Raw genomic sequence first — 55,429 nt, 5'->3', positions numbered from 1 at the left:
TCGCCACGGCGCGTCCGGTCATGGCGGCGGGCAGCAGCGAGGACCGCTGGCGGGCGCTGCAGTGCCTGACGTCGGCGATCTATTACGAAGCGGCGAGCGAACCCGATGCGGGGCAGCGCGCGGTGGCGCAGGTGGTGCTCAACCGCGTGGCGCATCCGGCATGGCCGAACACGGTGTGCGGCGTGGTCTATCAGGGGTCGGAGCGGCCGGGGTGCCAGTTCTCGTTCGCCTGCGATGGCTCGCTGGCAAGGAAGCCGATGAAGGCGTTCTGGGACCGGGCGCGGCGCGTGGCGGCCGATGCGCTGGCGGGTTACGTCTATGCGCCGGTCGGCCTTGCTACGCATTACCATACGACGGCGGTGCATCCCTACTGGGCGCCGAGCCTGAACTTCATCGGCACGATCGGGGCGCACCGCTTCTACAGCTGGGCAGGCGCGGCGGGGCGGCCCGCGGCGTTTACGGCGCGCTATTTCGGCGGGGAACCGCTGGCCGCGCCGCATCCCCGGACGTGGACGCCCTCGCCCGTCGACATCGCCGATCCGCTGGCACTGGAGAAGGCGTTTGAGGCCGGGCGGATCGTGGCTCCGGCTGCGAGTGTGGTGCCGGTAACTGGCGTGCCGCAGGGTGTGTCCGGGCAGAGCCTTGTGCGGCCGCAAGTGTTGCCGGGGACGAAGGCGGGCGCTGCCGAGGCTCCGGTTTCGGGCAGCGGATCGGTGCTGCCGGGATATGAAAACGCGAACAAGTGGATTGCGCAGCCGGGGGCTTGAGGCCGTCGGGCGTAGGATGGTTCACGCAGAGGCGCGGAGAAGGAAGGGAGACGCAGAGGGGCGTTTTCCGAAGCTCTCAGGCTGCTTTTTTCTCTTGATTTCAGCGGGCGAACGAAGGCGGCTTTGCAGCTTTTCTTCTCCTGCGCGTCTCTTCTTCTTTCTCTGCGTCTCTGCGTGAACCAACCCAGACTGGCCGATTCCGCAAACCCCACCACCACCAGTTTCGCTGGCGCCTCCTCCCCCTTTGTCCATCGGAAAAACGGGGAGGATTTGGTGATTGGGCCTCGCTCCGCCGCAAGTCCGTTTCAGGACGGGTGGTTATCGCTTCCTTTACCGTGTCGTCACACACACTCTTAGCGCAGATGGGCCTAGAGCGGGGTCGTGGAGAACGGTTCTGAATGTCCCCGGGGCCGTAGAGAGATACGAGGTACCATGCTGCGTTTTGCGCCCCGTTACGGCATCATTTCCCCCTGCCTGTCGCGCTCGATCCAAGGGCGGCACTTGCGGGCGGTGAATGACAATGCCGAAAGCTGGAGCGGTTCGTGGGCGCAGCAGGGCGAGGCGCTCGACACGGCGCTTCGGCTGTTTGCGGCACACGGCTTTTCGGCAGCAGCGCGGGCACGGGATGCTGCGGTCATTGCCGAGCGCAGTGGCGAGGACGGGCGGGTCGCGTTCTGGGTGGAAGTCTGCGCAACGCTCGACCGGCGCATGGCGCGCGACTTCATGAAGCGGCGGCAGAGCTGATTGTTTCCTGACGAGTTTGCGGAGAGGAAAAGCGCAAATGGAAGCCCCGGTGGAAACGCCGGGGCTTTTTTGCTGTTCGGATAGTTCGTGCAAAGAGGTTGCGTCTCCGCGAAGGCGGGGACCTCGGGAGGTTTCGGGAGATGTTGAGTTTCAACACCGAGGCCCCCGCCTTCGCGGGGGCGCAATGGTTCGGAAACACGGCTTTTGCTATTGCGAACTGTTATCGCAAAAAGGCGGAAACTAGCCGTTTTTCGCGGTTGCATTCGTGTGCGTGCAGGCTTAGGGGCCGAGTCATTCTGCCAGAACCTTCCTGTCTCGCGGGGCACGGGGAGGACTTGGGCGCAAGCTCTGCTGGCATCTGTATGCTTGTCCCCGCGAACGGGAAAGGACCGTAGAGCATGGCACGCAAGAAGATCGCGCTGATCGGCGCGGGCAATATCGGGGGCACGCTCGCCCACCTCGCCGCCCAGAAGGAACTGGGTGACATCGTCCTGTTCGACGTGGTCGAAGGCGTGCCGCAGGGCAAGGCGCTCGACCTGTCGCAGTGCGGTCCGGTCGAAGGCTTCGACGCCAAGATCACCGGCACCAACGACTATGCCGACATTGCCGGTGCCGACGTGATCATCGTGACCGCAGGCGTTGCCCGCAAGCCGGGCATGAGCCGCGACGACCTGCTCGGCATCAACCTCAAGGTGATGAAGGCCGTGGGCGAAGGCATTGCTGCCAACGCACCCGACGCGTTCGTCATCTGCATCACCAACCCGCTTGACGCGATGGTCTGGGCGCTGCGCGAATTCTCCGGCCTGCCGCACAACAAGGTTGTCGGCATGGCGGGCGTGCTGGATTCGGCTCGCTTCAGCACCTTCCTCGCCTGGGAATTCGGCGTCTCGATCCGCGACGTGAACACTTTCGTGCTCGGCGGCCACGGCGACACCATGGTGCCCGTCACCCAGTACTCGACCGTCAACGGCATTCCGGTGCCGGATCTGGTCAAGATGGGCCTGTCCACCCAGGAAAAGATCGACGCGATCGTGCAGCGCACCCGTTCGGGCGGCGGCGAGATCGTCGGCCTGCTCAAGACCGGTTCGGCGTTCTACGCGCCTGCCGCCTCGGGCATCGCCATGGCTGAAGCCTACCTCAACGACCAGAAGCGCATCCTGCCTTGCGCGGCTTACGTTGACGGCGAGTACGGCGTGAACGGCCTCTACGTTGGCGTGCCGGTGATGATCGGCGCGAACGGCGTGGAAAAGGTGATCGAGATCGAACTCGACGACGAAGCCAAGGGCAACCTTCAGGTCTCGGTCGACGCGGTCAAGGAATTGCTGGAAGCTTGCAAGGGCATCGATCCCTCGCTCGCCTGATCAAATCTTCAAACACAGTTGCGCCCCATCCTCCCCTGGGGCCACCTGACTGCCGAGCCGCCCGTGCCGCAAGCAGCGGCGGCGGGCGGCAAAAACGGAAAGGAACGACATGAGCATTCTCGTCGACAAGAATACCAAGGTCATCACCCAGGGGATGACGGGCAAGACCGGCAGCTTCCACACGCAGGCCGCGCTTGATTACGGCACGCAGATGGTTGGCGGCGTTACGCCCGGCAAGGGCGGCACCAGCCACATCGGCCTGCCCCAGTTCGACACTGTGGCAGAAGCCAAGGCCGTGACCGGCGCGACCGCTTCGTGCGTCTATGTGCCGCCTTCGGGCTGCGCCGATGCCATCCTCGAGGCGATCGATGCCGAGATGGAACTGATCGTGGCGATCACCGAGGGCGTGCCCGTGCTCGACATGGTCAAGGTCAAGCGCGCGCTTTCAGGTTCGAAGAGCCGCCTGATCGGTCCGAACTGCCCCGGCGTGCTGACGCCGAATCAGTGCAAGATCGGCATCATGCCGGGTTCGATCTTCAAGGAAGGCTCTGTGGGCGTCGTCTCGCGCTCGGGCACGCTGACCTATGAAGCCGTGTTCCAGACCTCGGCCATCGGCCTTGGCCAGACCACGGCTGTCGGCATCGGCGGTGACCCGGTCAACGGCACGAACTTCATCGACGTGCTCGAACTGTTCCTCGCGGACGAAGCCACCAAGTCGATCATCATGATCGGCGAAATCGGCGGCGACGCCGAGGAGCAGGCCGCGCAGTTCCTGATCGATGAGGCCAAGCGTGGCCGCAAGAAGCCGATGGCCGGCTTCATCGCGGGCCGCACGGCGCCTCCGGGCCGCCGCATGGGCCACGCCGGGGCCATCGTCTCGGGCGGCAAGGGCGATGCCGAAAGCAAGATCGCAGCGATGGAAGCAGCCGGGATCAAGGTCTCGTCCTCGCCTTCGCTGCTCGGCGAAACGCTCGCCGAAGTGCTGAAGGAACGCGTCTGATCGCGTGAACAAGCTACCGCCCGGATAGGCAACCTTGCGTAGGGTGCCGCCGGGCGGATGCTTCAAGAATATCCGGTAGGCCAAGGCCCGTGCTGAAGCCCGCCGCAGTTACGAATTTTTGCGCGCCGGGTCGCGGTGTGCCGGAAGGGTCGGCTCTGCCCTGAAGCAGAGCGGGAAAATGTCCGAAGCCCCCAACCTCCCCGGGGGGACCAGGAGTTGAAAATGGGTTCTGAACTGCACGATTTCGACGTGGATCCCGCTCAGGAAGGTCCGCAGCCCGGTCCCTCGTGGCAGAGCAAGCGCTGGCCGATCACGGATGCCGCTGCTGGCGATGACCTGACCCAGGCAATGGACCCGATGGCGCTCAAGCTTGCCATCGGGAAGTCCGCCAAGAAGGGCGGTGCGCAGTTGGACGAAGCAGCGCTGCAGCAGGCGGCGATGGATTCGATCCGCGCGATGACGCTGATCCGCACCTATCGCGTGCGCGGGCATCTGGCCGCCGATCTCGATCCGCTGGGCCTTGCCCGCCAGAAGCTCCCGGCCGACATCTCGCCCGAATACCATGGCTTCACCGCTGCGGACGCCAAGCGCAAGATCTATCTCGGCGGCGTGCTCGGCCTCGAATGGGCCACACTTGAGGAACTGGTCGCGATCCTGCGTGCCAACTACTGCGGGCACGTCGGCTTCGAATACATGCATATCGCCGACGTGGAGGAACGCAAGTTCATCCAGGACCGCATCGAAGGCGGCGACAAGTCGATCGACTTCACGCCTGCCGGCAAGAAGGCGATCCTCGCCGCCGTGGTACGTGGCGAACAGTACGAGAAGTTCCTCGGCAAGAAGTACGTCGGCACAAAGCGCTTCGGACTTGATGGCGGGGAATCGATGATCCCGGCGCTTGAGGCAATCATCAAGTACGGCGGCCAGCTCGGCGTGCGCGAGATCGTTTACGGCATGGCCCACCGCGGTCGCCTCAACGTGCTCGCCAACGTGATGGCCAAGCCCTATCGCGTGATCTTCCACGAATTCTCGGGCGGCAGCGCCAACCCGCAGGATGTGGGTGGTTCGGGCGACGTGAAGTACCACCTCGGCACTTCGACCGACCGCGAGTTCGACGGGACCAAGGTGCACATGAGCCTTGTGCCCAACCCCTCGCACCTCGAGACGGTCGACCCGATCGTGCTCGGCAAGGTCCGCGCGCAGCAGGTGTTCCGCGACGACATCGGCGATGACGTGGGGCCGAACGCGCGCCACAAGCAGGTGCTGCCGGTGCTGATCCACGGTGACGCAGCCTTTGCAGGCCAGGGCATCGTGTGGGAGTGCTTCGGCCTTTCGGGCGTGCGCGGCTACAACACCGGCGGCTGCATCCACTTCATCATCAACAACCAGATCGGCTTCACCACCTCGCCCCAGTTCTCGCGCGGGTCTCCTTACCCGTCGGACGTGGCCAAGGGCGTGCAGGCACCGATCCTCCACGTTAACGGCGATGATCCGGAAGCAGTGACCTTCGCCTGCAAGCTGGCGATCGACTACCGCCAGAAGTTCGGCCGCGACATCGTGGTCGACATGTGGTGCTATCGCCGCTTCGGCCACAACGAGGGCGACGAGCCTTCGTTCACGCAGCCGCTGATGTACGCCAAGATCCGCCAGCATCCGGGCGTGAGCGACATCTATGCCAAGCGCCTTGTCGGCGAAGGCGTGATCGACGCCAACTACAAGGGCGAGATCGAGAGCCACTTCGTGGCGACGCTCGAGACCGAGTTCGAGGCGGCCAAGGGCTACAAGGCCAACGAGGCCGACTGGTTCGGCGGCCGCTGGTCGGGCCTGAACAAGCCGGCCGATCCGGTGACCGCGCGCCGCAACGTGGCTACCGGGATCGACCAGAAGCTGTTCGACAGCCTTGGCCGCACGCTGACCACGGTCCCTGAGGACCTCACCGTCCACAAGACCCTGGGCCGCGTGATCGACGCCAAGCGCGAGATGTTCAGCACAGGTCAGGGCTTCGACTGGGCGACCGGTGAGGCGCTGGCGTTCGGCAGCCTCGTGTCCGAAGGCTATGGCGTGCGCCTGTCCGGGCAGGACTGCGGGCGCGGCACATTCAGTCAGCGTCACGCGGTGTGGGTCGACCAGACCGACGAGCGCAAGTACGTTCCGCTCAAGACGCTGCCGCATGGCACGTTCGAAGTGCTGGATTCGACGCTGTCGGAATATGGCGTGCTCGGCTTCGAGTATGGCTATGCCAGCGCTGACCCGAAGAGCCTCGTGCTGTGGGAAGCGCAGTTCGGCGACTTCGCCAACGGCGCGCAGATCGTGATCGACCAGTACATCGCCGCATCCGAAGCCAAGTGGCTGCGCGCCAACGGCCTCGTCATGCTGCTGCCGCACGGATACGAAGGACAGGGGCCGGAGCACTCCTCGGCCCGCATGGAGCGTTATCTGCAGCTTTGTGCGGAAGACAACATCCAGGTGTGCAACATCACCACGCCGGCCAACTACTTCCACGTGCTGCGCCGGCAGATGCACCGTCCGTTCCGCAAGCCGCTGATCATCATGACGCCCAAGAGCCTGCTGCGCCACCCGCTGGCAAAGTCGGTTGCTTCGGACTTCATCGGCGACGGGCACTTCATGCGCATCCTGTCGGACATCAATCCGGCAGCCGACAAGGACACCCGCAAGGTCGTGCTGTGCTCGGGCAAGGTTGCCTATGACCTGATCGAGGCGCGCGATGCCGCGGGCATCACCGATACGCAGATCATCCGCCTCGAACAGCTCTACCCCTTCCCCGGCGAGCCGCTGGCCCTGCGCCTTTCGCGCATGCCGAACCTCGAAGAAGTGGTGTGGTGCCAGGAAGAGCCGCGCAACAATGGTTCGTGGTTCTTCGTCGAGCCGCTGATCGAGGAATCGCTGAAGGCTGCCAAGAGCAAGGTTGCACGTCCGCGCTATGCTGGTCGTGCAGCGGCGGCATCGCCCGCCACGGGCCTCGCCAGCCGCCACACCAGCGAGCAGGGCGCGCTGGTCGCAGATGCGCTCGGCCTTTCGGTACGCGGCGAGATCCGTCGTCAAAAGAAGAACTGATTTTCCTTCTCCCCGAGGAATGAGACTATGTCGATTGAAGTGAAGGTCCCGACGCTGGGCGAAAGCGTCAGCGAAGCAACCGTCGGCCAGTGGCTGAAGAAGCCCGGCGAGGCCGTGGCGCTGGACGAGCCCATCGTCAGCCTTGAGACCGACAAGGTCGCGGTTGAAGTGCCGGCTCCGGCGGCTGGCGTGCTCGGCGCGCTGATTGCCAATGAAGGCGACACGGTTTCGGTCGGTGCGCTGCTCGCGCTGATCGAGGACAGCGTGGCGGCTGCGGGCGCACAGGCCCCTGCCCCGCGCACCGAAGCGCCGGTTCCGCCCGCTTCGGCTTCGGAAGCGCCTGCTGCTGCGCCTTCGGGCGATGCTGCCGCGCTTTCGCCCGCCGTGCGCCGCGCGGTGCTGGAGTACGGCATCGATCCTTCGACCGTGAAGGGCACCGGCAAGGACGGTCGCCTGACCAAGGAAGACGTGATGGCCGCCGCTGCTGCCAAGCAGGCCGCGCCTGCCGCTGCGGTCTCGGTTCCTGTCGCAGCGCCTGCCGCTGCGGTTTCGGGTGGTCGCAACGAAGAGCGCGTCAAGATGACGCGCCTGCGCCAGACCATCGCAAAGCGCCTCAAGAGCGCGCAGGAAACCGCCGCCCTGCTCACCACGTTCAACGACGTGGACATGAGCGCGGTGATGGAAGCGCGCAACAAGTACAAGGACGTGTTCGAGAAGAAGCACGGCGTGAAGCTTGGCCTGATGTCGTTCTTCGCCAAGGCCTCGGTTCTGGCGCTGAAGGACATTCCCTCGGTCAACGCGCAGATCCAGGGCGACGAGATCGTCTACTTCGACTACGTCGACATCTCGGTCGCGGTTTCGGCTCCGAACGGCCTCGTCGTGCCGGTGGTGCGCGATGTCGACAAGCTGAGCTTTGCCGACATTGAGAAGTCAATCGCCAACTACGGCAAGGCCGCGCGCGACGGCACGTTGACCATGGCCGACATGGCCGGCGGCACCTTCACCATCTCCAACGGTGGCGTGTTCGGCGGCCTGATGTCGACACCGATCATCAACCCGCCGCAGTCGGCCGTGCTCGGCCTGCACCGTATCGAGGACCGCCCGGTCGTCCGCAACGGCGAGATCGTGGTTCGCCCGATGATGTACATCGCACTGTCCTATGACCACCGCATCATCGACGGTCGCGAGGCGGTGACCGCGCTCAAGACGATCAAGGAAGCGATCGAGGATCCGACGCGGCTGCTGATCGATCTGTGAGCGGACAGTGCGGTACTGACTTGAATCTGAAGCCGTTCGTGCTGAGCTTGGCGCAGCACGAACGCGCAATGGAGCCGGAAAATGGCTGAATACGATTACGACGTCCTTGTCATCGGTGGTGGCCCCGGCGGTTATGTCGCGGCGATCCGCGCGGCGCAGCTTGGGCTGAAGACCGCCTGTGCAGAAGGGCGCGAGACGCTGGGCGGGACCTGCCTCAATGTCGGGTGCATTCCTTCCAAGGCGCTGCTGCACGGCTCTGAGAAGTTCGACGAAGCCCGGAACGGCACGTTCGCCAGCTATGGCATCAAGACTGGCGCAATCGAGCTGGATCTGGATGCGATGCAGGCGCAGAAGGCGGATTCGGTCAAGCAGCTGACGGGCGGAATCGAGTTCCTGTTCAAGAAGAACAAGGTAACCTGGCTGAAGGGCTATGCCGCGTTCGAGGATGCGCATTCGGTTACCGTTGCGGGCCAGAAGGTCACTGCAAAGAACATCGTGATCGCCACCGGTTCGAGCGTGACGCCGCTGCCGGGCGTGACCGTGGACAACGATGCGGGCGTGATCGTCGACAGCACCGGCGCGCTGGCGCTCAATCGCGTGCCGGAGCACATGGTGGTGATCGGCGGTGGCGTGATCGGGCTGGAGCTTGGCTCGGTGTGGCGTCGTCTCGGTGCCAAGGTGACGGTGGTCGAATTCCTCGACCAGCTGCTGCCCGGCATGGACGGCGACGTGCGCAAGGAAGCTGCCAAGATCTTCAAGAAGCAGGGCATGGAGCTGAAGCTCGGCACAAAGGTGACCGGCGTTTCGGTGAGCGGCAAGACCGCGACGCTGACGGTCGAGCCTTCGAAGGGCGGCGAGGCAGCGACGATCGAGGCCGATTGCGTGCTGGTCGCCATTGGTCGTCGTCCGAACGTGGATGGTCTGGGCCTCGACAAGATCGGGCTGGAGCTGAACGCGCGCGGGCAGATCGAGACCGACCATGACTTTGCCACCAAGGTTCCGGGCGTCTGGGCGATCGGCGACGTGATCCCCGGCCCGATGCTGGCGCACAAGGCCGAGGACGAAGGCATTGCCGTGGCCGAGAACATTGCAGGGCTTACCGGCATCGTGAACCATGACCTGATCCCGGGCGTGGTCTATACGATGCCCGAGTTCGCAGGCGTGGGGCTGACCGAGGAAGCCGCCCGCGAAAAGGGCGAGATCAAGGTCGGCAAGTTCCCGATGCTCGCCAACAGCCGCGCCAAGACCAACCATGAGCCGGACGGCTTCGTGAAGGTCATCTCCGACGCCAAGACCGACCGCGTGCTGGGCGTGTGGTGCATTGCTTCGGTTGCCGGAACGATGATCGCGCAGGCGACGCAGGCGATGGAATTCGGAGCGACTTCGGAAGACATCGCCTATACCTGCCACGCGCACCCAACCCATTCGGAAGCGCTGAAGGAAGCGGCGATGGCGGTCACGGGCAAGCCGATCCACATGTGACTGCAGGCCAAGCCGCATGAACGGGGCCGTCCTTCGGGGCGGCCCTTTTCGTTTGTGCGGTTGGCTGCTCGGCGGTAACCGCAGGGTTTGAATCGAAGGAGTGCCGCAATGGCGATCAAGCTTACCCTGACCGAAGACGAGACCGAGATCCTGATCGATGCGCTGGAAGCCGACATGGAAGGCTATCTGGAATCGGCCAAGGAAGCGCGCGGGAACAACAACCGCGAGGATGTGAAGACCTTCACCGAAGCGGCTGAACGCATTCAGGCGCTGAAGGCCAGGCTGGAAGCGCTGCTCGGGCAGTAAGGCGCGGTGCGCCTCGCACGCACATTGGGCCTGCGCTATCCGCTGGTGCAGGCACCGATGGCAGGGACGTCCACCCCTGCCCTCGCTGCTGCGGTATGCGAGGCGGGTGGACTGGGGTCAGTCGCGGTTGGCGCGGTGGATGCTGCCGCGGCGCGGGCGATGATTGCGGATTTGCGTTCGAGGACCAAAAGGCCGTTCAACGTCAATGCCTTCGTGCACAGGAAGGCTGAGCGCGATGCGGCGCTGGAACAGGCGTGGATTGCGGCGATGGGGCCGCTGTTCGACAGGTTCGGGGTGCAACCACCTCGGGAATTGCGCGAAATCTATCGCTCGCTTAACGACGATCCGGACATGCTGGCGGTGCTAGTGGAGGCCGCGCCTGCGGTGGTGAGCTTCCATTTCGGTCTGCCCCGGCCCGACGCGGTGGCGGCGTTGAAGGCGCGGGGGTGCCTGCTGTTTGCGAGCGCGACGTCTTTGGCCGAGGCCGAGGCGGGCGTGGCGGCAGGTATGGATGCCATCGTCGCGCAAGGGTTCAAGGCAGGTGGGCATCGCGGGGTGTTCGATCCTGCTGTGCCGGATGCGCAATTGGACACGCTGGATCTGGTGCGACAGCTTGCCGAGCCGATCGCGGTTCCGGTGATTGCCGCGGGCGGGATCATGGATGGGGCGGACATTCGAGCGGCGCTGGATGCGGGAGCGGATGCAGTGCAGATGGGCACGGCGTTCGTCGGCTGCCCGGAAAGCGCGGCGGACGAAGGCTATCGTGTCTTGCTGACCGAGGCTGCGGGAACGACGTTGACGGCGGCGATTTCCGGGCGACCGGCACGGTGTCTGGACAATGCCTTCGTGGCTTGGGCGAAGGAGACTTCTGCGACGATTCCGGGCTACCCCATGACTTACGATGCGGGCAAGGCGCTGATCGGGGCGGCTAAGGCTGCGGGCGAACCCGGCTGGGGCGCGCATTGGGCGGGAACGGCCTTTGCGCGGGCGCGGCCGATGCCTGCGGGAGAACTCGTCGCACTGTTGGCGCAGGAGGCCGGATTCGATGCCTGATATGCCCAGTGCCGACCTTTCCGCGCTGATCGGGTTGCTCGATCTTGTCGGCATTGCGGTGTTCGCGCTGACCGGCGCCCTGCTCGCGGCGCAGTTGCGGCAGACCTTCGTGACGATGGCGTTCTTTGCGCTGGTGACTGGCGTGGGCGGGGGTTCGGTGCGCGACCTGCTGATCGGAGCGCCCGTGTTCTGGGTGCGTGATCCGTGGGTGGCACCGGTGTGTCTTGGCGTTGCGCTGGTCGCGTGGTTCACGCCGCATCGCTGGTGGGACAAGCCTGTGCTTGAATGGGCCGACGCGGCGGGGCTTGGCGCATACGCTGTGCTGGGGACGGCCAAGGCGCTGGCGTTTGGCGTGCCGCCGGTGCCTGCCGTGCTGATGGGCGTGATCACCGGGTGCGTTGGCGGGATCATCCGCGACGTGCTGGCAGGGCGGCCCTCGATCCTGATGCGGCCGGAGTTGTATGTGACGGCAGCGGCGCTCTCGTCCGTGCTTTGCGCAGGCGGCGCGGTGCTGGGGCTGGACCGGGGGCTGGTGTGGCCGGTGGCGGCGGTGGCCGGGTTCGGGCTGCGGGGTGCGGCGATCTGGTGGCGGCTGGGGTTGCCGGTCTATTCGGCGGAGCGTGAGGGCTAGACAGGCCCTCCCCCCCCCGCATCCGGGAGGGGAGAAGCAGAGGTCAGCCGATCATTTCGACGACGACCTTGCCCATGGCCTGGCGGTTTTCGAGCAGGGCGATGGCTTCGCGGCCCTGGTCGAGCGTGTAGCGCTGCGAGACGCGGGGATTGATCTTGCCGACCTTGAGAAGGTCGAACAGCTCGGCGACCTGCGCCTTGAACTTCTCGGGCTCGCGCGTGGTGAAGCCGCCCCAGAATACGCCGCAGACGTCGCAGGATTTCAGCAGGGTGAGGTTGAGCGGCATGCGCGCAATGCCGGCAGGGAAGCCGACGACGAGGAAGCGGCCTTCCCACGCGATGGCGCGCAGCGCGGGCTCGGAATAGTCGCCGCCGACGATGTCATAGACGATGTTCGCGCCGTTCGGGCCGCAGGCGGCCTTGAACTGGTCGGCAAGGGCCTTGGACTGGGCCTTGTCGAAGGGTGGACGGCCATAGATCAAGACGTCGTCCGCGCCAGCCTCGCGCGCGACTTGCGCCTTTTCCTCGCTGGAGACGGCAGCGATCACGCGGGCGCCGAAGGCCTTGGCGAGTTCGATGGCGGAAAGGCCGACGCCGCCCGCCGCGCCGAGGACGAGCACGGTATCGCCCGCCTTGATGTGGCCGCGATCCTTGAGACCGTGGATCGTGGTGCCGTAGGTCATCAGAAGCGACGCGCCGGTGGCGTAGTCGACACCGTCGGGCAGCGCGAAGAGGCGGGCGACGGGGGCGACGACCTTTTCGGCGAGGCCGCCATTGCCGATCATGGCGATCACGCGATCGCCCACGGCCCAGCCGGTGACGCCCTCGCCTAGCGCCTCGATCTCGCCCGCCAGTTCGCTGCCCGGTGCGTAGGGACGCTCCGGCCGGAACTGGTAGAGATCGCGGATCATCAGCGTGTCGGGGAAGTTGATCGAGCAGGCGCGGACGCGCACCAGCACTTCGCCCTTGCCCGGCACCGGATCGGGCAGGTCGTCGAGCACGAGGGTTTCGGGGCCGCCCGCCGCGTGGGTGCGTAGAGCTTTCATCGATCATTCTCCCTAAAGCCTGTGCGGAATCAATCCGCTTGGGCGATAGGGAAGCAAGTTTTGGCGGGCTTGGGAAGCCCCGTTAAACGCGCAATTAAGCTGCCGCTACGGCATCCGTGCCACGGGCAAGGAAGGGCAGGCTGTCGCGCATCTTCGCCTCATGGGTGGAGATGGCATCGCCGCGGGCCATGGTCAGGCCCACTTCGTCGAGGCCGTTCAGCAGACAATGCTTGCGGAAGGCGTCGATCTCGAAAGTGAAGCGGTCCTGAAACGGGGTTGTGACGGTCTGTGTTTCAAGGTCGATCGAGACGGGATCGGTCTGCGCGACTTCCATCAGGCGGTCGATCGCTTCCTGCGGCAGGACGACGGTGAGAATGCCGTTCTTGAAGGCGTTGCCGGAAAAGATGTCGGAAAACGACGGGGCGATTACGGCCTTGATGCCCAAGTCGCCCAGCGCCCAGGCGGCGTGTTCGCGGCTCGAGCCACAGCCGAAGTTGTCGCCCGCGATGAGGATGGGCGAGCCGGAGAATTCGGCGCTGTCGAAGATGTTGTCGGGATCGGCGCGCAGGGCTTCGAACGCGCCTTTGCCGAGGCCTTGACGCGTGATCGTCTTGAGCCACTTGGCGGGGATGATCACGTCGGTATCGACGTTCTTGCGGCCGAACGGGATGGCCCGTCCTTCGATCTGCTTCACCGGTTCCATGGCGTCGCTATAGCTTGCGGGTTTGGTGATGCAATGCCCGTTTTGTGGAGGCTTTTGGCGCAAGATAGTTGCGTGACGGCGAGGTTATGGATCCCGGCCTTCGCCGGGATGACGGGGGCAGGAGAGATGCTCTCTCATTTTCGTCGCCCCGGCGGAGGCCGGGGCCCATTAAGCCCGCGAACTCAGTCCGTCTCGGGTGTGTCGACCGGGGGGGCCTTGGGTTCGGTCTTTTCGGCGCGTTCCTTGCGGCGCGAGGCGTAGAGGAGGGCGGCGGCCAGTGCTGCCGAGCCGATTGCCGCGCCCGCCATGGCTGCCTTGCCGGTCCAGTCCGTCTTCTTGGTCACGCTTGAAACTCCTTGAATCTGGAGACCAAGATTGGCCGGTCGCGCGACGATTGCAAGGATCAGGCGAGGAATTTCCGCAAGTTCGTCCATTGCGCCAGCTTGGCCTCGAAGGTCAGCGCGGCGTGGGCGGGGCTGCTGGAGGGCAGGCGCAGCAGGGTGAACTCCCCTGCCCCGGCCAGTTGCGGCGCGCCGACGCTCGCCGATTTCGCGCCGTTGAAGGCTATGCAGCGCAGGGCGGGAAGCGAGGCTGCGAGCGTGGCGAGCGGGTTGGGCGCGATCTCGCGAATGGCGGTATCGAGACTGCCGCGCCGGGTGGCCGAGCCGATCGAATCCCACAGGCCGATGCCGTGGGCGAGCAGCGTTTCGAGGCGCTGGTCGTATGCCTTCGCTTCGAGGTCCTCGGCGATCACTGCGCTGACCAGACGCCAGAACTGGTTGCGCGGGTTGGCATAGTAACGCGCGGCGGCAAGGCTCGCTTCGCCGGGCAGACTGCCGAGGATGAGGACTTGCGTGCGCTCGTCGGTGACGGGGGCGAAGGAAGCCTTGCGGGTCGTCATGTCGGCAACGGAGCCGCCTCGTCCTTGGCAGGCGTGCCGCAGGTCATGCAGAAGCGGAAGAAGGCCATCTTGCGGGTGTTGCAGCTGTGGCAGTGGTCGAACAGGGTCATGCCGCAGTGGACGCAGAAGTTGGCTTCGGCCTCGCCCGTGGTCGAGATCGGTCGGTCGCAGCCGGGGCAGACCTTGGCGGCCATCTTCTTGAACGCCTCGTCATGGCTGACGCGGGCGCGGCGGTCCTGTTCGGCCTGGGCTTCGACCTCCTGCCGATGCGCGAGATAGGCACGCATGTTCTTGATCAGGAAGTGCCCGGCGGCAAAGGTAAGGACTATGCCGACGATGTAGCGGATGTAGCCGCCGTAGCTGGGGAGGTAGGGCACGAGTTCGACGAAGAACACGAACACGGCAGCCAGCACGAAGCCGCGCATCAGCGGCCAGTGATCGCTCTTGCGCTTCTTCACCACCATCCACGTGGCGGCCACGAGCATCGGCAGGGTGATGGCCAAGCGCAAGGCGAAGACTCGCAGTTCCTGCCAGAACATCGCCCGTTCCTGCGCGGGGATGGCGTCGGTGATCAGGCGGTTCTCTTCACCGCGCAAAGCGTTCTCGCGCTGGTCGAGCGGGGCGCGCTGGTTCTCGAGGGCGGCGATGGCCTGCTGGATCGCGCGTTCGTTGGCCTTGAGCTGTTCGAGTTCGCGCGTGCGGGCGAGGACTTCGGGGTCCTGCTGGGGGTTGGTGGTAGCGGTGCGCGCGGCAATCCAGGCCTTGAAGGTTTCATTAGCGGTGCCTGACTGGCGCTGCGCCTGTTCAAGCTGGAGCCGCTGGATTTCCAGCTTGTCGTCGATGGCGGTCCTGCTGTCGGCGATCTTGCGGATTTCTTCACGGACAGCGCGGATCGCGGGGGTGTCGTCGGCAGGGGCGGTATAGACTTGCTCCTCGACCATCGGCAGATCGCCAATCACGAGATTGCCGAGGCCGATGATGAAGCCGGCGAACACAATGGATACGAGCCAGAGCACGCCGCGATAGACGCGTTCGGGCACGCGCACGCCCTTGATCATGTCCATGGCTCACCCCTCCTTGGTTTGGGTGGGGAGGCTAAGCTTCGGGCGGGGCGTTGTAAATCGGGGGCAGGACGCTTCGTCCCCACGCTCTGCTCATCCTGAGCCTGTCGAAGGGTGCCGGAACCACGGTTGCGTGCCATGCTTCGACAAGCTCAGCATGAGCGGGGTTGGGGAAGTGGGCCAGTCTTACTTCTGAACCAGCGGGCTGACCGGGTCGCGGTTGGTTTCCCATTGTTCCCATTTGTCGCCGAGTCCGGGGTGGTCGAGCGCGCCTTCGCGCATGGCGGCGGCGGCCTGGGCGGCGGGGAGCGGGGGAAGCGGGCCGTTGTCGCCGAGCATGAGCTCGTCACCCAACAGGCGGAAGGCCTGGGGGCCGGGGCGGAAGGCTTGCACCACAGTCATCACGCTGCCCCCGTACTGGACGACGTCGATCACCAGCGCGTCGACATCGCCGGTGGGCGTGCCGACCTTGACCTGGCGGGCGATGGCGCAATCGGGCCATTGCGCCCCGCCGCCGGTGATGAAGGCACGGGCAGCGTCGTCCTGATCCTTCGGGGTTGCGCCCTCAAATGTCTGGAGCTGGCGGTTGCCGTCAGCGCGCATGCACAGCGATTGCGGCTGGTAGTGGCCGCCGGGCGGCAGGTCCGACGCGGTCCAGAACGCATGGGCCATGAGAAACCCGGCGAGCTGGAGCGCGGCTGTCGGAAGGCCTGCCACGGCTGCGTCAGCCGATCAGCTTGCGCACGTCAGTCAAGCGGCCGGTGACGGCGGCGGCGGCTGCCATGGCCGGGCTGACGAGGTGGGTGCGCGCACCGGGGCCTTGCCGTCCGACGAAGTTGCGGTTCGAGGTGGAAGCGCAACGTTCGCCCGCGGGCACCTTGTCGGGGTTCATGCCGAGGCAGGCCGAACAGCCGGGCTCGCGCCATTCGAAGCCGGCTTCGGTGAAGATCTTGTCGAGCCCTTCGTCCTCTGCCTGCTTCTTGACGAGGCCTGAGCCGGGAACGACGATCGCCCACTTGACGTTGTCGGCCTTCTTGCGGCCCTTGAGCACGGCGGCGGCGGCGCGCATGTCTTCGATGCGGCTGTTGGTGCACGAGCCGATGAAGATGTTCTGGACCTCGACGTCTTCCATGCGCTGGCCGGGGGTCAGCCCCATGTAGGCGAGGCTGGCCTTGGCGGCTTCCTGCTTGGACGGATCGGCGAAGCTTTCGGGCGCGGGGACGAGGCCGCAGATCGGCAGGACGTCTTCGGGGCTGGTGCCCCAGGTGACCGAAGGTGCGATGTCCTTGGCATCGATCACCACGACCTTGTCGTAGGTTGCGCCCGGATCGGTGGCGAGGCTCTTCCACCAGGCCACGGCCTTGTCCCAGTCCTCGCCCTTGGGCGCGTAGGGGCGGCCCTTGAGGTAGGCGAAAGTCTTTTCATCGGGGGCGCACAGCCCGGCGCGGGCGCCGTGCTCGATGGCCATGTTGGAGATGGTCAGGCGGCCTTCGATGGACAGGTCGCGGATGACCTGCCCGGTGTATTCGATGACCGAGCCGGTGCCGCCCGCCGCGCCCAATACGCCGGTGATGTGCAGGACGACGTCCTTGGCGGTGACACCGGGCATCAGCGTGCCTTCGACGCGCACTTCCATCGACTTGGACTGCTTGAGCAGCAGGGTCTGCGTGGCGAGCACATGCTCGACCTCGCTGGTGCCTATGCCGAAAGCGAGGGCACCGAGGCCGCCGTGGCAGGCAGTGTGGCTGTCACCGCAGACGATGGTCGCGCCGGGCAGCGAGAAGCCCTGCTCCGGTCCGACGACGTGCACGATGCCCTGCTCTGCGTCGGCATCGCCGATGTAGCGGATGCCGAAGGCGGGGGCGTTGCGCTCCAGCGCTTCGAGCTGCTGCGCCGACTCCGGATCGGCAATGGGAACGCGCTTTCCGTCAGCCGTGCGGCGCGCGGTCGTGGGCAGGTTGTGGTCCGGCACGGCGAGCGTGAGATCGGGGCGGCGCACCTTGCGACCGGCTGCGCGCAAGGCTTCGAAGGCCTGCGGGCTGGTCACTTCGTGGACGAGGTGACGGTCGATATAGATGAGCGCGGTGCCATCGTCGCGCTGTTCGACGACGTGGGCGTCCCAGATCTTCTGGTAGAGTGTGCGGGGTGCTGCAGAGTTCGACATGGGCACAGCGGTTAGGCCCGCCCTTCCCGCAATTCAAGCAGGAAAGGGCGGGCCTTGGTGCCACAAAGCGCAATTTTGTTACGCCCTGCGCTTACTTTCAGCCACGACGTCCGTCGCGATCCCACTTCTCGGCGCGCAGGCGCTGGGTGATGTTGGCGACACGGCGTTCGAGCGTGCGATATTCGCCCGACGACAGGCCACGGTCGGCGTAGCGATTGTAGGTTGCCTTGAGGTCGCGCGCGTCGCGGCGCAGGCCCTGGGCTTCGCGCGGGGAGATGGCGCGGTTGCGCTGGGCGCGGTCGATGCGGTTGTCGAGCTGCCAGATGTCGCGGCGGACATCGGCGTTGCGGCCCGGCGTCATGTAGGCAGCTTCGGCGCGGTTGCCGCCGGGGTAGCGGTCATTGTCGTGAGCGAGCGCCGGGGTGGCTACGCCCGCGACGAGGGTTCCGAGAACGGCTGCGAGAATGGTCTTGCGCATGGGATAAGCTCCTCATTGGTCTGTGAGGACATAGTGGTCTTGCGCGGCTGAACGGCAGACAAACGAGGCGTCGCGACTTTCGGGCAAAGTGTAAGAATGTGTCGCGGGGAGGCTTTGCGCGTTGTATGGCACGGCCATGCAGACGCTTGTTGCCATCCTGATCATCGTTGCCACCGTGCTGGTCATGGAATTCGTTGCGTGGTCCAGCCACAAGTACGTGATGCACGGCTTCGGCTGGGGCTGGCACCGCGATCATCACGAGCCGCATGAGGGGTTCTTCGAGAAGAACGACCTTTATGCGGTGGTGGGCGCGGCGATCTCGATCAGCTTCTTCATGTTGGGCAGTCCGCTGGTCATGGGGGCCGAGGCGTGGTGGCCGGCAACATTCATCGGGCTTGGCGTGATGGCTTACGGGGCGATCTATACGCTGGTGCACGATGGGCTTGTCCATCAGCGCTGGTTCCGCTGGGTGCCGAAGCGCGGCTATGCCAAGCGGCTGGTGCAGGCGCACAAGCTGCACCATGCAACCATCGGCAAGGAGGGCGGGGTGAGCTTCGGCTTCATCATCGCGCGCGATCCGTTGGCGCTGAAGCGGGAGTTGCGGGCGCAACGCGAGCAGGGGATTGCGGTGCTGCGGGAAGCGGTGGATTGAGCGCTCAGCTCGCCCAGATGAAGCGTACGAGCGCCATCGAGAACGCGAACAGGTAAGCGTAACCGAAGCTGTCGAGCCGGACGAGCATCTGACCCCGCTTGTTTCGAGCCCTGCCAATCAGAGCCATGAATGCACCGATGGCGAGAGGCGTGACCGCAAGGTTGATTGCGCGCAACGCAGGGTTCCGGATGGCCGAAGCAGGAAACAGAAACAGGCTGATCCCACCCGCAATCAAGCCCCATAAAGTATATCCAACGATCGAGAACGCCGGAGTGCGGGGCTTTCGGAGTGGATCAGCCAATGCGCGCAAGCCAAGCTCCGCAAGCAGCTCGAACAGCACCTGCAGCAATATCTCGCCGAAGATCTGGAAGATGAATTCGAAGACAAGCTCCATATACTGGCTGAATACGACAGCCCGAAGATCCGACAAGTCTTTCTTCTTACAATTCAGGCCAGCCTGATCTCGTTCAGTACGCCTTTGGCCAGATTGCGGAAGCGCAGGGCGTCGGAGACGGAGATGGGCTGGTTGTGGGCGGCGGCGTTACGTAGTGCGCGCATCTCGCCGATCATGCCGAGCGTCCGGGCCGGCAATATGCCGCGCCTGCCAAGCGCCCGGCTGGCTTCGGCGGCATCGGGACTTGCGATCTGGTGATCGTGGGCAAGCGCGGTGAGCGCATCTTCAACGCGCGACCAAGCGTCAAGCACGGCGGCGTTGGGCGATAGATCCAGCAACTGCAGGAAGCGACCGTGATCGCCAGAAAGCGCGAGTTCCGGACCCGTTTCGGGCTCCGGCGGCAGCGGCGGCGCTTCGGATTCGAGGCGATCGAGCCGCTGCGCGAAGCGGGCCGACTTGTCGCCCCAACTCAATTCGTCGAGCCGCGCCAGCAGGGTCAACAGAGGGCGGCGGAAGATCAGGGCTATCGTCAGCGCAGCCAGCGGCCATGCGAGCGCGCCGAGGACCGAAGCGGTCCAGCCTAGCCAGTCAGTGCCGGAGCCTGCCGGGCCCACGGTGAGCGAAATCATCGTGCGAATCCAATTTCTTCGAGTCCAGGTGGTTCATATCGGATTTGGAACAAAATAAGAACATATCAATCCTGGTCGATAAGCATGCCGCAGGCGAATTTTCGCTTCGACTTGCGGAGTCATTCCTTTAGTTATCTCGGTAATATATCTTTCAGTATATGGGGTAACGCATTGGGAAACCGCGCGCGCAAGCGGCTGGCGCTGCTCTCGGCCTTGGTCGGCCTGATCATGCTGGCCGGGGTCGGCTTCACAGCAGGGACAGCAAGCTCGGCCTCTGAGCTTCGACCGAGGCAATGCTTCACCGCATCACCCGGTGCCAAAGGCAGGACGTTCTTCGTCGATCCCGTAGCGGGTCGGGATGATGGAGATGGCTCATTCCAGCGGCCCTGGCGCAGTCTATCGAAGGTCCTCGGCGACGGCCTTGTGGGCGACCACATCCGCGATGCAACACTGGCGCAAAAGCTGGTCGCCAAGGCAAAAGGCAGCTGGCGCGACATTCCGTTGCGCCTGAACGGGCGCGCCGTGGTCCATGGTGGCGACACGATCATGCTGAGGACTGGAAACCACGGACGCATTGCGATCGCGAGCCTTGCCAACGATCAGCCTATCACCATTACAGCCGCGCCAGGCGCAAAAGCGCAAGTCGATGGCATTTCGGTGGCCGATGCCCGGAACTTCACATTCCGCAATCTGGTGGTGGCGCCTGCACGTTCCGAAGCACAGGGTTTTCTGGTTACCACGCGCCCCCGCCCCGACGTGAAGATATCGCGCGACATCCGCTTCGCCGGGATGACGCTGGATGGGCCGGGTAGCATCGCGAATTCGTCTCCCGCCGACTGGGCGAGGCAAGGCGATAGCGGGGCGCTGCTGGCGGGCGACTGCATCAGCTTCGAGGACAGCAAAATCCGCGACGTGCGCTTCGGCTTCGTCATCTACCAGTCGGACCGGGTGACGGTGGCACGCAACGATATTCGCGGATTTTCGGTCGATGGCGTGGACTTTTCAGGCAATGATATCCTCATCGCCGACAACGTCATTGCAGATCATTGGCCGACGGGTGATTCCCTGCATCCCGATTGCATGCAGGGCCAGACGAGCGCTGCAAATCCCTCGTATTCGCGCGTCACGATTACCGGGAACATCTGCCTTTCCGATACGGTCAGCCGACATTCCAAAAACCTGCAAGGCATCAATATCTTCATCGGAAGGTGGAGGGATGTGACGGTCTCGTGCAACTTCGTCAGACCGTCGATCTATCATGGCATTGCCATGTATGGCCTCGACAATGCGAAGATCGACAGGAACGTGGTGCTGGGTTGGCGAAACGAATATCCCGCGTGGATCGGCGCGTTCCGATCTTTGGAAGGCCGGCAACCGACGGGGAACGTGATCAGCAACAATGAAGCTTTCGCCTATATCAACGCCATTCATGGCAGTGACGTACCCCCCGACCGCGTGATCGACTCCTTCAGGATGGGGGCGAATGCTCGAGAATTCCGGTCAATCGTCGGCGAGCCGATCACCGGCGTGACGCTGACCGGCAATGCATGGATAAGGCCCGGCCCCGATCTCTCCCATGACCCGCGCTTTACCACGGCTGACGAAGCTGCGCCACCTGGGTTCCTGTCAGTCGAGCAAGCACGGGCCAGACTGCACGCGCTCTGCCCCCGTACCTAAGCCGCAAGCGTCAGATGGCTCTGGAGCCAGCGGGTGACTGGTCGCTCGAACAAGCGGTGCGCCAGGTGCGCGACCGTGATTGAAATGGTGCAGACCAGAACGATGAAACCGATTTCGAGGCCGGGACCATAGGGCCAGCGAAAATGGCGCCAGAGCATCTGCACGGCGAGCATCAGCGGAATGTGGACGAGGTAGAGCGCGTAGGAAATGTCGCCGCCGCGGTTCCACAGGGCGGCGTGCCTGAGCTTTAGCGGGCCGAGGACGGTGGCGGCGAGCATGAGGGCTCCGGCGATGCCCCATGTCAGGGTACGCCCCCAGCCGGTCATGCGCGGGCCAGTGTCGATCTCGCCATAGGCCACCAGTGCAACGGCAATTGCGAGCATGGCAACGCGAGCGAGCGGCGAAAGCGTCACACCGCGCAGGTAGAGGAGGCCCAGCACCATGCCGCCTGCGAATTCGAGCAGGATCGGCCGCGTCCAGTACCACAGCGGCATGGGCAGGACGACCGCGCTGCCGATGGCGACCAGAGCCGCAAGCGCGAGGCCCAGACGCAGGGTCGTGCCGCGCACGTTGGCGGCCATCGCGGCGGCAAAGCTCAGGTAGAACAGCATCTCGAAGTTGAGCGTCCAGCCGACCTCGAGCAGCGGGGCGATGCGGTGGGCGGCGGTATCGGAGACGTAGGGGACGAACAGCAGCGACGCGAGCAGTCCGCGCGAGTCCGGCACAGGGCCGTATTTTGTGAGCCACGCCAGCATGGCAAGAGTGCCCGCCCAGTACAGTGGCACGATCCGAAGCAGTCGGCGCAACAGGAAGGTCTGGCGCGCACCCGGCTTGCCGTGCAGCCCTTGCGAGGAATGGACCATGATGAAGCCGGAGATGACGAAGAACAGGTCGACCCCGAAGGCGCCCTTGGTCAGCCATTCTGGCCGGGAAAGCTGCACGCCGAGAAAGCGGCCGGTATGATAGCCCATGAGTTCGGCATGAAGCAGGAGCACCAGGCTGGCGGCGATCAGGCGCAGCATCTGCACGCTGACGATCCGTCCTTGTGCCACTGGTGCATTCATTCCGCGCGGGTCCATATCCAGGTGCCGGTGACGCCCATGACGGCGACCGGGATCAGCACCCACGGCCAGCCTGCCGTCACCGCAGTGAGAATAACGCCTGCACCCATTGCGATCAGTGCGCCTTGCTTGGCCTTGCGCGAGATGGCGCGACGGGTCTGCCACTGGCGCAAGGGCGGGCCATAGCGGGGGTGATCAAGCAGGCGCCGCTCCCACGCGGGGTTGGAGCGGGCGAAGCAGAAGGTGGCGAGGAGCAGGAAGGGGACCGTGGGCAGGATCGGCAGGAATGCGCCGATCGCGCCCAAGGCAACGCAAGTGACGCCACCTGCGAGGTAGAGGTGGCGGCGCAAGTCCCCTGCCCCGCCGTCAGGCCGTGGCGGCGATGCGCGCGGCGTGCTCTCGCACCAGCGCGATCATGTTGGGGACGCCTTGGGTGCGGTTCGAGGACAGCTGCTTCTTCAGGTCGAACGGAGCAAGTTCCTCGGCGATGTCGGTTCCGGCCACTTGCGCGGCGGGCCTGTCCTGCACGGCGGCGAGGACCAGCGCCACGATGCCCTTGGTGATCGCGGCATTGCTGTCAGCGAGGAAGTGGAGCTTTCCGCCCTCGCCTTGCGTGGGATAGACCCAGACGCTGGCCGAGCATCCGCGCACCAGCGTGGCATCGGTCTTCAGGGCATCGGGCATGTCTTCAAGCTCGCGACCGAGTTCGATCAGGAGACGGTAGCGTTCGTCGCCGTCGAGGAATTCGTACTCTTCGAGGATGTCTTCAAGGCTGCGCATGGAGCGGCATTAGCGAGCGGTTGGGGTGGCGTCCATGGCCTGTGTGGGCATAGCATCAAGGCGCTCCCTCCTTCGGCGTCATCCCGGCGGAAGAAGCGATCCATTGCGTTGATGTTTTGCCTGACCGTGAGGTCATGGGCCCCGGCCTGCGCCGGGGTGACGGTTGTGGTGGAATGGTTGGAAGCTAACCCGAAAGGCCACCGGGGCGCGTCAGGGCGTACCAGATCACGTAGATCCATGAGAGGACGCCGTGGACGAGGGCCCAGATGATCGACTTGTGCAGGCTCCACGAAATGGAGACGGCGATGGCCGAGCCGAGGCCGATGCCTGCCTTGGCGGCCCCTTCGGTGTGGCGGCTCACAGGTCCACTCCTGCAGCGATGGCTTCGAGCTTGCGCAGGCGTTCACGCATGTCGGCAAGTTCGATGAGGCTTCCTGCGTCACCCGTTTCCATGCGTTCGAGTTCCATGCGCTTGAGGGCGAGCCAGCCGTCCCAGCCGCGCAGGGCAGCGAGGGCGACCATGGCGAGGCCGGTGAGGCCGGAGAGAGCAAGGGCGATATCCGAGGTCATGTCGGCAACTCCTTGTTGCATTGCCTGTCGCGGTTCAACGGTCGCGAAGGGATTCAATCTCGCGCGAGAGGCGGCGGGTTTCGCCTTCGTCGGTGGCGATGCGTTCGAGCACTTCGAGCCGCTTGCGCAAGTCGGCGACTTCGCGTTCGAGGCTGGCGGTGTAGGCGGGGTCGACCGGTGGCTGATCACGGAACCCGCGTTGGGCGTTGTCGCGATTCATGCGTATCCGGGCAAAGGCGATGATCGCGACGATAGCGACCAAGGTGGCTCCAAAGCTCACTGCGGCAGTCCTCAGTTGACCTTGACGTCGCGCAGGTTCTCGATCTGAAGCGCGAGGTCGGAATTGTTCTCGGTGGCGATGCGTTCGAGCACGCGGACGCGCTGTTCGAGGCGCTCGGCCTGGGCGGCGTACTGGGCGGCCTTTTCAGCCGTCTGCTTCGAGAGCAGTTCCAGTTCGCGCTCCCGGAAGGCGAGACGGCGCTTGTAGATATCCGCACCGATCCCGAGCACGATCGGCAGGACGATGACCATGAACACCAGCGTCAGGACGACATCCTCGTTCATTGCGCCTTCTCCTGGGCCGGACGCAGCGCCTCGATCTGGCGGGACACGTCGAAGCCGCTGTCGGTGACGATGGCCTCGACATTGGCGAGCCGCTGGTGCGTCTTGTCCAGCTGGTCGCGCAGGAAGGCGTTTTCCTCGCGCAGCTTGGCGTAGGCGTCCTGGTCGGCCCGGTCGGTCTTGCCGCCCCACTCGTCTTCGAGGGCATAGCCGTGACGCGCGCGGATCCAGTTGTTGATCACCCAGCCGCCGGTGGAAATCGCGATGATGGCGAGGACGAATTCAGGACCACCCCAGTTCATTACTGCCTCCTGTCTTCGAGCGCGGCACTGTCACGACGGAGCGCCTCGATCTGGGCTGCGGTGTCGAAGCCCTTGTCGGTGACGATACGTTCGAGCACGCGGACGCGCTCTTCGAGTTCGCGGGTGTGCTGGGCGTATTGCGCGGCCTTTTCGGCGCTGAGTTCGGCGGTGGCCTTGATCTGCAGCTCGGCGATCTTGGTGCGATGCTTGGTCCAGATCGCGACGATCGGAATGCAAAGCGCAATGATTGGGATCATCACACCGAGTTCAGCTACGTTCATGGTATTCAGTCCCCTCAGGTCGGTAGTGCTCTCAGCGCAGCTTCTCGATTTCGGCCGAGAGGCGCGGGTTGGAATTGACGTAGAAGCTCTCGACATCGGCCAGGCGGCGGTCGATGTCGCGGAATTCGGCACGGATCTCGCGGGCAGTGCGGGTGGGCGACTGGCGTACGCCCTGCCAGAACTTCTGCTCCTGACGGTCCCCGTAGAGATGGCCGGGCTTCTTGTTGGCAAGGAAGCCGAGGATGAAGTAGCCCGGAATGGTGAGCCATCCCATGCCGGCGACCGTGGACAGGGCGACGCCGAGGCGGACCCAGAGCACGTCGACCCCGGTGTAATCGGCAACCCCGGCGCAGACGCCCATGAACTTGCCGTTGACCTTGTCGCGATAGAAGCGGGTGCGTGGGCTGTTCACTTCGAGGTCCTTCCCTGTTCGGCGAACATCCGGTCGAGTTCGCGCAGTTTCTGATTGTCGGTCTCGCGGTCATGCATGATCCGCGCGGGCTTGAATTCGGGATTGTCGGCAGCGACGAGGCGCTCGACGGTGTCCATGCGTTCATCGAGACGGCGAGCAAGCTGGTAGAGTTCTTCCAGCAGCGCCTCGTCGCCCGTTGTCAGCGTCGGTGCGGTCTTCCACCGGGTGATGTAGTGGAGGATCAACCAGGGCAGGCCAACGAAGATCGAAACGATCGCGATGGCCGGGATCATGTCGTCCATGGCTCAGGCTTCCTTTCCGAGCTGGCGCTTCATCGCTTCGAGTTCCTCGTCGATCTTGTCCTGCCCGGCGAGCGCGGCGATCTCGTCGGCGAGGCTGGGCTTGGTGTTGCCATCGGCGAGGCTGAGCGCGTCGGCGCGGCCTTCGGCGTAGTCTACGCGGCGTTCGAGCTGGTCGAAGCGGGCCATCGCCTCGTCCACGCGCTCGCTGGCGAGCAAGGACCGCAGGCGGACGCGGTTTTCGGCGCTTTCGAGGCGCGCGGCGATCGCGGTCTGGCGGCTGCGGGCTTCGCGCAGGCGGGTCTGCAGCTTCTCGATGTCCTGCTCGTAGGCGCGCATCGCATCGTCGAGCACGGTGATCTCGGTCTTGAGCTGGTCGGCCATATCGGCGGCCTTCTTCTTCTCGACCAGAGCGGCACGGGCAAGATCCTCGCGGTCCTTCGACAGGGCGAGCTGGGCCTTTTCCGACCAATCGGCCTGAAGGCGTTCCAGCTTGGACACGTGGCGGCCCATTTCCTTCTGATCGGCAATGGTGCGGGCAGCCGAAGCGCGGACTTCCACGAGCGTCTCTTCCATCTCCATGATGATCATCCGGATCATCTTGGCAGGATCGTCCGCCTTATCAAGCAAGTCGTTGAAATTGGCGGCAATGATGTCGCGAGTCCGCGAGAAAATACCCATCAGGTTGACTCCGGGAGTGAAGAGGGGGCGGGATTGGCCATTGCCGCCACCATTGCTGAAATTGCGAAGGCGATCCAGTTCCGCATCAAGGCGGGTGGTGCGGCCACCCTCCTGACGTTCGGAGCGGATCGGGGTGAGCTCGTCAGCCATCATGCCAGCTCACCGGTGATCGCAGCGCTCGAGGCCATGACGGTGGGGACGGCGTTCACCTGCTGGGTCAGGGCGAAGCAGCACATCACGACCATCGCACCGATGCTGGCAAGGCTGGCGCGGCCGAGCTGGGTGGAGAAGAAGCGGGCGGTGTACATTTTCGTGACCTTTCGGCGGGTTACTTGTCAGTTCGTCCCGGCTCGCTGCCGGATGTTCATGGTAGAGCAAGGGGTGTGCCAAACTGCGATTGGCGCAGAAATCCGCCAGTTCTGGCGCTTTATCTTCCTTTAATGTTGGGAATTCTTGCCGAGACTTGGGAAAATGCGCTAATCTTGCGGCATGGATCGGGAAGTTCAGTTCATCGGCCAATCAGGCGCGTTCCTCGATGCGGTCGAGCGCGCGAGCCGTGCCGCGCCGATGCGTCGCCCGGTGCTGGTGATCGGGGAGCGCGGGACCGGCAAGGAATTGATCGCCGAACGCCTCCACCGCCTGTCCTCGCGCTGGACCGAGCCGCTGGTGACGATGAACTGCGCGGCCCTGCCAGAGACGCTGATCGAGGCCGAACTGTTCGGGCACGAGGCAGGTGCCTTCACCGGCGCGACGCGGGCGCGGACCGGACGCTTCGAGGAGGCGGACAAGGGCACATTGTTCCTCGACGAACTCGGCACACTGTCGATGGGTGCGCAGGAGCGCCTGCTGCGCGCGGTTGAATATGGCGAAGTCACCCGGATCGGATCGAGCAAGCCGGTGCGGGTGGACGTGCGCATCGTTGCAGCGACGAACGAGGACCTGCCGAAGATGGCCGAGCAAGGCCGGTTCCGCCCGGACTTGCTCGACCGGCTGAGCTTCGAGGTGATCACCCTGCCCCCGCTGCGGGTGCGCGAAGGCGACATTGCGGTGCTGGCGGACTACTTCGGGCGGCGCATGGCCGCGGAACTGCACTGGGATTCCTGGCCGGGCTTTTCGGCTTCGGTGCAGAAGGCGATGGAAGACTACCTATGGCCCGGCAATGTGCGCGAGTTGCGCAACGTGGTGGAGCGCGCCGTCTATCGCTGGGACGACTGGACCAAGCCGATCGGCCACGTGCAATTCGATCCGTTCGAGAGCCCGTGGAAGCCGGTCGCGCCGACACGTCCGGAGACGGTGGAAAGCGAAGCGAGCGCGCCGGTGCGTGCGGCAGCCCCCTCAGGCGATCTCGACAGCGTGGCAGACTTGCGCGCCGCGGTGGATGCGCACGAGCGCGCGATCATCGAACACCATCTGGGCCGTAACCGCTTCAACCAGCGGCAGACGGCAAAAGCCCTCGGGTTGACCTACGACCAGTTGCGCCATTGCATGAAGAAGCATGGGCTGAGTGATAAGGGTTGAGTGACGGGGGTAAGGTTTCACTTTGCCCTGAAACCGCCTAACGCCGACGGATCATGTCCCTCACCCGCCTCACCTTGCGCGATTTTCGCAACCATGCCGCGACGCGGCTGGTGGGAATGCGTGCGTTCAATGTGCTGGTGGGGGAGAACGGCGCGGGCAAGACCAATGTGCTCGAAGCCATCAGCCTGCTTGCGCCGGGGCGGGGCCTCAGGCGGGCACAGCCGGCGGAGATGGCCGGGCGCGATGGCGGCAGCGGGTTTGCCGTGGCGGCGGAGATGGAGGACGGGGGCGTGCAGATCGGCACATCGACCGATGCTTCGGCCCCGAACCGTCGCATGGTGCGGATAAACGGGGCGGAAGGCCCGGCGGCGCGTCTGGGCGAGTGGCTTTCGATCACCTGGCTGACGCCTGCGATGGACCGACTCTTCGCCGAAAGCGCAGGGTCGCGTCGGCGGTTTCTTGACAGGCTGGTGCTGGCGCGGGAGCCCGGACATGCGCGCAATGCCACGCGCTACGAGACGGCATTGCGCGAGCGGAACCGTCTGCTGGGCGAACCTGCCGAGCCTGATCCGCTGTGGCTCGACGGGATCGAAGCGCAGATGGCTGAGACCGGCGCGGCGATGGCGGCGGCGCGGGCGGCGCTGGTGGCTGATCTCGGGCGGGAGCTGGAGACGGTGCCGGAAAAGCCCTTTGCGCGGCCTTCGCTGCGCTATGCCAGCGAAGTGCCGCTGGAGAGCGATGCTTTGCGCGTTATGCTTCGCGAAGGGCGGCGGCGGGATCGCGCTGCGGGGCGCTCACTGACCGGGCCGCATCGTGATGATCTGGCGGTGACGCTTGCAGCCAAGAATGCCCCGGCGGCGGATTGCTCGACCGGGGAGCAGAAGGCGATGCTGATTGCCATCGTGCTCGCGCATGCTGGGTTGACTTCGGGTGAGCGCCCTCGCCTGCTGCTGCTCGACGAGATCGCCGCGCACCTCGATCCGGTGCGGCGGTCGGCGCTGTTCGAACGGCTAGCGCAGAGTGGGGCGCAGGTCTGGATGACGGGGACGGAGATGGCCCCCTTTGCCGAGATTGCAGATCAAAGCGCGGTGTGGTCGGTGCGTGATGGGGTGGTCCATCCGCAATAGTTTCCTGCTCTCCCGCGCAGGCGGGGGCCTCGGTGCTGTTACGGAAGATTTGCGTAAAACGCCTGAGGCCCCCGCCTGCGCGGGCGAGCAGTGAGCTTAGGGTTTTGTCGCCGCTTTCAGCGCTTGCGCCACCTGGTCCTTCGTCGCCGCCACGATCCTGTCCACACCCTGCGCATTGGGGTGCACGTTGTCCTCCAGCATCAGCGCCTTGTTGCCTAGAACCGGGGCGAGGAAGAACGGGACGAGGCCTGCCTTGTGCTTCTTCGCAAGCTCGGGCCAGATCGGATTGAACTGCTTCTGGTAGTCCGCGCCGAGATTGGGCGCGGCGAGCATTCCGGTGAGGACGACCGGTATCTGCCGCTTGTCGAACTCGGTCAGGATCGCGTCGAGATTGGCGCGGGTTTCGGCCGGGGGCAGCCCGCGCAGCATGTCGTTGCCGCCGAGCCCGACGAGCGCGAGGGTTGGCTTTACGGGCTGGTTGTCTAGCGTGAAGGTCAGGCGCTGGAGCGCGGCAGCGGTCGTGTCGCCCGATACGCCTGCATTGACCACGCGAGCAGGCACGCCCGAAGCGTTGAGCGCGACTTCGAGGCGCGGCGGATAGCCCTCGCCGGGGTTGAGCTGGTATCCGGCGTAGAGGCTGTCACCGAAGGCAAGGATCACCGGGGCGTTGACGGGGACTGGCGCTGCCGCCGTTGCAGAAGTCGATGGTTGCGGTGCGGGTGCCTGCTCTGGTGAACATGCTGCGATCAGAAGCGTGGCGAGAACAGCGTAGCGGCGCATTGAAACTCCTCGGGCGCGCCCCCAAGTGCCGGTTGCACGCTGCAACCAATCTATGCCACGTGAGGCCCGTGACAAGCACCCCAAAACCGGTAATCGCCGCCTCGTCCCTCACCCTCTCGCTTGGCAGTGGGGAGGCGCGGGTCGAAATCCTGCGCGGGATCGACCTTTGCGTTGGTACGGGCGAGACGGTGGGACTGCTGGGGCCATCCGGCTCGGGCAAGTCGTCGCTATTGGCAATCCTTTCGGGCCTGGAGCGGGCGAGCGGTGGTTCGCTGCAGGTGGCGGGCGCAGACTTCACCGCGCTCGATGAAGACGGCCTTGCTGCAGCGCGTCGCGGACGGATCGGGATCGTGTTGCAGGCCTTCCACCTGCTGCCGACGATGACGGCGCTGGAGAACGTGGCGACGCCACTTGAGCTGGCGGGCATGGCGGATGCCATGGCGCGGGCAGAGGCCGAGCTTCTTGCGGTCGGCCTCGGGCATCGGATGCATCACTATCCGGCGCAGCTTTCGGGCGGGGAGCAGCAGCGCGTGGCGATTGCGCGTGCGCTCGCGCCAAAGCCTGCGATCCTGTTCGCTGACGAGCCGACCGGCAATCTCGATCATGCAACCGGCGAAGCGGTGGCCGACCTGCTGTTTGCGCGCGCAAAGGAGGCAGGCGCGACCTTCATCATGGTGACACACGACGAGGCGCTGGCGGCGCGGTGCGGGCGGATCGTGCGGCTGGCCGATGGCCGCATCGCCTCGGACATCAGCGCGTGAACCTTTCGTGGGGCGCCGCATGGGCGTTGGCGCGGCGTGGGCTGGACTGGCGGTTCAAGGGCCTGCGGCTGCTGCTGGTGTGCCTTGTCCTCGGGACCGCCGCCCTATCTGCCATCGGTACGCTGACAGGCGCGATCGAGCGCGAGCTGGCGACGCGTGGGCGCGAGATGCTGGGCGGGGATCTGGAATTCACGCTGGCGGCGCGGATGCCCTCGCCAGACGAACGCGCCGCGATTGCAGCGCTGGGCGAGGTTTCGGAAGGGGCGCGGTTGCAGGCAATGGCGCGAGTGCCTTCCGATGATACGCGCACGACGCCGGTCGAGTTGAAGGCGGTCGATGGCAAGTGGCCGCTTTATGGGCGATTTACGCTTGAGGGGAGCAAGGCAGCGGGGGCGCCTGAGGGCATGGCCGCGTGGATTGCGCCGGGCGTGGCGGATCGGCTGGGCGTGAAGGTCGGCGACAAACTGCGCGTGGGCGAAGCGGAACTGGTTGTTGGCGGGGTGATCGGGTCCGAACCAGATCGGCTGGCCGAGGGTTTCTCGCTCGGGCCGACGGTGATCGTCAGCAAGGCCGGGCTCGATGCCTCGAAGCTGGTGCAGCCCGGATCGATGGTGCGCACGAAGCTGCGGGTGAAGCTGCCCGCGAGTGCCGATGCGGTAGCGCTTGGCGAGCGGATCAAGGCGCAGTTCCCACTGGCGGGATACGAGGTGCGCACGCGCGAGAAGGCCTCGCCGGGGCTCGACCGGTTCGTTTCGCGCATGGGGCAGTTCCTCGTGCTGGTGGCGCTGGCGGCCTTGGCAATTGCCGGGATCGGCATCGGCAACGGGGTCAATTCCTACCTTGAAGCCCGGCGCGGGAGCATCGCCACGCTCAAGATCCTCGGCGCTTCAAGCGGAGACATTGCGCGGATCTACCTGCTGCAATTGGCTGCGGCATCGTCGCTGGCGATTCTTGGCGGACTGGTGATCGGGGTGAGCATCACGCCGCTGATCGGGAAAGCGCTGCAAGGACTGCTGCCGATCGAGGCCGGTTTCGTGCTGGACTGGAGCGCGCTGGCGATTGCGGCGGCCTACGGCGCGCTGATCGCGCTGACTTTTGCCGCGCCGCCACTGGCGCGGGCCAAGGCGTTTCCGGCGATGGCGCTCATGCGAGCGCGGGTCAGCCCATTGGAGGGTGGTTGGCAGGGCGCGGTGCTGCCCGTCGCTTTGGGCCTTGGCGGCATTGTGGCGCTGGCGGTGCTGACCGCGCCGCAGAAGCTGCTGGCCGCCGGGTTCCTTGGCGGCGCAGCAGCGCTGTTCCTGCTCCTCTCCGCGCTCGGATGGGGGTTGCAGCGGCTGGCGGCGATGCTGCCGCGGCCCAAAGGCGCGATTGCGCGGATGGCGCTGGCTAACCTGCACCGGCCGGGCGCGCAGACGTCGGCGCTGGTGGTGGCGCTGGGCTTCGGGCTTGCCGCCTTCGTGCTGCTGGCGGGGGTCCAGACCAGCCTCGACGGCAACATCGCATTGCGCGTGCCCAACAAGGCGCCGGACTACTTCGTGCTCGACCTGCCGCAGGGAAAGACAGCCGAGTTCGACCGGATCGTGCAAGCGGCAGCGCCAAATGCGGCGATTCGCAAGGTGCCAGCCTTGCGTGGCTCGATCATCGCCTATGGCCCGCAAAACGCGATGATGCGCGTGGCGGACCTGAAGGAGATACCCGAGAACGCCTGGCCACTCCGCGGGGATCGCGGGCTGACCTATTCGGACGAACTGCCCGAAGGCAACGTGCTGACCGCCGGGGACTGGTGGCCCAAGGGCTACTCTGGCGAGCCGCTGGTATCGGTGGACGATGACTTGCGCGAGGCGCTGGGCCTGAAGCTGGGCGACAGGATTGCGGTGTCGATCCTTGGCGTAGAGCGCAGCGCGACAATCGCCTCGTTCCGCCGGATCGACTGGGAGAACATGGGCTTCAACTATGTGCTGGTGTTCAGCCCCAACGCCATTGCCGATGCACCGCACAACCTTGCAGCGACGATCAGCCTGCCGGAGGGTGCGAAGACGCCGGACGTCCGCCGCGCGATCCTGGGAGGCCTTGTGAAGGCCCTGCCCTCAAGCTCGGTGATCGAGATCGGGCCGTTGCTGGGAAAGGCTCGCGAAATCCTGTCGCAGATGGGAACGGCGATCCTGGCGGCAGCAAGCGTGGCGATCCTTGCCGGGATGGCGGTGCTCGCGGGCGCGATTGCGGCGGCGCGCGAGCGCAAGACCTATGACAACGTGATCCTGCGCGTGCTGGGTGCAAGCCGGCGGCAATTGCTGGTTCTGCTGCTGGCGGAATACGGACTGCTCAGCGCGCTGCTGGCAGGCGTAGCCCTTTTGCTCGGCACTGGCGTGGCCTGGGGCGTGATCGTATTGCTGTTCGAGTTTGACTGGCTGCCCGACTGGCCGCGCATTCTTGGCGTGCTGGGCGGCGGCGTGGCGCTGGTGATGGTGCTGGCGGTGGCAGGCTCGGTCGGGCTGCTGCGGACCCGACCGGCACAGGTGCTGCGCGAGCTTTAGGCGAAAAGGTCGACCTCGCGCCTGTCCTTGGGATCGGGACCGTAGCGATTGGGACCAATGGTACCGTCGCGGCACATGTAGGCGATGTAGACGCCCTTGAAGAAAATGCCGACCACCGGCAGCGCCGACGCGATGGTGTTGCCGAGATACCACCAGCCGCTGCGTTCGATATCGTGCAAGCGACGGATCGAAACTGCGAGCGACGGGACCAGCGAACCAACAAAAAAGGCCCCGAACACACCGATCACCACATCAACCAGAGGATTGATGAAGAGCTGGTCTCCCCGGATCGACTCCTTCTGGATCAGGAGGGCCGCAACGTCCACTCCGGCCAGCCAGACCAGCACAGTCGCGCCGATAAATGCGAACGCGAACAGCGCTGTAAACCACCAGTACTCTGCCCGCTGTGAACGGCCGGAGAACCGGGCGTAACGGCGATATGGCAGCAGAGCCCAGTCCAGCGGACTGCGCCGGGTGGGCCAATCCATCATCCCTCCTGTCATCAGCCGAACACGTCCGATGGATCGTCAGGCCGCGTCGGATCGGCACCGTACTTGTTGGTGCCATCGGTGCCCTTGATGCACATCATCACGAGCAGACCGAGCGACGACAGGATGTTGACGAAGGGCACGAAGCCAAGCACCGCGAACAGGACATAGAGCCAGCCCGACAGATTGAGATCGTGGAACCGCCGGATGGTGACCGCGATCATCGCCGGGAAGGTCACGATCGCCCAGAGATAGAGCGGGATGAACAGCAGCAGCATGATCGCGACGCCGCCACCGAGCAGGCCTGCCTGCAGGTTTTCCGGAGCGAAGGCGCTTGCACCGAAGACCATTGCGAAAAGGGTAATGTACGCTGCGACGATGATGAAGTTCAGCAAAGTGAACATCCAGAACTCGCGCCGTGACGAGCGTCCGGCAATGGCGCCATAAAGGCGCCTGTACGGCATCAGCATCCATTCCATGGTCATTCCCCCGTCTGACTTCGCCCTCGACCGGCAAAGGACAAGCAGACGACCACGGATTTGCGTCTGGCGCAAGTATCGGTGGTCACAATCGGTGTCAGTTGCCCACGACCATGAACGGAGCCCAAAGCGCCGGATTGCGTGCCTCCTCCGGCTTGCCTTGCTTCATCACCTTGAGGATAGCGCGGCGCAGGGCTTCGTCAGCAGTGGCTCCCTTGGCCGACGCATCGAGCAGTTCGACCGACAGGCGCGCGGCGACGTCGTCTCGCACTGGCCAGTGGCTGGCGACAACCCGACGGGCTCCGGCAAAAAGGAAGGCACGCGCAAGACCGGTGTAGCCTGCAGCGCTCGGCTGGTCGCCTGCAGCGGTGTCGCAGGCCGAGAGGATCACCCAGTCCGCATCCAGCCGCAGGCGTGCCGCTTCAGACGCCGTTAGCAGGCCGTCGTTGTCTTCGCTTTCTTCCGCTGGCGGGGTGAGCACCAGTGCAGGTTCGCTGCGCGCATCGAAGGCGCCTGAAACAAGGCCGTGCGTGGCGAAGAGCAGGACGCCAGCGTTCGAGTAATCCAGCGCGCGAACGGCAGGTTCGGTGGCGTTCTGTCCGGTCAGCAGGATCGACCGCGCAGGCTTGCGGACATGGGCGGCCACAGCCGCAATCTCGCGTTCGGCACCGGGAAGCGACACAAGCCGGCTGACACGTGCGGAGCGGGTTTCGCCGCCTGCAAAGATGTCGGCCCCGGCCGTGATCGCCTGTGTTCCGCCAAGCGCCGGTGCGCCGATTGCGATCACGTCGCGGCGCGCATCTGCCCGCTTCGGCGATTGTCCGAGCGTGGCGAGCGAAGGCAGGACCGAGATGGCATGGTCTTCGACCAGCCATCGCGTGTCGCTCAGCGACTTGCCCTGACGGCTGGCAAGAAGCGTCAGCGGCAGGGCGGACAGGATGTCGCCGGTCACCACGCGCAGGCGCTGCTTTTCCGGTACGAGGGCACGGACTTCCGGCGTGAAAATGACCTGGTAGATTTCATGCGCTGCGGCAGTGTCGAAGGGAACGAGTGCGCCGTTTTCGGTTCCCGCGCGGATGCGGCGGACGAGGCCGCGCAAGGCCTCGCGCCGGATCGGCGCGTGGCCAATGGCGATGCGGTCATGGGTAAGTGCCATGGTATAAAGGCCGAGATCGCTTTCCTCGACCACCAGCAGCGTTTCATCTCGGCCAAGGCGCGCCTGCGTTTCAGCAAGTGTGACCGGGCGGGGACGGAGCAGCGAGCGGAAGCCCGGAGACCGGGCGTCAAGCTCTGCATCAAGTGCGGCAAGCGCAGCGCGAGCGTGGGCAACGGCCTTTTCAAGAGGGGCGCGCTCGGCCCCCTGCTCCAGGCCAGCCGCGCGCAATAGGGCGGCATCAGCATCGGCGAGTTTTCCGGCAGCTTCCTGCCGTCGGCGCAGAAGCAGGCCGAGTTCCGTATTCCCCGCCTGTTCACGCGCAGTCACGGCAACCGCGGCGCGGCTGGCATCGGTCTCGACCAAAACCTGGAGCACTTCGAAGGCGAAGTCGTTGTCACCAGCCAGAATGGCAGTTTCGAGTGCATGACTGAAGGCCTCGATATTGTCGATCGCGCCGACGACGCGGTTTTGCGAGACTTCGAGACTGTTGTTGACCGCGATTGAAGTGCGGAAGGCATCGCGGACTTCGGCCAGCCCCTCTGCCGCCCGTCCACGGCGCGCCTTGATCCAGCCGAGCGAAATGCGGCTGTTGAGCGCCTGGAAATGGGTTGGGGGACGAAGACGCTTGAGGGTCGACGCGGCGTCTTGCGCCATTGCTTCCGCTTCCTCCAGCCGCCCTGCGTGTGTATAGGATTGCGCCAACTTGAAGTTATTGAGAGCAACGGCGAGTTCATGCTGTCTTGGCATCTTTGCCAGCATGGCGATGCCGGTTTCGCGCATCTTCATCCCGAGCGCACGGTCTCCGGCGCGGTCCGCAGCGGTGCCTCCATTGATATAGGCTCCTGCTGTTGACGGTATCGCACCAGCCACCGCGAACTGCTCCGCAGACTTCTGAAAGAAGGGGAGCGCATCTGCAGGACGGTCAGACATCAACAGTGCGACGCCAAGCGCAGACAGAGCGTCGGCACGTTCGCCGATAATCGTGGACTTCAGCTTTTCCCCCACGTCGACCGACTGGCGCAGCCAGGGAATCGCCTCGTTGATCCGCCCCTGCATCAGCAATTCGGTGCCGAGCAGATTGGGCAGCTTTGCCCGATAGGGCTGACGGGGCTTGAGCGTCTCGATTTCCGAAACCAGCTTGCGAAGAAGAGGCTCCGACAGAGCCGCCTGGCGAGAGTAAACGAGCGCAATGGCATACTGAAACGCCGAATCTATGCGCTCATCGTCTCCCACTGGCCTCAGCTTGTTCATTACCTCCCAGCCATGCCGGGTGCGTTGTATCCCTTCGTCAAATTGGCTCTCGCTGACCAGAAGGCGACCGAGCATCGTGTCCGCCAAGGCGATTTCAGCGCTATCTTCGTTATGCACCTTGGACAGAAGCGCTCTCGCTTCCCGCACAAGTTCGATAGCCTGCCCGTATTCCTGCAACTGGGACTTGTTGTTTGCATCAGCGATCAGGATGTCTGCAGTAACCGACGGCTCGGACTTCGTATCGAGAGATCTCGCACGCACTACGGCATCGTTAGCCTCGGCCAACCGGTCGAGCTTGGCCAGTATCGTCGCCCTTTGGGCATAGAGGCGCGCGCGCGCTGCGCGCTCCTTTGTCGTTTCGATCAGCCGATCGCACTCGCGAAGAGCCGCCTCCGGCTCATTGGCCACGTCCATGGAGGGCACGGTTTGCGGCAAGGCCGGGACGGCTCCAATCGAGCAAACCAGCGCTGCCAGCAGCGCCGCCCAAATCATTCTTGCCATCCCCTGCCCCCGGCTCATCCAAATCGGAGGAAAGGTTAATCGAAGTTAAGCGCGTTACCAGTGCCTTTCGGCACAAAGCCACCCGTTCCGCATCACTTCAGCCAGCCGGCCTCGCGATACCACGCCGCCGTGGCGTGGAGGCCCATGCGGGTTTCTACCTGGGGGAGCCAGAGTTCGGGCGGGGGCTGGTTGCCTTCGCCTGCGCGCCAGTCCGGGTGGCACATGTAGCCGACGCGGTCCATCGTCAGCTTGGCGCCTTTGCCACGGAAGCGCGCATCGAGCCTTGCGCCGAGGCGCAGCATTCCGGCGGGCAGGTTGATCGCGGTGGCGCGCTTGCCCATGGCCATGCCGATGGCGCGGGCGAGATCGGTGTTGGTCCAGCCGCCGGGGGTGCCGTCATCAGGCTCGAAGGTCATGTGCGTCACCTCCTCGCTGCCGGGAATCAGGGCGAGCAGGAGGCGGGCGAGGTCGTTGACGTGGATGATCGAAAGGTGGCCCTGCGGCGGCAACGGCACCACGCCGCGCCGGGCCAGCTTGAACAGCTCGAACATCTCGGTATCGCGCGGGCCATAGACGGCGGGCGGGCGCACCACGGTCCAGTCCAGGCTGCTGGCCTTGACGATCTTCTCGCCGCGCAGCTTGGAACGACCGTAGATCGACAGGTCCGGCTCGCGCGCTGAGAGCGAGGAGACGTGGACGAAGCGCGGCACGCCTGCTTCAAGCGCAGCGTTTACGACGTTCAGCGTGCCCCAGACGTTGCCGTCCTCGAAGCCCTTTGCGTCCGGCGCGCTGACCACGCCGGCAATGTGCAGGACAACGCTGGCGCGGCCGACGAGGCGCTGGAGCGCGCGCTTGTCGTTGAGGTCGCCCTGCACCCATTCGACCCCGGCACGGGCATCCTGCGGGCGGCGGGCAAGGGCGCGGACCTCTATTCCGGCGCGGGCGGCATAATCGAGCACGGCCTGACCGACGAACCCGGTCGCCCCGGTAATCGCCAGCAATTCTGCGGCCATTACAGAAGCACCATCTGGTCGCGATGGATCAGGGCCGAGCGGGGAGCGTAACCGAGAAGCTCTTCGTGCTCGCGACTGTGGCGGCCCTTGAGGCGGGCACATTCGGCGGCGTCATATTCGGACAGGCCGCGCGCGAGAGTCTGGCCGTCAGGACCGACGACGGCAATGGCATCGCCGCGCTGGAAATCGCCATTGACGCTGGTGATCCCGGCGGCGAGCAGGCTGGAGCCACGCGTCAGTGCGGCAGCGGCTCCGGCATCGACATGGACGGTCCCGCGCATCCGCATCCGCCCGCCCAGCCACGCCTTGCGCGCCTGCTTGCGCCCGCGCGGCAGGAACAGCGTGCCGCGATCCGTGCGCATTGCAGAACCGATGGGAGATACGGGCTGGCCGTCGATGATGGCCAACGCCATGCCCGCCAATTCGGCGATCTCTGCCGCCTGCAACTTCGAGGTCATGCCGCCCGAGCCGAGGCCGGAGGACGAACCGCCGGTGGCCATGGCGTGAATCTCTGGGGTGACGCCCTTCACCACCGGAATGCGGGTTGCGCCGGGCTCGCGCGGGTCGCGGTCATAGAGGCCGTCGATATCGGACAGCAGCAGCACGCCGCTGGCTCCTGCGGCCTGTCCTACGCGAGCTGCGAGCCGGTCGTTGTCGCCAAAGCGGATTTCCTGCGTGGCGACGGAATCGTTCTCGTTGATCACCGGCACCGCGCCTGCGGCCAGCAGCGTACCGAGTGTGGCGGTGACGTTGAGGTAGCGGCGGCGGTCTTCGAGGTCTTCAAGCGTCAGCAGGATCTGAGCGGCAGTCAGGCCATGCGCGGCCAGCAATTCCGCCCAAAGGCCTGCCAGTGCGATCTGGCCGACCGAGGCCGCAGCCTGCGCATCGGACAGGCTGCCCCGTCCGCCCTTGGCCAGGCCAAGCTTGCGCGCGCCGAGCGCAATCGCGCCAGAGGACACGACGATGACTTCCTGCCCTGCAGCGCGTGCCGCAGCAATCTCGGCCACAAGCGCGGTCAGCCACTCGCGGCGCGGCGCACCATCCTTGCCGACAAGCAGCGCCGAGCCGACCTTGACCACAAGGCGCGGGCAGGTCTTGGCGTCGGTCAGGTGGGCAAGCTGGCTGATCTTCATGAGGGCCGCTTAGGGTATTTGTGACGGGGCGTGAAGGGTTACCGGTCCTGCGCGCGGCGCGCTTGGACGATCAGATCGGCGACCAGGGCTTTTCGTCGGCCTGTTCCTCGACCTGCCCGGTCGGGCGTTCGGTTATCGTGGCGGCAGGCAGGTGCTCGAGCACGGCGTCGAGCAGAGCGTCCATGCCCTTCCCCGTCGCGCCGGAGATCGGATAGACCTTGGTCGCGCCGGCTGCGCGCAGTTCCTTGGTGAAGGCCTTGACCAGTTCGGCGTCGACCAGATCGATCTTGTTGAGCGCGATCAGCCGGGGCTTTTCATCAAGCCCTGAGCCATAGGCCTCAAGCTCGCCTTCGACGATCTGCATGGCTTCGGCAGGATCGGTCTCGCTGTGGATGTCGATCAGGTGGATCAGCACGCGGCAGCGTTCGATATGGCCAAGGAAGCGGTCACCGATGCCAACGCCTTCGGCCGCGCCTTCGATCAGGCCGGGAATGTCGGCCAGCACGAACTCGCGGTTGCGATGGCTGACCACGCCAAGCTGCGGGCGCAGCGTGGTGAAGGCGTATTCGCCGACCTTGGCCTTGGTGTTGGTGATCTTGTTGATGAAGGTCGATTTGCCAGCATTGGGCAGGCCGACAAGGCCAGCGTCCGCCATCAGCTTGAGGCGCAGCCAGACGTACATTTCCTCGCCGGGCCAACCGGGGCCGTGCTGGCGCGGGGCGCGGTTGGTGGAGGACTTGTAGGACGCATTGCCCCGCCCGCCATCGCCGCCGCGCAAAAGAACGACGCGCTTGCCCACTTCGGTGAGGTCGAGCAGAACGGTCTCGCGGTCATCATCGAGCACCTGCGTGCCGACGGGGACCTTGATCACGAGATCCTCGCCGCCGGCGCCCGTGCGGTTGGTGCCCGCACCGCCCTGGCCGCGCTGCGCCTTGAAGTGCTGGGTGTAGCGGAAGTCGATCAAAGTGTTCAGACCGGCAACGGCCTCGAACACGATGTCGCCGCCCTTGCCGCCGTTGCCGCCGTTGGGACCGCCGTACTCTTCGTACTTCTCCCGCCGGAAGCTGACCGCACCGGGACCGCCCTGCCCGGAGCGGATGAAAATCTTGGCTTGGTCGAGAAAATGCATGTCGGTAAAATGTCCACTGACAGGCCCGAATGCAATAGCGCCGGGCCCCCTAAGCGAGCCTGTTGGTCCCGTTCATGGAGTTCCTGGAGCCTCGAACCGCACGGCGCCTGCCGATCAGGCGGTTCGATGATACCTGGTGGAGCCGAGGGGGATCGAACCCCTGACCTCGTCATTGCGAACGACGCGCTCTCCCATCTGAGCTACGGCCCCGTTCCCGGTATCGCCCCACGGCACTACCGCAGGGAGCGCCGCCATTAGCGCAGCGTCCCTTGCGTGAAAAGTGGCATTTTCGAGATTCTTTGGAAGCGCCTCTCGATCAGTTCCCTGCCCCGCTGCGGTTGGTGACGGTGGTGGACGAGACCACGACCGGCTGCTGCGGTGCATTTACCAATGCGCCATACTGTGCCTGCCAGATCGCCAGATCATTGCGGTAGACTTCGTAGCGGCGGTAGAAATCATCGAACACGACCTCGATGCTCGGCAGGCTGCGGACCGCAAAAGCCTCCAGCTCTGCCGACTTGATCGCTGCGCCATCGCGCGTCACCGCCATGACCGCATCGCAAAAGTCCGAGAGCGTCGGCGGCAGCGCGTAGTGATTGTAGACCGAGGTGATGTAAGCCTCGCGCGGGGCGATGAACTTCTGCCCGTACTTGGCCTTGAACTCGGTATCGAGCTTCTTGTTTACGACGTTCAGCGCCTTGGCATGCGTGGTCAGGAACGCCTTGTAGCGTGGCAGGATGTCGGCGTGCTTGGGCGCGCTGCAGTTGAGCGCGGCCACGTTGTAGGCCGAGCGCAGGTTCCACACCATCTGCGCGGTGGTGATGTTGCGGTTGACCGACAAGCGCAAGCCGTTCGCATCAGCGGGAGGCAGGTAGATGTTGTCCGACGCGCCGTTGGGCGGCATCGGCTTAGGCGGAATAACCACGACCTTGGGCGGGGGTGGCGGAGGTGGCGGTGGTGGCGGAGGTGGCGGTGCGCATGAAGCAAGGCCGATGGCCAGAGCCATTGCCGCGATGGCAGGCGCATGAAGACGCCGAAAGCGAAACATTGGCATTCCCCCAAAGGTAGCCGATTGGCCGATGATCCCATTGACGCAACGTGCAAAATTGCGCCGGTCATCCTTTCTGCAAGATGAAGGCAACACTAGCGCCACTACTCACACATGAGAATCCCCTGAAAAAGAAAAACCCGGCGAACCGTTGCGGCCCGCCGGGTCAATCTCGTTCAGTCTGGTTGCTTCAGCGGATCAGCGGCGATCGCCCATGAACTGCAGCAGGAACTGGAACATGTTGATGAAGTCGAGGTAGAGGCTCAGCGCGCCGAGGACGACCGCCTTGCCAGCGAAATCGGTTCCGGCGACGTAGGCATACTGCTCCTTGAGCTTCTGCGTATCGTAGGCGGTGAGGCCAGCGAAGATCAGGACGCCGAGGAAGCTGATCGCCCAGGCGAGTGGCCTAGAAGGTGTCATGCCAAACAAAGGCAGAGCAGCATTCAAAAGCGAGGCTATCAGCAGACCAAATACGCCCATAATCAGGAAGCTGCCAAATCCCGACAAGTCCTTCTTGGTAGTGTATCCAAAAAGGCTGAGCCCTGCAAATGCACTAGCAGTTGAAAAGAACGTGATCGCAATAGAAGGACCAGTATATCGAAAGAAGATAGACGACAGCGAAAGCCCCATGGCCACACTGAAGCCCCAAAACATCGCCTGCATCGCAGTGGTCGAAAGGCGATTTAGGCCGAAGCTCATGATCATCACAAAGGCCAACGGCGTTAGCGCCACAAGCCACCGCAATGGCGTGCCGAAAACGGCCTCAGCCATGCCCGATGTCGCAAAGACCAGCGCGACGATGCCCGAGAGCAGCACGCCCGAGGCCATGTAATTGTAGATCGACAGCATGTGGCGACGCAGGCCCGCATCGAACACCTCGCTGCGACCCTGAAGGCCGGAGAGGCCCGGAGACGCGCCGAAACCCGTCCCAGTGGGCCGAGGGTCGTTCCAGTTTGCCATTTTCAAAGCTCCGTTCTGTGGCCCCTTTGGCCACGTCACTGGAATATCGGCGCTTTGGCCCCTGCTTTCAAGTGAAACCGAAGCAATGAACCGGCAATCAAATGTAACGAATTGTTTCGCGCATTCAGGATCTGGCGCGGGCCTGCTCGGTCATTTCGGCGCTGCGGTCACGCGCGCCTCGCAAGGTGTCTTCCATCAGGGCGACAAGACGGCGGTCCTTGTCCAGAATGTCGATGCCGACCTGTGTGACGCCGCCCGGGCTCGCAACGCGGCGGGCGAGCTCGCCCGGGCCGTGTTCGGAGGCTGCGGCGAGCATGGCCGCCCCTTCGACCATGGACAGCGCCAGGCGGTCCGCCTGCTCGCGGGGAAGCCCGAGCGAGGCTGCGCCTTCGGCCAGTGCATCGATGAAGCGATAAACGAAAGCAGGGCCTGACCCTGCAAGCGCGGTAACGGGGTCCATCTGATCCTCGCCCGAGAGCCACTCTGCCTGCCCCAGCGGCGCCATCAGTACATCGGTCTGGGCGCGCGCAGCGGCGTCAGCCTCACCGACGAGCGCGATCGGCGACTTGCCGAGCGCTGCTGCGAGATTTGGCATGACGCGCACGATTGCGCGGGCTTCGGGGAAGTTCGAGCGGAGCGTGGCGAGATCGACGCCGGCAAGGATCGACAGCAGCAGCGTGTTCGGGCCTACGAACGGACGCACGGCCGCAGCGGCGTCAGGCAACTGCTGCGGCTTGAAGCAAAGCAGGACGACGTCGAACGCTCCCTCGCCCTCGGGCGCGGCCTTGAGCAGTCGCGTGCCCTGCGGGGCAGCTTCGAGATAGGGATCGACGATGGTGAAGGTCTCGGGCGCGATACCGCCTGCGAGCCAGCCCTTGAGCATGGCACCGCCCATGTTGCCGCAGCCGAACTGGAGGAAGGTCATGGTCATTGGCAGATTCCTTGAGTCGCGTTTGCGGGCTCAATGCCGGGGCGCGGTGCTCATCGCAACGTGGAAACCTGAAAAAGGCGCTGCTCCCCCGCGAAGGCGGGGGCCTCGGTCCTTTTACGCCAATGTTCGGTGACAACACCGAGGTCCCCGCATTCGCGGGGACGCCACCTGTCGCCGTCAGGCTTCCCCGGCCGCGTCCACCATTGCGCTGGCGAGCGCGTCTGCCGGGCTCTTGTCGCCCCACAGGATAAACTGGAACGCGGGGTAGAACCGGTCGCATTCGTCCACAGCCGCCTCGATCGCTGCCTGCGCCTGGCTGATGCTGAGCAGGCCTTCGTCTCCCAGCATGAGACCGTGGCGGTAAAGCAGGACCGAACCGTTCGACCAGATGTCGAAGTGGCCGATCCAGACCTGCTCATTGATCAGCGCCATCAGTTCGTAAACGGCCAGCTTCTTGTCATCGGGGATGCGAATGTCGGGCAGGCACAGGATCTGCAGGACGTGATCCTCGATCCGCCAGATGGCCCGAAGCTGGTAGTTCGCCCAGGAACCCTGGATTTCGCCGGTCACTTCGTCATCAGAGACGAATTCGCACGGCCAGCCGCGCGCCTCGAACAACGAGGCGATCATGTCGACAGGCGCTGCCTCTTCGCGCTCGTTGTCGTCATGGCCGGTCCGCATGGTACGTCCCCTGAACACGTGATCGGGCCTCCTCGGCTGGTCGGCCCGGCAGGGCGATCTGCCCTGACTGCTGCTCACCCCGTCAATGGCGGTTCACACCCCCACCCGACAATCGCGGGTTAACAGGCGGTTGGGCAAAACTCGACAACCTTGTGGGAAAGCTGTGGACAAGGAGTGAACAGCGCGGCTCGGCACATGTTCCTGCCAAGTCAGCTTATTTGAGCGAAAGCGTGTCCACGGCCTGCCCCGCAGGACTGGTCCACTGATAGCTGGATACGCCGCTTTTCTTGAGCCTGGTGACGAATTCCTGCGCGTCGGCCTCGCTTTCGAAAGGCCCGGTGAGGAGGCGGAAATTGCTGCGCCACGGCGAGATGTAGGGCTTGCGGCCACGCAGTACCTCTGGCGCCTCCTTGACCAGGCGGCGCCACTCGTTGTCCATCATGTCCTTGTTGCCGCCGGTCAGGACCTGAACCCAGATGCGGCTGGGATGGCTTGGCGCGGCCTTCTTTGCCTTGGCGTCCTTTGCCTCCTTGGCATCCTTTGCCGCGGCCTTGGAGTCCTTGATCGGCTTGCCGTCCTTGCCGAGCTTGACCGCCTCCTTGGCCGAGGGCTTCTCCGGTTCCTTGGCGGGAATGCGCGACACATCGGTCGGCCCATCGGGGCGCTCGCCGCGTGCATCGGCCTTCGTCGCCTTGGCGGCGGGCTTGGGCGCAATCCGGGTGATGTCGACCGCTGCGACCTGCGCTTTGCGCTCTTCCTCGGGGGGAGCGAAGGACTTGAACAGCGAAGCTAGATCGCGCGGGGGGGGCGGAGAAGCCGTAGCGGTCTGGACAGGCGTCGTCACTCCTGCCGGGGTGGAAGCGGTCGTGACAGATGGCGTCGGCGTGCTTGCTGCAACTTGCGTGACCGGCTGCGACGGTGGAGCCGGGGTCGCCACCGGAGGCGGAGCCGGTACCGGGGCATTCTGGGTCGTGGTGGTCGAGCCAACTTTCGCCAGATCGAAGCTGCCTGCGGTGCCTATCGTCGGACGCGGGGCGGCAGATGATGTCTGTGACGGCTGAGGCTGCGTCGATGGTTGAGCCGGAAGCGATGCGGGCTTGGGCGGGGCCGAGGTTGCTGCGGCAACCTGCACAGGCGCCCGCGCTTCCGGCGGCGGGGCCGTGAGGTCCTGCTGGAAGCCCGGCTTCGCAACGGCAGACGATGAGGACACGATCGTCGTGGTAGGGGTGGGTGTTGACGTCGGAGTGGCCGGAGGCCGACTGGCAGGCGGCTGTGCGAGACGGATCGGCGGCACGGCAGGACGCGCCGAACCCGGTGGCACGTCGAGCGCTGAAAGCACCGTCGGGCGGGGCACCACGGGCTGAGTTGTTGCCGGGGCCGGTGGTGCCGACACGCTTGCATATGTCTGCGAAGGGGTCGGCGTGGGTTGCGCGGTCGTCGTTGCAGGACGCGTGCTTGCCGGGGCTGCCACAGTCTCGATCCTGCCCGGACGACGACGCTTTTCTCTGCTTGGCTTTTCCGTCGATGCGGCCGACGGTCCAAGCGGAGCGCCGCTCGGGATCAGCCCCGCTTCGGCTTGACGAGGCGCGCGGGGATTGAGCGCTGCGTACTGGACAACGCGCGGATCGTCCCGGCCAATGTCTGCCGCCCGCGGAAAACGGCCGAAGTTGGCGGCAGCGGCCTGCTGCGCGGGCGTGAGGCGCGGCATGTAGCGCAGATAGGGCGCAATTCCGGCTGCAAGGTCCTGCGGCATCGATGCGTAGGCGATGGCCACCGCCTCGTCCGAGCCACCGGTGACAGCCATGGCGAAGGTGCGGGTGCGCCATGCCGCACGGTCCTGCTTCTCGATCAGCGGCGCGAGCAGCGCCTCTGCGCCACGACGGTCGCCCGCGATGGCAAGGCTCATGGCATAGCGGCGCGTGATCTCGGCGTCGGTACCGCGGCTGAGCGCCACCTGATACCAGCGCTGGGCCCGGCCATTGTCACCGACCAGATCGTAGGCCAGCGCGCGATCCGCCGCCATTGCGAAAGTATCGGCTCCGGCGCGCTCTGCCTCGTCGAACGAGCGGATCGCCTCAACAGGATTTTCGGCGACAAGCTGCGCCTTGCCCATCAAGGCCTTGGTTCGGCCGTTGCCAGGCTGGACTTCATCCGCCCTTGCAAGAAAGCCGATGGCAGCATCGCTGTCGCCAAGCTTCAGCGCAGCGTCGGCGGCATCGAACAGGGCAGATACGTTGCGCGGATCGGCAGCAAGGCGCGCAAGCGCAGCGTTGAGATCGCGCGTGGGGCTTTGCGCGGTCGACTGCACGACCGGGCGCGATACCGTGACGGGACCATCGGGATCATCGTCCCCCCTGCCCGAAGCCTGTGCGAGGGCCGGGGTCGCAGCTGTGGCCAGCAGAAACGCGACCGTCAGGCGCACGCCGTCGGTGCCGAGAAAACGCGCGATGGGGAAGCGGTTGATCATCCTGCCGCGCTCTATACCGATCCCAAGATGAAGCGGCGGCAACAGGTGCCGCCTCTCATCCGATTTTACTGGTTGTTTTGACGGCCGAGGAAGCGCGGAATGTTCAGCGCGCTGCCATCGTCGTCGCCATCATCGTCACCGCCGCGGTTGCCGCGCGAAAGATTGGCCATGCGTTCGAACAGGGTGCTGCCGCCTGCAGGCTTGGCAGGCTCGGCTTCGGGCGCGCGACCAAGACGCGGCATGGCCGGGCCCGGTTCAGGTGCGGGAGCAGCTTCGGGAGCAGGCTCAACAGGTGCTTCCATGCCACCCAGTGACAGTTCGCCCGGATCGTGTTCTTCCTGCGCTTCGGAAAGATCGAGCGTCAGATCGAACGGTTCGGGCTCCGGTTCTGCAGCAGGCGCAGCGGGCTGCACCTGCTCTGCCGCAGGCGACCATGCCGGTTGCGCAGGCTCGGCCGGGGGCGGCGTGTAGACAGGTGCGGCGGGCGCTGCCGTCGGGACGGCGGGGCCACGCGAGGTGTTGGGGATCGAAACCGGGCGCGAGGCAATTTCGGCCTGCTCCTGACTCTGTTCGATGCCAGTGGCGACAACCGAGACGCGGATCTTGCCATCGAGGTCAGGATTGAAGGCCGAGCCCCAGATGATGTTCGCATTGGGATCGACCAGTTCACGAATGTGGTTCGCGGCTTCGTCGACCTCGAGCAGCTTCATGTCGTCGCCGCCGATGATCGAGATGATCACGCCCTTGGCACCCTGCATCGAAACGCCATCGAGCAGCGGGTTGGCAATGGCGCGTTCGGCGGCTTCGAGCGCGCGGTTTGGACCTTCGCCCTCGCCCGTGCCCATCATCGCCTTGCCCATCTCGCCCATGACCGAGCGGACGTCGGCGAAGTCGAGGTTGATCAGGCCCGGCATGACCATCAGGTCGGTGATCGAGCGGACGCCCTGCTGGAGGACTTCGTCAGCCAGCTGGAACGCTTCCTTGAAGGTCGTCTCCGCCTTGGCCACCAGGAACAGGTTCTGGTTGGGAATGACGATCAGCGTATCGACGTGCTTCTGCAGCTCCTCGATACCGCTTTCGGCCGAGCGCATGCGGCGCGTACCTTCGAACAGGAATGGCTTGGTCACCACGCCCACGGTGAGCACGCCCTTGCGGCGCGCTGCTTCGGCGATGACCGGAGCCGCCCCGGTGCCGGTGCCGCCACCCATGCCAGCGGCGATGAACACCATGTGCACGCCTTCCAGCGCACGCTCGAGTTCCTCGATCGTCTCTTCGGCAGCGGCGCGGCCGACTTCGGGACGTGCGCCTGCGCCAAGCCCCTGCGTGATGTCGGGCCCGAGCTGGATGCGGTTTTCCGCGATCGAGTTGTTCAGCGCCTGCGCGTCGGTGTTGACGACGATGAACTCGACGCCCTCGATCTGCGCGTTGATCATGTTGGCGATGGCATTGCCGCCTGCGCCACCAACCCCGATCACCGTGATCCGGGGACGAAGCTCGTCGATGGCCGGCGGTCCGATGTTGATGCTCATAGTCGGTCTCCCAATCGGGTCATTGGCCTCGCTGATGGCAAACATGCGCGTTCAGCGAGATTGCAAAACTTCACATTAACCTGTTGCACAAGGCAGCTTTACGAATCAAAGGCGGTTTTGCCTTTTCCACAAGTTGCATAGGCGTGACAGGCCGCAATTCGTCGAGTTCGGAGCGGTAAGGCTCAAAACCCGCTTCAGAAGTAATCCTTAACTGCACGCCACAGGCGAATCAGCAGGTTCATGCCCTTGTATGAACCGGTCGGAACGAAGGCCGGACCGATCGCGCGAATGTCCACCGGATCGGCCGCAGCAAAGAGCACGAGGCCGACCAGCGTCGACGAACTTGGCGTGGCGTGGCCCGGCGGTAGACCCAGCATGGTTGGCGGCGAGCCGATGCGGACCGGGCGCCCGAGCGCCGATTGCGCATAGTCTGCAAGCCCCGGCAGTTGCGCACCGCCTCCGGTGAGAACGACCTGCTGGCCGGTCTGGCCGACAAAGCCCATCGCCTTTAGCGCCTTGCCGACTTCCTCGGTGAAGAAGCCGAGCTGCTGGGTTATCACCGAGATCAGTTCCGCACGCGGAATGCGGTTCTTGTCATCGGCATGGCGGGCGACGGGGCCACCCTCGGGATCGCCCGGCGCATTGACCGGGATCATCTCGCGGTGGTCGGCAGGGCTGGCGATGGCCGAGCCGGACATGCACTTGAGGCGTTCTGCCTGATAGCGGCGGATGCCGAAAGCCGAGGCGATGGCGTCCGTGATGTCGCCCGACCCGTACTGGATCACCTGCATGCCGAGCAGCATGCCGGCGGCATAGACCGAGACGGTAGTGACTTCAGCACCGAATTCCACCAGCGCCACGCCAAGCTCGCGCTCCTCCGGCGTCAGGCAGGCATGCCCCGCCGCGACGGGCGAGCCGACCACGGCCTCGACATCAAGGTGCGCGTTCTGCACAGCCTCACGGATGTTGCGCACAGGTGCGCCATCGGCGAGCATCACGTGGATGTCGACCGCCAGCCGCTCGGCATGGAGCCCCTTGGGGTTGGGCACGCCGTGGGCGCCATCGAGCGTGTAGTGCGCAGGCTGGGCATGGAGCACAGTACGGCCATCGGGCTGGATGACCTCGCGTCCTGCCACCAGCAGATGCTCGATATCGTCCTGCTCGATCCGCCGCCCGCCGACTTCGACCTCGACCCGCGCCGTGGTGCTGGCGAGCCCTGCACCGGAACAACCGATCCAGACCTTCTGGATATCGACATTGGCCATCTTCTCGGCGCGCTCGATCGCGTCGCGTACCGAATGCGTCGCGGCCTGCATGTCGGTCACGTAGCCGCGCTTGATCCCCTGCGCGGCGCGGTGGCCCGATCCCAGAACGACCATCTCGCCGGTTTCCGATAGCCCAGCGATCATCGCGGAAACCCGGAACGAGCCAATGTTGACGGCAGCAAAGACCTTGGTGATGCGGGGCGTAGCCATCGTGCCGAATCAGCCCTCGTCGCTCTTGGCAGCGGCAGCAAGACGCTTGGCTTCGGCCTTGGCCTGTTCTGCGGCACGCTTCTGCGCGGCGACTTCTTCGGCGTGGCCGGGCACGCGCATGTAGATGCGATCGGGTGCGCGCATGTCGAAGGCTGCGACCTTGCCACCGAGCAGGCGGTTGACGCCGTCCATCCGGGCAAAGCTCAGCAAGGCCCCCGCCGATTTCTCGTCGCCTTCGGGCAGCGCAAGCACCTGTCCGGTCTTGAAGGTCAGATTCCAGCGGCGATTGCCCACCCATTCGGCCTCGGCAACCTGCGGCTTGAGCGCAGGCGCGGCATCGAGCAAGCGCGTCAGATCCTCGACCCGCTGGCCCACGCCAAGGCCGGAGAGCACCAGCATGCCCTTGGCCTTGTCGGGCTTCACGGTTTCGAGTTCGGTGCCGGTATCGTCGATCAGCACCATCCGGTCGGGCTTGCGCAGCACCGCGTGAGGGCTGCGCTCGACGATGTCGATCACCAAGGTATCGGGCAGCTTGCGCGAGACGCGCGCGTCCTTGACCCACGGCAGCTGGTTCAGCTCATCGCGCAATGCGGCGAGATCGAGCGTGGTCATCGCCCGGTCGTTCTGGCCTAGCACGCGCTCGTAGATGCGCTGTTCGTTCATGCGGTTGACGCCGCGCACTTCGAGGTGGCTGACCTTGAAGCCCGCGTCTGATGCGATCAGCGCGGCCTGTTCAGACGCTAGTGCCGGAATCCCCGCCATGACCGCGACAGTCCAGACGATCCCGACAGCGACCGCCAGGATCAAAGTCATCACGATCCGGTGCAGCGTCTCCTCGCTGAACGGCAGCCAGTGCATGACCGTGTCGAGCACCGACCCGGTCTGCTGGCGCGCAGACTGGACCTTGCGCTGCGTCGTGCGCGCAGCCGCAGCCCGCCGCACGCCCTTTCCGCCACGCTTGATCGTCTGCGCCATGGTTCAGACCTTCCTTCTGTCAGCTTTGGCGTCTTTCAGGGCCTCGGCAATGATCGCCTCGACCAGATCGGGATAGTCCATGCCCAGCGCCTTGGCCTGTTCGGGCACTAGGCTGAGCGGGGTCATACCCGGCTGGGTGTTCACTTCGAGCAGGAACAGGCCCTCGACGCCCTGTTCATCGTCCCAGCGGAAGTCCGAGCGGCTGGTGCCCTTGCAGCCGAGCAACTGGTGCGAACGCAGCGCGATCTGCTTGCAGGCTTCGGTGATCTCGTCGGGGATGTCTGCCGGACAGATATGGTCGGTCATGCCATCGGTGTACTTGGCATCGAAATCGTAGAAGCCGGACTTGGGCTTGAGTTCGGTGACGAGCAGCGAGCGATCCCCGATCACCGCCGTGGTCAACTCGCGGCCACGGATGAAGGGTTCGGCCAAAAGTTCATCAAACTCCTGCCACGGCCCGCGCGCATCGGCGCTGATCGGATTGCCGTAGTTGCCATCCGCCGTGACGATGGCGACGCCGACCGACGAGCCCTCGTTCACCGGCTTGAGCACGTAAGGGCGCGGCAAGGGATCGCCCTTGTATAGTTCCTGCGTGCGCACGATGCGCCCACCGGGCATCGGAATACCATGCGGCACCAGCGCCTGCTTGGTCAGTTCCTTGTCGATCGCGATGACCGAAGTGGCGAGGCCTGAGTGCGTGTAGGTCAGCCCCATGATGTCCATCAGGCCCTGAATCGAGCCGTCCTCTCCGGGTGTGCCGTGGAGCGCATTGAAAACGACATCGGGCTTGGCCTCGGCGAGGCGCAGCGCAACCTCGCGGTCCATGTCGATGCGCGTGACCTCGTGGCCCTTGGACTCAAGCGCCTTGGCCACGCCCTCGCCCGACATGAGCGACACCGGCCGTTCGCTCGACCACCCACCCATCAGCACCGCGACATGAAGTTTCGGAAGCGTCACGGTCTGCCAATCCTCTTGATTTCCCATTCGAGCTCGACGCCCGACATTTGCCTAACGCGCTTGCGCACTTCCTCGCCCAAGGCTTCAATGTCGGCGCTGGTCGCCTCACCGGTGTTTATCAGGAAGTTGGTGTGCTTTTCGCTGACCTGCGCGCCGCCAAGCGTCAGCCCACGGCAACCGGCCTTGTCGACCAGTTCCCAAGCCTTGCCACCGTCGGGGTTCTTGAAGGTGGACCCACCGGTCTTCGAGCGCAGCGGCTGCGAGGCTTCCCGAGCCGCACTGATGCGGTCCATCTCTGCCTGAATGGCGTCCGGCTCGCCGGGATGACCCCTGAAGCGCGCGGCGACGACGATGGAACCATCGGTCAGGTCGGAATGGCGATAGGTATAGCCGAGTTCGGACAGCGGCAGCGTAGCGATTTCGCCCGAGCGGATCACAACGTCGCAATCGACGAGCACGTCCTTGACCTCGCGCCCATAGGCCCCGCCGTTCATGCGCACAAAACCGCCGACCGTGCCGGGGATCGAGCGCAGAAATTCGAGGCCTGCAATCCCGTTGTCGCGTGCGGTCGAGGACACGAGAATGCCGCTCGCCCCGCCGCCGCAGTTCAGCGTGACCTCATCAACCTTCTCGACTTTGGCAAAGGCCTTGCCGAGGCGAACCACGACGCCCGGAACCCCGCCATCGCGGACGATCAGGTTGGAGCCGAGGCCAAGCGCCATGACCGGCACCTCCGGCGCAAGGCTCGCGAGGAAGTCCTGCAGATCGGACACGTCCTTCGGTTCAAACAGCCAGTCAGCCGTGCCGCCGGACTTGAACCAGACCAGCGGCGCAAGCGGGGCATTGGGTGTCAGCTTGCCGCGAACCGATGGCAGCGTGAGCGTGGTCACCCCTGCCCCCTTTCGCGCGCAATCGCATCGGCAAGGCCCGCCGCCCACTTGGTGATATCGCCCGCGCCAAGGCAAACGACCATGTCTCCTGCCTGCACCGTGGCGGAAAGTTCCTTCGCGAGCGCATCCGGCCCGGCGGTCAAATGCGCCGAGCGATGCCCGCGTGCCTTGATGCCCTCGACCATGGCGGCGCTGTCCACGCCCTCGATCGGCTGTTCGCCGGCCGGATAGACCGGCGCGGCATAGACCACATCCGCATCGTTGAACGCGCCCTGGAAGTCTTCCATGTGATCGCGCAACCGGGTGAAGCGGTGCGGCTGGACCACGGCGATGACGCGGCCCTGCACACCCTCACGCGCTGCTGCAAGAACGGCGCGGATTTCGACCGGATGATGGCCGTAGTCATCGATCACGGTGACACCGTCCACCTCACCCACCTTGGTGAAGCGGCGCTTTACCCCGCCGAACTTGCCGAAGCCGGTGCGGATCAGGTCGTCCGAAACGCCCATCTCCACCGCCACAGCCACAGCTGCCAGCGCGTTCTGGACATTGTGACGGCCCGGCATCGGCAGCTCGATGCCCTCGATCCGGCGGAACGAACCATCGCGCTGGCGCAGCACCGCGGTAAAGCGGTTGCCGCCGGGAATGGGCGTCACGGCCTCGCCGCGCACGTCAGCTTGCGCGGAGAAACCATAGGTCACCACGCGGCGGTCGCGCACCTTGGGGATGATCGCCTGCACTTCGGGATGATCGATGCAGAGCATCGCCGCGCCATAGAACGGCACGTTCTCGATGAATTCAACGAAGGCCGACTTCACCTTGTCGAAGCTGCCGTAATGGTCGAGATGCTCGGGGTCGATGTTGGTGACGACTGCCAGCGTGCCATCAAGACGCAGGAACGATCCGTCGCTCTCGTCGGCCTCCACCACCATCCACTCGCTGTCACCCAGACGGGCGTTGGAGCCGTAGGAGTTGATGATGCCGCCGTTGATCACGGTCGGGTCCACGCCACCTGCATCGAGCAGGCAGGCGACCATCGACGTCGTCGTGGTCTTGCCGTGCGTGCCAGCCACGGCAACCGTGTTCTTGAGCCGCATCAGCTCTGCCAGCATTTCCGCGCGGCGAACCACGGGGATTCGGTTTTCGAGCGCGGCGACGACTTCGGGATTGTCGCGCTTCACGGCGGTCGAGGTGACCACAACGGCCACGCCATCGACGTTCTCGGTCTTCTGCCCGATCATCACCTTGATGCCGCGGGAGCGCAGGCCCTCGACGACATAGCTTTCGGCCATGTCGGAGCCCTGCACCGAATAGCCCATGTTGTGCATGACCTCGGCAATGCCCGACATGCCGATGCCGCCGATGCCGACGAAGTGGATCGTCCCGATCTCGGTGCCGACGCCCTTCACGCGAGTTGCCCCTGTGCCGAAGTCGCAGGGCTGCGCGTATCGACGCGGATCACGTCCATGATCGGCTCCCCGCCGAAGCTCTCGACCAGATCGGCAAGATCGCTCACGGCGTTGGGCAGGCCGCAGTTCCACGCGGCGTGTGCGGCATTGGCAAGGGTGTGCGGGTGCTGGGCCATGGCCTGAATCTGTTTCGCCAGTTCCTTGGGGGTAAAGCCGGTCTGCCGGATCGCGCGCGCGCCACCTGCCGCGACCATCTCGCGCGTGTTGGCGGCCTGATGGTCGTCCGTCGCAATGGGCAGCGGCACGAGGATAGCGGGGCGTCCGACCGCAGTCAGCTCCGCAATGGTCGAAGCGCCTGCCCGCCCGATAAACAGGTGCGTTCCGGCAAGCCGCGCCTGCATGTCTTCAAAATAGGTGCCAAGTTCCGCTGGAATCTCATGCGCAGCATAGCGCGCGCGAACCGCTTCGAGGTCTTCCGGGCGGCACTGCTGCGTCACCTGCAAGCGATGGCGCAATGCGGGCGGCAGCATGGCCAGACCATCGGGCACCACCTCCGACAGGATCGAAGCGCCCTGACTCCCACCAGTCACCAACACACGAAACAGACTGTCCTCGGTGAATTCCGGGAACGGTTCACCGCGCAGCGCCAGCACTTCCGGCCGCACCGGATTGCCCACACGGTGGACCTTGCCCCACAGCTTCGGATCGAGCCGGTCAACCTCGCCATAGGCGGTCGCGATGGCATCGACGCGGCTCGCGAGGAAGCGGTTCACCCGCCCCAGCACCGCGTTCTGTTCGTGGATCACCGTCGGAATCTTGGCCGAATGCGCAGCGAGCAGCGCAGGCAGCGCGGGGTAGCCGCCAAAGCCGATCACGCAGGACGGTTCAAAACTTTCGAACAGGCGCAACGCCATCGCGCGGCCCTGCCAGATCGCGCGCAGGCCCTTGAGCAGCGCGACCGGATTCTTGGCCAGACGCCCGGCAGGAAGCACGTGCGCGGGCATGAAGTCGGGCTTGCCGGGAATCTTCGCCCCGCGCTCGTCCGTCACCAGCGCGACGTGATGACCGCGCCGTTCCAGTTCCACCGCCAGCGCGAAGGCCGGAATGAGGTGTCCGCCCGTGCCGCCTGCCGCGAGCACGTAATGCCGTGAAGCGCCACTCATCTGCGCACCAGTTCCGTAACGTCGAACTTCTCGCGCGAAAGGTAGGGGTTGCGCCGCGTGATCGCGAGCAGCAGCCCGACACCCATGAGCAGCGCGATGGTGGACGATCCGCCGTAGCTGATCAGCGGCAAGGTCATGCCTTTCGAAGGGAAAAGTTGCAGGTTCACAAGGATGTTGATGAACGCCTGCCCCACCAACTGCGCGGTCAGCCCGGCTGCCGCAAGGATGGTGAACAGATCGTCCTCGTCAAGCAGGCGCATCAGCACGCGCAGCGCGATCGCGCAATAGATCGTGACGATCACCGCGCAGGCAATCAGCCCGAATTCCTCACCGACCACCGAAAAGATGTAGTCGGTATGCGCTTCGGGCAGCGCGTTCTTGCGGCTGCCAAGCCACAGGCCGGTCCCGCTCCACCCGCCGTTCATCAGAGTGCGCATGGCAAGATCGACCTGGTCGAACTCGCTGCCGCCCGAAATGAAGTTGTCGATACGATGTGTGGCGTTGGGATAGAAGAAGTAAGCCGCGATGACAGCAAGGATCAGGGCGCCCATCGCATAGAGGATCTTGTTGACCGACAGGCCTGAAAGCAGCGCGAGCACGAACCAGACGCCACCGAACAACATGGTAGAGCCGAAATCCGGCTGGGCCATCAGCAGCACGCCGACAAGGCCCATGATCGCAACCGTGATCGGGATGACCGGGATATTCGGATCGCGCACCCGCCACGACAGGATCCACGCCAGCGCA

59 protein-coding genes and 1 tRNA gene (2 of these 60 running past the window's edge) are annotated in these 55,429 nt (G+C 64.9%); 16 read left to right on the top strand and 44 right to left on the bottom strand.

Annotated elements, in window-relative coordinates; genetic code table 11:
• The 10 genes from ACZ1JW_RS11950 to ACZ1JW_RS11905 all read left to right on the top strand — a co-directional run.
• Positions 1-767, top strand: partial view of a cell wall hydrolase gene (locus ACZ1JW_RS11950; RefSeq protein ID WP_465140698.1) — the 3' portion only. It extends 415 nt beyond the left edge of the window; the window shows 767 of its 1,182 coding nt (coding positions 416-1,182); its start codon lies off the left edge, out of view; the stop codon is at positions 765-767.
• Positions 768-1,199: 432 nt separating this feature from the next.
• Positions 1,200-1,511 (top strand): hypothetical protein, encoded by a 312-nt coding sequence (locus tag ACZ1JW_RS11945; protein ID WP_465140697.1) that lies wholly within the window; start codon positions 1,200-1,202, stop codon positions 1,509-1,511.
• Between the two features lie 398 nt (positions 1,512-1,909).
• Positions 1,910-2,872 carry a malate dehydrogenase gene (gene mdh / locus ACZ1JW_RS11940; protein WP_465140696.1) on the top strand — a complete coding sequence of 321 codons (963 nt, stop codon included), beginning with the start codon at positions 1,910-1,912 and terminating at the stop codon, positions 2,870-2,872.
• 109 nt (positions 2,873-2,981) lie between these two features.
• Positions 2,982-3,872, top strand: a complete 891-nt coding sequence (gene sucD, locus ACZ1JW_RS11935; RefSeq protein ID WP_465123340.1) for a succinate--CoA ligase subunit alpha — start codon at positions 2,982-2,984, stop codon at positions 3,870-3,872.
• Positions 3,873-4,094: 222 nt separating this feature from the next.
• A complete protein-coding gene (locus ACZ1JW_RS11930) occupies positions 4,095-6,947 on the top strand; it encodes a 2-oxoglutarate dehydrogenase E1 component (protein ID WP_465123341.1) in 2,853 nt (950 codons plus the stop codon).
• A 27-nt stretch (positions 6,948-6,974) separates the two neighbouring features.
• On the top strand, positions 6,975-8,204 hold the full coding sequence (gene odhB / locus ACZ1JW_RS11925) for a 2-oxoglutarate dehydrogenase complex dihydrolipoyllysine-residue succinyltransferase (protein ID WP_465140695.1): 1,230 nt from the start codon (positions 6,975-6,977) through the stop codon (positions 8,202-8,204).
• Between the two features lie 81 nt (positions 8,205-8,285).
• Positions 8,286-9,686 (top strand): dihydrolipoyl dehydrogenase, encoded by a 1,401-nt coding sequence (gene lpdA, locus ACZ1JW_RS11920; protein WP_465140694.1) that lies wholly within the window; start codon positions 8,286-8,288, stop codon positions 9,684-9,686.
• Between the two features lie 108 nt (positions 9,687-9,794).
• Positions 9,795-9,992, top strand: a complete 198-nt coding sequence (locus ACZ1JW_RS11915; RefSeq protein WP_144906573.1) for a hypothetical protein — start codon at positions 9,795-9,797, stop codon at positions 9,990-9,992.
• A 6-nt stretch (positions 9,993-9,998) separates the two neighbouring features.
• Positions 9,999-11,045: an NAD(P)H-dependent flavin oxidoreductase gene (locus ACZ1JW_RS11910; RefSeq protein WP_465140693.1), complete on the top strand. Its 1,047-nt coding sequence runs from the start codon at positions 9,999-10,001 to the stop codon at positions 11,043-11,045.
• Positions 11,038-11,676, top strand: a complete 639-nt coding sequence (locus ACZ1JW_RS11905; RefSeq protein WP_465140692.1) for a trimeric intracellular cation channel family protein — start codon at positions 11,038-11,040, stop codon at positions 11,674-11,676. The genes ACZ1JW_RS11910 and ACZ1JW_RS11905 overlap by 8 nt, the downstream gene beginning before the upstream one ends.
• A 43-nt stretch (positions 11,677-11,719) precedes the next feature.
• Here ACZ1JW_RS11905 and ACZ1JW_RS11900 read toward each other — a convergent pair whose 3' ends face one another.
• From ACZ1JW_RS11900 to ACZ1JW_RS11865, 8 genes are all read right to left on the bottom strand, one after another.
• Positions 11,720-12,721, bottom strand: coding sequence for an NADPH:quinone oxidoreductase family protein (locus tag ACZ1JW_RS11900; protein ID WP_465140691.1), 1,002 nt, complete (start codon positions 12,719-12,721; stop codon positions 11,720-11,722).
• A gap of 94 nt (positions 12,722-12,815) precedes the next feature.
• Entirely contained in the window at positions 12,816-13,424 is a 609-nt protein-coding gene (gene leuD, locus ACZ1JW_RS11895) for a 3-isopropylmalate dehydratase small subunit (protein WP_465123347.1), read from the bottom strand.
• Between the two features lie 182 nt (positions 13,425-13,606).
• Positions 13,607-13,768 carry an LPXTG cell wall anchor domain-containing protein gene (locus ACZ1JW_RS11890; RefSeq protein WP_144906583.1) on the bottom strand — a complete coding sequence of 54 codons (162 nt, stop codon included), beginning with the start codon at positions 13,766-13,768 and terminating at the stop codon, positions 13,607-13,609.
• 59 nt (positions 13,769-13,827) lie between these two features.
• Positions 13,828-14,325 (bottom strand): DNA-deoxyinosine glycosylase, encoded by a 498-nt coding sequence (locus tag ACZ1JW_RS11885; RefSeq protein WP_465123348.1) that lies wholly within the window; start codon positions 14,323-14,325, stop codon positions 13,828-13,830.
• A complete protein-coding gene (locus ACZ1JW_RS11880) occupies positions 14,322-15,389 on the bottom strand; it encodes a zinc ribbon domain-containing protein (RefSeq protein ID WP_465123349.1) in 1,068 nt (355 codons plus the stop codon). Before ACZ1JW_RS11880 ends, ACZ1JW_RS11885 begins: the two co-directional genes overlap by 4 nt.
• Before the next feature lie 183 nt (positions 15,390-15,572).
• Positions 15,573-16,103, bottom strand: a complete 531-nt coding sequence (locus tag ACZ1JW_RS11875; protein WP_465140690.1) for a hypothetical protein — start codon at positions 16,101-16,103, stop codon at positions 15,573-15,575.
• A gap of 7 nt (positions 16,104-16,110) precedes the next feature.
• Positions 16,111-17,550 carry a 3-isopropylmalate dehydratase large subunit gene (leuC, locus tag ACZ1JW_RS11870; RefSeq protein ID WP_465123351.1) on the bottom strand — a complete coding sequence of 480 codons (1,440 nt, stop codon included), beginning with the start codon at positions 17,548-17,550 and terminating at the stop codon, positions 16,111-16,113.
• Positions 17,551-17,647: 97 nt separating this feature from the next.
• Positions 17,648-18,028 (bottom strand): hypothetical protein, encoded by a 381-nt coding sequence (locus tag ACZ1JW_RS11865; RefSeq protein ID WP_465123352.1) that lies wholly within the window; start codon positions 18,026-18,028, stop codon positions 17,648-17,650.
• A gap of 136 nt (positions 18,029-18,164) precedes the next feature.
• Between ACZ1JW_RS11865 and ACZ1JW_RS11860 the strand changes: the two genes are divergently transcribed.
• Positions 18,165-18,680, top strand: a complete 516-nt coding sequence (locus ACZ1JW_RS11860; protein ID WP_465123353.1) for a sterol desaturase family protein — start codon at positions 18,165-18,167, stop codon at positions 18,678-18,680.
• 4 nt (positions 18,681-18,684) lie between these two features.
• On the opposite strand, the gene ACZ1JW_RS11855 is transcribed toward ACZ1JW_RS11860, so the two are convergent.
• Both ACZ1JW_RS11855 and ACZ1JW_RS11850 read right to left on the bottom strand, forming a co-directional pair.
• Positions 18,685-19,074: a hypothetical protein gene (locus ACZ1JW_RS11855; RefSeq protein WP_465140689.1), complete on the bottom strand. Its 390-nt coding sequence runs from the start codon at positions 19,072-19,074 to the stop codon at positions 18,685-18,687.
• A gap of 53 nt (positions 19,075-19,127) precedes the next feature.
• A complete protein-coding gene (locus tag ACZ1JW_RS11850) occupies positions 19,128-19,703 on the bottom strand; it encodes a hypothetical protein (protein WP_465123355.1) in 576 nt (191 codons plus the stop codon).
• Positions 19,704-19,787: 84 nt separating this feature from the next.
• Here ACZ1JW_RS11850 and ACZ1JW_RS11845 point away from each other — a divergent pair, with 84 nt between their 5' ends.
• Positions 19,788-21,380: a right-handed parallel beta-helix repeat-containing protein gene (locus ACZ1JW_RS11845; RefSeq protein WP_465140688.1), complete on the top strand. Its 1,593-nt coding sequence runs from the start codon at positions 19,788-19,790 to the stop codon at positions 21,378-21,380.
• Here ACZ1JW_RS11845 and ACZ1JW_RS11840 read toward each other — a convergent pair.
• The 13 genes from ACZ1JW_RS11840 to ACZ1JW_RS11780 form a co-directional block, all read right to left on the bottom strand.
• Entirely contained in the window at positions 21,377-22,444 is a 1,068-nt protein-coding gene (locus tag ACZ1JW_RS11840) for an acyltransferase family protein (protein WP_465140687.1), read from the bottom strand. The two genes, ACZ1JW_RS11845 and ACZ1JW_RS11840, sit on opposite strands and share 4 nt — an antisense overlap.
• Positions 22,441-22,791, bottom strand: coding sequence for a YbaN family protein (locus ACZ1JW_RS11835; protein WP_465140686.1), 351 nt, complete (start codon positions 22,789-22,791; stop codon positions 22,441-22,443). The genes ACZ1JW_RS11840 and ACZ1JW_RS11835 overlap by 4 nt, the downstream gene beginning before the upstream one ends.
• Positions 22,792-22,807: 16 nt before the next feature.
• Positions 22,808-23,221 carry a SufE family protein gene (locus tag ACZ1JW_RS11830; protein WP_465123359.1) on the bottom strand — a complete coding sequence of 138 codons (414 nt, stop codon included), beginning with the start codon at positions 23,219-23,221 and terminating at the stop codon, positions 22,808-22,810.
• Between the two features lie 184 nt (positions 23,222-23,405).
• Positions 23,406-23,582, bottom strand: coding sequence for a hypothetical protein (locus ACZ1JW_RS11825; RefSeq protein ID WP_465123360.1), 177 nt, complete (start codon positions 23,580-23,582; stop codon positions 23,406-23,408).
• Complete coding sequence (locus tag ACZ1JW_RS11820; protein WP_465123361.1) at positions 23,579-23,791, bottom strand: hypothetical protein; 213 nt, start codon at positions 23,789-23,791, stop codon at positions 23,579-23,581. Before ACZ1JW_RS11820 ends, ACZ1JW_RS11825 begins: the two co-directional genes overlap by 4 nt.
• A 34-nt stretch (positions 23,792-23,825) precedes the next feature.
• The gene (locus ACZ1JW_RS11815; RefSeq protein ID WP_465140685.1) at positions 23,826-24,071 is read right to left on the bottom strand and encodes a hypothetical protein; all 246 of its coding nucleotides are present in this window, start codon (positions 24,069-24,071) and stop codon (positions 23,826-23,828) included.
• Between the two features lie 11 nt (positions 24,072-24,082).
• Positions 24,083-24,355 carry a hypothetical protein gene (locus tag ACZ1JW_RS11810; protein WP_465123363.1) on the bottom strand — a complete coding sequence of 91 codons (273 nt, stop codon included), beginning with the start codon at positions 24,353-24,355 and terminating at the stop codon, positions 24,083-24,085.
• On the bottom strand, positions 24,352-24,654 hold the full coding sequence (locus tag ACZ1JW_RS11805; protein ID WP_465123364.1) for a hypothetical protein: 303 nt from the start codon (positions 24,652-24,654) through the stop codon (positions 24,352-24,354). Before ACZ1JW_RS11805 ends, ACZ1JW_RS11810 begins: the two co-directional genes overlap by 4 nt.
• A complete protein-coding gene (locus ACZ1JW_RS11800; protein ID WP_465123365.1) occupies positions 24,654-24,935 on the bottom strand; it encodes a hypothetical protein in 282 nt (93 codons plus the stop codon). The genes ACZ1JW_RS11805 and ACZ1JW_RS11800 overlap by 1 nt, the downstream gene beginning before the upstream one ends.
• A gap of 31 nt (positions 24,936-24,966) precedes the next feature.
• Positions 24,967-25,347 carry an envelope stress response membrane protein PspC gene (gene pspC, locus ACZ1JW_RS11795; protein ID WP_465123366.1) on the bottom strand — a complete coding sequence of 127 codons (381 nt, stop codon included), beginning with the start codon at positions 25,345-25,347 and terminating at the stop codon, positions 24,967-24,969.
• Complete coding sequence (pspB, locus tag ACZ1JW_RS11790; protein ID WP_465126390.1) at positions 25,344-25,640, bottom strand: envelope stress response membrane protein PspB; 297 nt, start codon at positions 25,638-25,640, stop codon at positions 25,344-25,346. Before pspB ends, pspC begins: the two co-directional genes overlap by 4 nt.
• A 12-nt stretch (positions 25,641-25,652) precedes the next feature.
• Entirely contained in the window at positions 25,653-26,477 is an 825-nt protein-coding gene (gene pspA / locus ACZ1JW_RS11785) for a phage shock protein PspA (protein WP_465142772.1), read from the bottom strand.
• Entirely contained in the window at positions 26,477-26,635 is a 159-nt protein-coding gene (locus ACZ1JW_RS11780) for a hypothetical protein (protein ID WP_465123367.1), read from the bottom strand. Before ACZ1JW_RS11780 ends, pspA begins: the two co-directional genes overlap by 1 nt.
• 181 nt (positions 26,636-26,816) lie before the next feature.
• Between ACZ1JW_RS11780 and pspF the strand changes: the two genes are divergently transcribed.
• Positions 26,817-27,845 carry a phage shock protein operon transcriptional activator gene (pspF, locus tag ACZ1JW_RS11775; RefSeq protein WP_465140684.1) on the top strand — a complete coding sequence of 343 codons (1,029 nt, stop codon included), beginning with the start codon at positions 26,817-26,819 and terminating at the stop codon, positions 27,843-27,845.
• Between the two features lie 53 nt (positions 27,846-27,898).
• Complete coding sequence (gene recF / locus ACZ1JW_RS11770; protein WP_465140683.1) at positions 27,899-28,972, top strand: DNA replication/repair protein RecF; 1,074 nt, start codon at positions 27,899-27,901, stop codon at positions 28,970-28,972.
• 96 nt (positions 28,973-29,068) lie between these two features.
• Here recF and ACZ1JW_RS11765 read toward each other — a convergent pair whose 3' ends face one another.
• Positions 29,069-29,752: an arylesterase gene (locus tag ACZ1JW_RS11765; protein ID WP_465123370.1), complete on the bottom strand. Its 684-nt coding sequence runs from the start codon at positions 29,750-29,752 to the stop codon at positions 29,069-29,071.
• A 68-nt stretch (positions 29,753-29,820) separates the two neighbouring features.
• Here ACZ1JW_RS11765 and ACZ1JW_RS11760 point away from each other — a divergent pair, with 68 nt between their 5' ends.
• Complete coding sequence (locus ACZ1JW_RS11760) at positions 29,821-30,513, top strand: ABC transporter ATP-binding protein (protein WP_465140682.1); 693 nt, start codon at positions 29,821-29,823, stop codon at positions 30,511-30,513.
• Entirely contained in the window at positions 30,510-33,047 is a 2,538-nt protein-coding gene (locus ACZ1JW_RS11755; RefSeq protein WP_465140681.1) for an ABC transporter permease, read from the top strand. Before ACZ1JW_RS11760 ends, ACZ1JW_RS11755 begins: the two co-directional genes overlap by 4 nt.
• Here the strand turns inward: ACZ1JW_RS11755 and ACZ1JW_RS11750 are convergent.
• The 20 genes from ACZ1JW_RS11750 to ACZ1JW_RS11655 form a co-directional block, all read right to left on the bottom strand.
• Positions 33,044-33,538, bottom strand: a complete 495-nt coding sequence (locus tag ACZ1JW_RS11750; protein WP_465140680.1) for a DUF805 domain-containing protein — start codon at positions 33,536-33,538, stop codon at positions 33,044-33,046. The two genes, ACZ1JW_RS11755 and ACZ1JW_RS11750, sit on opposite strands and share 4 nt — an antisense overlap.
• A gap of 11 nt (positions 33,539-33,549) precedes the next feature.
• Positions 33,550-34,020, bottom strand: a complete 471-nt coding sequence (locus ACZ1JW_RS11745) for a DUF805 domain-containing protein (RefSeq protein WP_465140679.1) — start codon at positions 34,018-34,020, stop codon at positions 33,550-33,552.
• Positions 34,021-34,111: 91 nt separating this feature from the next.
• The gene (locus ACZ1JW_RS11740; protein WP_465140678.1) at positions 34,112-36,922 is read right to left on the bottom strand and encodes a CHAT domain-containing tetratricopeptide repeat protein; all 2,811 of its coding nucleotides are present in this window, start codon (positions 36,920-36,922) and stop codon (positions 34,112-34,114) included.
• A 92-nt stretch (positions 36,923-37,014) separates the two neighbouring features.
• The gene (locus tag ACZ1JW_RS11735; protein ID WP_465123376.1) at positions 37,015-37,935 is read right to left on the bottom strand and encodes an NAD-dependent epimerase/dehydratase family protein; all 921 of its coding nucleotides are present in this window, start codon (positions 37,933-37,935) and stop codon (positions 37,015-37,017) included.
• Positions 37,935-39,068, bottom strand: a complete 1,134-nt coding sequence (gene proB, locus ACZ1JW_RS11730; RefSeq protein WP_465140677.1) for a glutamate 5-kinase — start codon at positions 39,066-39,068, stop codon at positions 37,935-37,937. The genes ACZ1JW_RS11735 and proB overlap by 1 nt, the downstream gene beginning before the upstream one ends.
• Before the next feature lie 70 nt (positions 39,069-39,138).
• Entirely contained in the window at positions 39,139-40,197 is a 1,059-nt protein-coding gene (gene obgE, locus ACZ1JW_RS11725; RefSeq protein ID WP_465123378.1) for a GTPase ObgE, read from the bottom strand.
• A gap of 134 nt (positions 40,198-40,331) precedes the next feature.
• Positions 40,332-40,407, bottom strand: a tRNA-Ala gene (locus tag ACZ1JW_RS11720).
• A gap of 106 nt (positions 40,408-40,513) precedes the next feature.
• Entirely contained in the window at positions 40,514-41,245 is a 732-nt protein-coding gene (locus ACZ1JW_RS11715) for a hypothetical protein (protein ID WP_465140676.1), read from the bottom strand.
• Positions 41,246-41,443: 198 nt separating this feature from the next.
• On the bottom strand, positions 41,444-42,205 hold the full coding sequence (locus ACZ1JW_RS11710) for a Bax inhibitor-1/YccA family protein (RefSeq protein ID WP_465140675.1): 762 nt from the start codon (positions 42,203-42,205) through the stop codon (positions 41,444-41,446).
• 124 nt (positions 42,206-42,329) lie between these two features.
• Positions 42,330-43,136 (bottom strand): pyrroline-5-carboxylate reductase family protein, encoded by an 807-nt coding sequence (locus ACZ1JW_RS11705; protein WP_465140674.1) that lies wholly within the window; start codon positions 43,134-43,136, stop codon positions 42,330-42,332.
• 177 nt (positions 43,137-43,313) lie between these two features.
• Positions 43,314-43,817, bottom strand: a complete 504-nt coding sequence (locus ACZ1JW_RS11700) for a type III secretion system chaperone family protein (RefSeq protein ID WP_144906879.1) — start codon at positions 43,815-43,817, stop codon at positions 43,314-43,316.
• Positions 43,818-44,031: 214 nt separating this feature from the next.
• A complete protein-coding gene (locus ACZ1JW_RS11695) occupies positions 44,032-46,284 on the bottom strand; it encodes an SPOR domain-containing protein (protein WP_465140673.1) in 2,253 nt (750 codons plus the stop codon).
• 65 nt (positions 46,285-46,349) lie between these two features.
• Positions 46,350-47,813, bottom strand: a complete 1,464-nt coding sequence (ftsZ, locus tag ACZ1JW_RS11690; protein ID WP_465123383.1) for a cell division protein FtsZ — start codon at positions 47,811-47,813, stop codon at positions 46,350-46,352.
• Between the two features lie 194 nt (positions 47,814-48,007).
• Positions 48,008-49,288: a cell division protein FtsA gene (gene ftsA, locus ACZ1JW_RS11685; protein ID WP_465123384.1), complete on the bottom strand. Its 1,281-nt coding sequence runs from the start codon at positions 49,286-49,288 to the stop codon at positions 48,008-48,010.
• 9 nt (positions 49,289-49,297) lie between these two features.
• Positions 49,298-50,263: a cell division protein FtsQ/DivIB gene (locus ACZ1JW_RS11680; RefSeq protein ID WP_465123385.1), complete on the bottom strand. Its 966-nt coding sequence runs from the start codon at positions 50,261-50,263 to the stop codon at positions 49,298-49,300.
• Positions 50,264-50,266: 3 nt separating this feature from the next.
• Entirely contained in the window at positions 50,267-51,220 is a 954-nt protein-coding gene (locus ACZ1JW_RS11675; RefSeq protein ID WP_465123386.1) for a D-alanine--D-alanine ligase, read from the bottom strand.
• A complete protein-coding gene (murB, locus tag ACZ1JW_RS11670; RefSeq protein ID WP_465140672.1) occupies positions 51,217-52,110 on the bottom strand; it encodes a UDP-N-acetylmuramate dehydrogenase in 894 nt (297 codons plus the stop codon). Before murB ends, ACZ1JW_RS11675 begins: the two co-directional genes overlap by 4 nt.
• Positions 52,107-53,519 (bottom strand): UDP-N-acetylmuramate--L-alanine ligase, encoded by a 1,413-nt coding sequence (murC, locus tag ACZ1JW_RS11665; protein WP_465123387.1) that lies wholly within the window; start codon positions 53,517-53,519, stop codon positions 52,107-52,109. The genes murB and murC overlap by 4 nt, the downstream gene beginning before the upstream one ends.
• Positions 53,516-54,682, bottom strand: a complete 1,167-nt coding sequence (gene murG / locus ACZ1JW_RS11660; protein ID WP_465140671.1) for an undecaprenyldiphospho-muramoylpentapeptide beta-N-acetylglucosaminyltransferase — start codon at positions 54,680-54,682, stop codon at positions 53,516-53,518. The genes murC and murG overlap by 4 nt, the downstream gene beginning before the upstream one ends.
• Positions 54,679-55,429: the 3' portion of an FtsW/RodA/SpoVE family cell cycle protein gene (locus tag ACZ1JW_RS11655; protein ID WP_465142771.1), read on the bottom strand. It continues 443 nt past the right edge of the window; 751 of the gene's 1,194 nt are visible here — the last part of the coding sequence; its start codon lies off the right edge, out of view; its stop codon occupies positions 54,679-54,681. The genes murG and ACZ1JW_RS11655 overlap by 4 nt, the downstream gene beginning before the upstream one ends.

The organism is Novosphingobium sp. BL-A-28-Hi1-0D, assembly GCF_055521755.1.
Note: the sequence above shows the minus strand (reverse complement) of the source record. Positions and strands in the feature narration are given on the sequence as shown.

Bases quoted from the DNA above. Each gene is read 5' to 3' on its own strand.
- ACZ1JW_RS11945 (WP_465140697.1), top strand. From the start codon at position 1,200: ATGCTGCGTTTTGCGCCCCGTTACGGCATCATTTCCCCCTGCCTGTCG.
- mdh (WP_465140696.1), top strand. From the start codon at position 1,910: ATGGCACGCAAGAAGATCGCGCTGATCGGCGCGGGCAATATCGGGGGC.
- sucD (WP_465123340.1), top strand. From the start codon at position 2,982: ATGAGCATTCTCGTCGACAAGAATACCAAGGTCATCACCCAGGGGATG.
- ACZ1JW_RS11930 (WP_465123341.1), top strand. From the start codon at position 4,095: ATGGGTTCTGAACTGCACGATTTCGACGTGGATCCCGCTCAGGAAGGT.
- odhB (WP_465140695.1), top strand. From the start codon at position 6,975: ATGTCGATTGAAGTGAAGGTCCCGACGCTGGGCGAAAGCGTCAGCGAA.
- lpdA (WP_465140694.1), top strand. From the start codon at position 8,286: ATGGCTGAATACGATTACGACGTCCTTGTCATCGGTGGTGGCCCCGGC.
- ACZ1JW_RS11915 (WP_144906573.1), top strand. From the start codon at position 9,795: ATGGCGATCAAGCTTACCCTGACCGAAGACGAGACCGAGATCCTGATC.
- ACZ1JW_RS11905 (WP_465140692.1), top strand. From the start codon at position 11,038: ATGCCTGATATGCCCAGTGCCGACCTTTCCGCGCTGATCGGGTTGCTC.
- ACZ1JW_RS11900 (WP_465140691.1), bottom strand. From the start codon at position 12,721: ATGAAAGCTCTACGCACCCACGCGGCGGGCGGCCCCGAAACCCTCGTG.
- leuD (WP_465123347.1), bottom strand. From the start codon at position 13,424: ATGGAACCGGTGAAGCAGATCGAAGGACGGGCCATCCCGTTCGGCCGC.
- ACZ1JW_RS11885 (WP_465123348.1), bottom strand. From the start codon at position 14,325: ATGACGACCCGCAAGGCTTCCTTCGCCCCCGTCACCGACGAGCGCACG.
- ACZ1JW_RS11880 (WP_465123349.1), bottom strand. From the start codon at position 15,389: ATGGACATGATCAAGGGCGTGCGCGTGCCCGAACGCGTCTATCGCGGC.
- leuC (WP_465123351.1), bottom strand. From the start codon at position 17,550: ATGTCGAACTCTGCAGCACCCCGCACACTCTACCAGAAGATCTGGGAC.
- ACZ1JW_RS11865 (WP_465123352.1), bottom strand. From the start codon at position 18,028: ATGCGCAAGACCATTCTCGCAGCCGTTCTCGGAACCCTCGTCGCGGGC.
- ACZ1JW_RS11860 (WP_465123353.1), top strand. From the start codon at position 18,165: ATGCAGACGCTTGTTGCCATCCTGATCATCGTTGCCACCGTGCTGGTC.
- ACZ1JW_RS11855 (WP_465140689.1), bottom strand. From the start codon at position 19,074: ATGGAGCTTGTCTTCGAATTCATCTTCCAGATCTTCGGCGAGATATTG.
- ACZ1JW_RS11850 (WP_465123355.1), bottom strand. From the start codon at position 19,703: ATGATTTCGCTCACCGTGGGCCCGGCAGGCTCCGGCACTGACTGGCTA.
- ACZ1JW_RS11845 (WP_465140688.1), top strand. From the start codon at position 19,788: ATGCCGCAGGCGAATTTTCGCTTCGACTTGCGGAGTCATTCCTTTAGT.
- ACZ1JW_RS11840 (WP_465140687.1), bottom strand. From the start codon at position 22,444: ATGAATGCACCAGTGGCACAAGGACGGATCGTCAGCGTGCAGATGCTG.
- ACZ1JW_RS11830 (WP_465123359.1), bottom strand. From the start codon at position 23,221: ATGCGCAGCCTTGAAGACATCCTCGAAGAGTACGAATTCCTCGACGGC.
- ACZ1JW_RS11820 (WP_465123361.1), bottom strand. From the start codon at position 23,791: ATGACCTCGGATATCGCCCTTGCTCTCTCCGGCCTCACCGGCCTCGCC.
- ACZ1JW_RS11810 (WP_465123363.1), bottom strand. From the start codon at position 24,355: ATGAACGAGGATGTCGTCCTGACGCTGGTGTTCATGGTCATCGTCCTG.
- ACZ1JW_RS11805 (WP_465123364.1), bottom strand. From the start codon at position 24,654: ATGAACTGGGGTGGTCCTGAATTCGTCCTCGCCATCATCGCGATTTCC.
- ACZ1JW_RS11800 (WP_465123365.1), bottom strand. From the start codon at position 24,935: ATGAACGTAGCTGAACTCGGTGTGATGATCCCAATCATTGCGCTTTGC.
- pspB (WP_465126390.1), bottom strand. From the start codon at position 25,640: ATGATCCCGGCCATCGCGATCGTTTCGATCTTCGTTGGCCTGCCCTGG.
- pspA (WP_465142772.1), bottom strand. From the start codon at position 26,477: ATGGCTGACGAGCTCACCCCGATCCGCTCCGAACGTCAGGAGGGTGGC.
- ACZ1JW_RS11780 (WP_465123367.1), bottom strand. From the start codon at position 26,635: ATGTACACCGCCCGCTTCTTCTCCACCCAGCTCGGCCGCGCCAGCCTT.
- pspF (WP_465140684.1), top strand. From the start codon at position 26,817: ATGGATCGGGAAGTTCAGTTCATCGGCCAATCAGGCGCGTTCCTCGAT.
- recF (WP_465140683.1), top strand. From the start codon at position 27,899: ATGTCCCTCACCCGCCTCACCTTGCGCGATTTTCGCAACCATGCCGCG.
- ACZ1JW_RS11765 (WP_465123370.1), bottom strand. From the start codon at position 29,752: ATGCGCCGCTACGCTGTTCTCGCCACGCTTCTGATCGCAGCATGTTCA.
- ACZ1JW_RS11750 (WP_465140680.1), bottom strand. From the start codon at position 33,538: ATGATGGATTGGCCCACCCGGCGCAGTCCGCTGGACTGGGCTCTGCTG.
- ACZ1JW_RS11745 (WP_465140679.1), bottom strand. From the start codon at position 34,020: ATGACCATGGAATGGATGCTGATGCCGTACAGGCGCCTTTATGGCGCC.
- ACZ1JW_RS11740 (WP_465140678.1), bottom strand. From the start codon at position 36,922: ATGGCAAGAATGATTTGGGCGGCGCTGCTGGCAGCGCTGGTTTGCTCG.
- ACZ1JW_RS11735 (WP_465123376.1), bottom strand. From the start codon at position 37,935: ATGGCCGCAGAATTGCTGGCGATTACCGGGGCGACCGGGTTCGTCGGT.
- proB (WP_465140677.1), bottom strand. From the start codon at position 39,068: ATGAAGATCAGCCAGCTTGCCCACCTGACCGACGCCAAGACCTGCCCG.
- obgE (WP_465123378.1), bottom strand. From the start codon at position 40,197: ATGCATTTTCTCGACCAAGCCAAGATTTTCATCCGCTCCGGGCAGGGC.
- ACZ1JW_RS11715 (WP_465140676.1), bottom strand. From the start codon at position 41,245: ATGTTTCGCTTTCGGCGTCTTCATGCGCCTGCCATCGCGGCAATGGCT.
- ACZ1JW_RS11710 (WP_465140675.1), bottom strand. From the start codon at position 42,205: ATGGCAAACTGGAACGACCCTCGGCCCACTGGGACGGGTTTCGGCGCG.
- ACZ1JW_RS11705 (WP_465140674.1), bottom strand. From the start codon at position 43,136: ATGACCATGACCTTCCTCCAGTTCGGCTGCGGCAACATGGGCGGTGCC.
- ACZ1JW_RS11700 (WP_144906879.1), bottom strand. From the start codon at position 43,817: ATGCGGACCGGCCATGACGACAACGAGCGCGAAGAGGCAGCGCCTGTC.
- ACZ1JW_RS11695 (WP_465140673.1), bottom strand. From the start codon at position 46,284: ATGATCAACCGCTTCCCCATCGCGCGTTTTCTCGGCACCGACGGCGTG.
- ftsZ (WP_465123383.1), bottom strand. From the start codon at position 47,813: ATGAGCATCAACATCGGACCGCCGGCCATCGACGAGCTTCGTCCCCGG.
- ftsA (WP_465123384.1), bottom strand. From the start codon at position 49,288: ATGGCTACGCCCCGCATCACCAAGGTCTTTGCTGCCGTCAACATTGGC.
- ACZ1JW_RS11680 (WP_465123385.1), bottom strand. From the start codon at position 50,263: ATGGCGCAGACGATCAAGCGTGGCGGAAAGGGCGTGCGGCGGGCTGCG.
- murG (WP_465140671.1), bottom strand. From the start codon at position 54,682: ATGAGTGGCGCTTCACGGCATTACGTGCTCGCGGCAGGCGGCACGGGC.